General features: G+C 59.6%; 55 protein-coding genes and 1 riboswitch (2 of these 56 running past the window's edge). Of the genes, 21 read left to right on the plus strand and 34 right to left on the minus strand.

All coding sequences use genetic code 11. The features are described 5' to 3' along the window. Positions 1-65: the start of a hypothetical protein gene (locus CKW14_RS26015; RefSeq protein ID WP_095049913.1), read on the minus strand. Its footprint begins 253 nt before the window's first position; only the first 65 of its 318 coding nucleotides appear in the window; it begins with the start codon at positions 63-65; its stop codon lies beyond the left edge, outside the window. Between the two features lie 285 nt (positions 66-350). On the opposite strand from CKW14_RS26015, the gene CKW14_RS26020 reads away from it, so the two are divergent. Together CKW14_RS26020 and CKW14_RS26025 are read left to right on the plus strand one after the other, a co-directional pair. Continuing rightward, on the plus strand, positions 351-638 hold the full coding sequence (locus CKW14_RS26020; RefSeq protein WP_095049912.1) for a hypothetical protein: 288 nt from the start codon (positions 351-353) through the stop codon (positions 636-638). Position 639: 1 nt separating this feature from the next. Beyond that, complete coding sequence (locus CKW14_RS26025) at positions 640-1068, plus strand: hypothetical protein (protein WP_095126417.1); 429 nt, start codon at positions 640-642, stop codon at positions 1066-1068. A gap of 111 nt (positions 1069-1179) precedes the next feature. Here the strand turns inward: CKW14_RS26025 and CKW14_RS26030 are convergent, their stop codons facing one another. Continuing rightward, complete coding sequence (locus tag CKW14_RS26030; RefSeq protein ID WP_095126418.1) at positions 1180-2187, minus strand: saccharopine dehydrogenase; 1008 nt, start codon at positions 2185-2187, stop codon at positions 1180-1182. A gap of 494 nt (positions 2188-2681) precedes the next feature. Between CKW14_RS26030 and CKW14_RS26035 the strand changes: the two genes are divergently transcribed. Then, positions 2682-3044 carry a DUF6124 family protein gene (locus tag CKW14_RS26035; RefSeq protein ID WP_095126419.1) on the plus strand — a complete coding sequence of 121 codons (363 nt, stop codon included), beginning with the start codon at positions 2682-2684 and terminating at the stop codon, positions 3042-3044. A 133-nt stretch (positions 3045-3177) separates the two neighbouring features. On the opposite strand, the gene CKW14_RS26040 is transcribed toward CKW14_RS26035, so the two are convergent. Further along, on the minus strand, positions 3178-7551 hold the full coding sequence (locus tag CKW14_RS26040) for a response regulator (RefSeq protein WP_095126420.1): 4374 nt from the start codon (positions 7549-7551) through the stop codon (positions 3178-3180). Positions 7552-7594: 43 nt separating this feature from the next. Next, on the minus strand, positions 7595-8752 hold the full coding sequence (locus CKW14_RS26045) for an HD-GYP domain-containing protein (protein ID WP_095126421.1): 1158 nt from the start codon (positions 8750-8752) through the stop codon (positions 7595-7597). 217 nt (positions 8753-8969) lie between these two features. Here CKW14_RS26045 and CKW14_RS26050 point away from each other — a divergent pair, with 217 nt between their 5' ends. The 3 genes from CKW14_RS26050 (at position 8970) to CKW14_RS26060 (ending at position 11270) form a co-directional block, all read left to right on the plus strand. Next, positions 8970-9530 (plus strand): nucleotidyltransferase family protein, encoded by a 561-nt coding sequence (locus CKW14_RS26050; protein WP_095049906.1) that lies wholly within the window; start codon positions 8970-8972, stop codon positions 9528-9530. Positions 9531-9671: 141 nt separating this feature from the next. After that, positions 9672-10673 (plus strand): acyltransferase, encoded by a 1002-nt coding sequence (locus CKW14_RS26055; protein ID WP_095126422.1) that lies wholly within the window; start codon positions 9672-9674, stop codon positions 10671-10673. A 135-nt stretch (positions 10674-10808) separates the two neighbouring features. Then, on the plus strand, positions 10809-11270 hold the full coding sequence (locus CKW14_RS26060) for a thiol-disulfide oxidoreductase DCC family protein (protein WP_095126423.1): 462 nt from the start codon (positions 10809-10811) through the stop codon (positions 11268-11270). Here the strand turns inward: CKW14_RS26060 and CKW14_RS26065 are convergent. The 7 genes from CKW14_RS26065 to CKW14_RS26095 all read right to left on the minus strand — a co-directional run bounded on the left by CKW14_RS26065 (position 11254) and on the right by CKW14_RS26095 (position 19022). Then, complete coding sequence (locus CKW14_RS26065; protein WP_095126424.1) at positions 11254-11745, minus strand: DUF2269 domain-containing protein; 492 nt, start codon at positions 11743-11745, stop codon at positions 11254-11256. The genes CKW14_RS26060 and CKW14_RS26065 overlap by 17 nt on opposite strands. A gap of 1 nt (position 11746) precedes the next feature. Then, positions 11747-12874 (minus strand): saccharopine dehydrogenase family protein, encoded by a 1128-nt coding sequence (locus CKW14_RS26070; RefSeq protein ID WP_095126425.1) that lies wholly within the window; start codon positions 12872-12874, stop codon positions 11747-11749. 175 nt (positions 12875-13049) lie between these two features. Then, a complete protein-coding gene (gene mdeB / locus CKW14_RS26075; protein ID WP_095126426.1) occupies positions 13050-15713 on the minus strand; it encodes an alpha-ketoglutarate dehydrogenase in 2664 nt (887 codons plus the stop codon). Positions 15714-15749: 36 nt separating this feature from the next. Continuing rightward, entirely contained in the window at positions 15750-16058 is a 309-nt protein-coding gene (locus CKW14_RS26080; RefSeq protein ID WP_095126427.1) for a putative quinol monooxygenase, read from the minus strand. Positions 16059-16085: 27 nt separating this feature from the next. After that, positions 16086-16739: an oxygen-insensitive NAD(P)H nitroreductase gene (gene nfsB, locus CKW14_RS26085; RefSeq protein ID WP_095049900.1), complete on the minus strand. Its 654-nt coding sequence runs from the start codon at positions 16737-16739 to the stop codon at positions 16086-16088. Between the two features lie 54 nt (positions 16740-16793). Then, a complete protein-coding gene (locus CKW14_RS26090) occupies positions 16794-17966 on the minus strand; it encodes an L-dopachrome tautomerase-related protein (RefSeq protein ID WP_095126428.1) in 1173 nt (390 codons plus the stop codon). Positions 17967-18014: 48 nt separating this feature from the next. Next, a complete protein-coding gene (locus tag CKW14_RS26095) occupies positions 18015-19022 on the minus strand; it encodes a zinc-binding alcohol dehydrogenase family protein (RefSeq protein ID WP_095049898.1) in 1008 nt (335 codons plus the stop codon). 110 nt (positions 19023-19132) lie between these two features. On the opposite strand from CKW14_RS26095, the gene CKW14_RS26100 reads away from it, so the two are divergent. From CKW14_RS26100 to CKW14_RS26135, 8 genes are all read left to right on the plus strand, one after another. Further along, the gene (locus CKW14_RS26100) at positions 19133-20026 is read left to right on the plus strand and encodes a LysR family transcriptional regulator (RefSeq protein ID WP_093433378.1); all 894 of its coding nucleotides are present in this window, start codon (positions 19133-19135) and stop codon (positions 20024-20026) included. A gap of 47 nt (positions 20027-20073) precedes the next feature. Continuing rightward, positions 20074-20280, plus strand: a riboswitch (cobalamin riboswitch). Positions 20281-20371: 91 nt separating this feature from the next. Beyond that, the gene (locus tag CKW14_RS26105) at positions 20372-22309 is read left to right on the plus strand and encodes a TonB-dependent siderophore receptor (RefSeq protein ID WP_095126429.1); all 1938 of its coding nucleotides are present in this window, start codon (positions 20372-20374) and stop codon (positions 22307-22309) included. Next, complete coding sequence (locus tag CKW14_RS26110; RefSeq protein WP_095049896.1) at positions 22309-22668, plus strand: ferredoxin; 360 nt, start codon at positions 22309-22311, stop codon at positions 22666-22668. The genes CKW14_RS26105 and CKW14_RS26110 overlap by 1 nt, the downstream gene beginning before the upstream one ends. Beyond that, the gene (locus CKW14_RS26115) at positions 22665-23585 is read left to right on the plus strand and encodes an ABC transporter substrate-binding protein (protein ID WP_095126430.1); all 921 of its coding nucleotides are present in this window, start codon (positions 22665-22667) and stop codon (positions 23583-23585) included. The genes CKW14_RS26110 and CKW14_RS26115 overlap by 4 nt, the downstream gene beginning before the upstream one ends. Before the next feature lie 50 nt (positions 23586-23635). Further along, entirely contained in the window at positions 23636-23839 is a 204-nt protein-coding gene (locus tag CKW14_RS26120; RefSeq protein WP_095049894.1) for a PLD nuclease N-terminal domain-containing protein, read from the plus strand. A 171-nt stretch (positions 23840-24010) separates the two neighbouring features. Further along, positions 24011-24331, plus strand: a complete 321-nt coding sequence (locus CKW14_RS26125; RefSeq protein ID WP_095049893.1) for an isochorismate lyase — start codon at positions 24011-24013, stop codon at positions 24329-24331. Between the two features lie 130 nt (positions 24332-24461). Further along, entirely contained in the window at positions 24462-24944 is a 483-nt protein-coding gene (locus CKW14_RS26130; protein ID WP_176471343.1) for a GNAT family N-acetyltransferase, read from the plus strand. A gap of 167 nt (positions 24945-25111) precedes the next feature. Further along, complete coding sequence (locus CKW14_RS26135; RefSeq protein WP_095126431.1) at positions 25112-26653, plus strand: class I SAM-dependent methyltransferase; 1542 nt, start codon at positions 25112-25114, stop codon at positions 26651-26653. Positions 26654-26687: 34 nt separating this feature from the next. Here CKW14_RS26135 and CKW14_RS26140 read toward each other — a convergent pair whose 3' ends face one another. Continuing rightward, on the minus strand, positions 26688-27161 hold the full coding sequence (locus CKW14_RS26140; protein WP_176471346.1) for an anti-virulence regulator CigR family protein: 474 nt from the start codon (positions 27159-27161) through the stop codon (positions 26688-26690). A 125-nt stretch (positions 27162-27286) separates the two neighbouring features. On the opposite strand from CKW14_RS26140, the gene CKW14_RS26145 reads away from it, so the two are divergent. The 3 genes from CKW14_RS26145 to CKW14_RS26155 all read left to right on the plus strand — a co-directional run bounded on the left by CKW14_RS26145 (position 27287) and on the right by CKW14_RS26155 (position 28960). Continuing rightward, complete coding sequence (locus CKW14_RS26145) at positions 27287-27748, plus strand: VOC family protein (protein ID WP_034155445.1); 462 nt, start codon at positions 27287-27289, stop codon at positions 27746-27748. 66 nt (positions 27749-27814) lie between these two features. After that, on the plus strand, positions 27815-28723 hold the full coding sequence (locus CKW14_RS26150; RefSeq protein ID WP_095049890.1) for an alpha/beta fold hydrolase: 909 nt from the start codon (positions 27815-27817) through the stop codon (positions 28721-28723). Between the two features lie 78 nt (positions 28724-28801). After that, positions 28802-28960, plus strand: a complete 159-nt coding sequence (locus CKW14_RS26155; protein ID WP_095049889.1) for a DUF2986 domain-containing protein — start codon at positions 28802-28804, stop codon at positions 28958-28960. 713 nt (positions 28961-29673) lie between these two features. Here CKW14_RS26155 and CKW14_RS26160 read toward each other — a convergent pair. From CKW14_RS26160 to CKW14_RS26190, 7 genes are all read right to left on the minus strand, one after another. Next, the gene (locus CKW14_RS26160; protein ID WP_095126433.1) at positions 29674-30390 is read right to left on the minus strand and encodes a class I SAM-dependent methyltransferase; all 717 of its coding nucleotides are present in this window, start codon (positions 30388-30390) and stop codon (positions 29674-29676) included. Between the two features lie 117 nt (positions 30391-30507). Beyond that, entirely contained in the window at positions 30508-30942 is a 435-nt protein-coding gene (locus tag CKW14_RS26165) for an SRPBCC family protein (protein WP_095049887.1), read from the minus strand. 65 nt (positions 30943-31007) lie between these two features. After that, complete coding sequence (locus CKW14_RS26170; protein WP_095049886.1) at positions 31008-31394, minus strand: nuclear transport factor 2 family protein; 387 nt, start codon at positions 31392-31394, stop codon at positions 31008-31010. An 81-nt stretch (positions 31395-31475) separates the two neighbouring features. Next, positions 31476-32219, minus strand: coding sequence for an SDR family oxidoreductase (locus CKW14_RS26175; protein WP_095126434.1), 744 nt, complete (start codon positions 32217-32219; stop codon positions 31476-31478). Positions 32220-32276: 57 nt separating this feature from the next. Beyond that, complete coding sequence (locus CKW14_RS26180) at positions 32277-33380, minus strand: alkene reductase (RefSeq protein WP_095126435.1); 1104 nt, start codon at positions 33378-33380, stop codon at positions 32277-32279. A gap of 122 nt (positions 33381-33502) precedes the next feature. Continuing rightward, the gene (locus CKW14_RS26185; RefSeq protein WP_095049883.1) at positions 33503-34759 is read right to left on the minus strand and encodes a cation:dicarboxylate symporter family transporter; all 1257 of its coding nucleotides are present in this window, start codon (positions 34757-34759) and stop codon (positions 33503-33505) included. A gap of 112 nt (positions 34760-34871) precedes the next feature. After that, on the minus strand, positions 34872-35297 hold the full coding sequence (locus CKW14_RS26190; protein WP_026000724.1) for a VOC family protein: 426 nt from the start codon (positions 35295-35297) through the stop codon (positions 34872-34874). Between the two features lie 157 nt (positions 35298-35454). On the opposite strand from CKW14_RS26190, the gene CKW14_RS26195 reads away from it, so the two are divergent. The 4 genes from CKW14_RS26195 to CKW14_RS26210 all read left to right on the plus strand — a co-directional run bounded on the left by CKW14_RS26195 (position 35455) and on the right by CKW14_RS26210 (position 39910). Beyond that, complete coding sequence (locus tag CKW14_RS26195) at positions 35455-36333, plus strand: LysR family transcriptional regulator (RefSeq protein ID WP_095049882.1); 879 nt, start codon at positions 35455-35457, stop codon at positions 36331-36333. 136 nt (positions 36334-36469) lie between these two features. Next, the gene (locus CKW14_RS26200) at positions 36470-36700 is read left to right on the plus strand and encodes a hypothetical protein (RefSeq protein ID WP_095049881.1); all 231 of its coding nucleotides are present in this window, start codon (positions 36470-36472) and stop codon (positions 36698-36700) included. A 166-nt stretch (positions 36701-36866) separates the two neighbouring features. Further along, complete coding sequence (locus tag CKW14_RS26205; protein WP_095126436.1) at positions 36867-39251, plus strand: DUF3772 domain-containing protein; 2385 nt, start codon at positions 36867-36869, stop codon at positions 39249-39251. A 197-nt stretch (positions 39252-39448) separates the two neighbouring features. Further along, positions 39449-39910 (plus strand): DUF3574 domain-containing protein, encoded by a 462-nt coding sequence (locus CKW14_RS26210; RefSeq protein WP_095126437.1) that lies wholly within the window; start codon positions 39449-39451, stop codon positions 39908-39910. Between the two features lie 189 nt (positions 39911-40099). Here the strand turns inward: CKW14_RS26210 and CKW14_RS26215 are convergent, their stop codons facing one another. The 15 genes from CKW14_RS26215 to benC form a co-directional block, all read right to left on the minus strand. After that, complete coding sequence (locus CKW14_RS26215) at positions 40100-41515, minus strand: APC family permease (protein ID WP_095126438.1); 1416 nt, start codon at positions 41513-41515, stop codon at positions 40100-40102. Continuing rightward, complete coding sequence (locus CKW14_RS26220) at positions 41505-43892, minus strand: TonB-dependent siderophore receptor (protein WP_095126439.1); 2388 nt, start codon at positions 43890-43892, stop codon at positions 41505-41507. Before CKW14_RS26220 ends, CKW14_RS26215 begins: the two co-directional genes overlap by 11 nt. A gap of 431 nt (positions 43893-44323) precedes the next feature. Then, positions 44324-44989: a sulfite oxidase-like oxidoreductase gene (locus CKW14_RS26225; protein ID WP_095126440.1), complete on the minus strand. Its 666-nt coding sequence runs from the start codon at positions 44987-44989 to the stop codon at positions 44324-44326. A 148-nt stretch (positions 44990-45137) separates the two neighbouring features. Then, positions 45138-46193, minus strand: a complete 1056-nt coding sequence (locus tag CKW14_RS26230) for a substrate-binding domain-containing protein (protein ID WP_095049875.1) — start codon at positions 46191-46193, stop codon at positions 45138-45140. Between the two features lie 23 nt (positions 46194-46216). Beyond that, positions 46217-47242, minus strand: coding sequence for an ABC transporter permease (locus CKW14_RS26235; protein WP_095049874.1), 1026 nt, complete (start codon positions 47240-47242; stop codon positions 46217-46219). Continuing rightward, on the minus strand, positions 47235-48791 hold the full coding sequence (locus CKW14_RS26240; protein ID WP_095126441.1) for a sugar ABC transporter ATP-binding protein: 1557 nt from the start codon (positions 48789-48791) through the stop codon (positions 47235-47237). The genes CKW14_RS26235 and CKW14_RS26240 overlap by 8 nt, the downstream gene beginning before the upstream one ends. Before the next feature lie 8 nt (positions 48792-48799). Next, positions 48800-49471 carry a methionine ABC transporter permease gene (locus CKW14_RS26245; RefSeq protein WP_007950374.1) on the minus strand — a complete coding sequence of 224 codons (672 nt, stop codon included), beginning with the start codon at positions 49469-49471 and terminating at the stop codon, positions 48800-48802. Beyond that, complete coding sequence (locus CKW14_RS26250; RefSeq protein ID WP_095049872.1) at positions 49468-50268, minus strand: methionine ABC transporter ATP-binding protein; 801 nt, start codon at positions 50266-50268, stop codon at positions 49468-49470. Before CKW14_RS26250 ends, CKW14_RS26245 begins: the two co-directional genes overlap by 4 nt. Continuing rightward, a complete protein-coding gene (locus tag CKW14_RS26255) occupies positions 50265-51074 on the minus strand; it encodes a MetQ/NlpA family ABC transporter substrate-binding protein (RefSeq protein WP_095049871.1) in 810 nt (269 codons plus the stop codon). Before CKW14_RS26255 ends, CKW14_RS26250 begins: the two co-directional genes overlap by 4 nt. Before the next feature lie 27 nt (positions 51075-51101). Next, entirely contained in the window at positions 51102-52148 is a 1047-nt protein-coding gene (locus CKW14_RS26260; RefSeq protein ID WP_095126442.1) for an isopenicillin N synthase family oxygenase, read from the minus strand. Between the two features lie 504 nt (positions 52149-52652). After that, the gene (gene catA, locus CKW14_RS26265; protein ID WP_095049869.1) at positions 52653-53570 is read right to left on the minus strand and encodes a catechol 1,2-dioxygenase; all 918 of its coding nucleotides are present in this window, start codon (positions 53568-53570) and stop codon (positions 52653-52655) included. Positions 53571-53751: 181 nt separating this feature from the next. Then, positions 53752-54042 (minus strand): muconolactone Delta-isomerase, encoded by a 291-nt coding sequence (catC, locus tag CKW14_RS26270; protein ID WP_095049868.1) that lies wholly within the window; start codon positions 54040-54042, stop codon positions 53752-53754. A 15-nt stretch (positions 54043-54057) separates the two neighbouring features. After that, positions 54058-55179 (minus strand): muconate cycloisomerase family protein, encoded by a 1122-nt coding sequence (locus tag CKW14_RS26275; RefSeq protein ID WP_095126443.1) that lies wholly within the window; start codon positions 55177-55179, stop codon positions 54058-54060. 22 nt (positions 55180-55201) lie between these two features. Then, positions 55202-55963: a 1,6-dihydroxycyclohexa-2,4-diene-1-carboxylate dehydrogenase gene (locus tag CKW14_RS26280; RefSeq protein ID WP_095049866.1), complete on the minus strand. Its 762-nt coding sequence runs from the start codon at positions 55961-55963 to the stop codon at positions 55202-55204. Positions 55964-55984: 21 nt separating this feature from the next. Next, positions 55985-56935, minus strand: partial view of a benzoate 1,2-dioxygenase electron transfer component BenC gene (benC, locus tag CKW14_RS26285; protein WP_095049865.1) — the 3' portion only. The gene runs 63 nt beyond the window's last position; 951 of the gene's 1014 nt are visible here — the last part of the coding sequence; the start codon falls outside the window, past its right edge — the gene reads right to left on this strand; it ends in the stop codon at positions 55985-55987.

A 56935-nucleotide genomic window follows, 5' to 3' on the forward strand; every position in this document is an offset into this window, starting at 1 on the left:
CCACTGGCCATGAAATATGCGAACGTTCGGAGTGCTCCGCTGAAATCGTTACTTAGCTTTTTCATATCAGGTTCTTGTAGGCAACATTAAGGATTTGATTAAGAGGCGATTTTCATCCCCCCGAGCGAGCAAAGCCAATGGCCCGGGGTGTATAAGCCGAGGACCTGACGCACGGTGACTGCACCTGATTACTGGCTGACTAACGGAAGACCTAGCGTAAGAGGAGCGCCATCTATTTGCTATCATCCTGATGCTTTTTTGTGGCCGAATGCGCGAGCGGCACGCCCACGTAGCGTCTCGCGCTGGCCACCAGCGGTCCGGCAATTCGACTATTCATGTAAGGCACGTTAATGATCTCCGAATTGGCAGTCTCGAATCTTTTAGGGCCATGGCGCGGGGATGCCCATACCGGGCTGATGCAACGCTGCAAGGAGTCATGGGATACACCGCTAGTGCATTTGAGCGATCTGATGGTCGCTACTTTTTTGAATCAGAATATCGCACCCGAACACCTGTTAATCGAGGCAAAACACCGCATCGAAGTGCGGGAAAGAGATGGCTCCGAGTACTTCGACGGCCAGCTTCTCGAAGCGATGGAAAATGTGAGATCTCGGGGGCTGGATTTTTCTGGAGTTTGATATGGGGTTCTCCTCCACGTTATGGGCTTGGTACGGCCAGAATGAGTACAAGCAGGTTCTTGCCGTGTGCGAGGTCATCGAGGCGCTTGGGTTTCTGGCTCAAGCCTCGGACATACAGCAGGCAACTATCCCGGATTGCCCCGCCTGTGAAGTCTGGTCCGAGATGATTCTCCCGATAGAAAAGGTACTTTCAATCTGCGGCAGTGGGCTATCGGAGGACGTGAAGAGCCGGCTGGAAGACATTTGGGAGCGTTGCAATAGCCTTACTGAGGCCGCATTTCACTGTAATGATCGCCTGATCTTTGATCACGCAGAATGGATGCCCATCAGGACACGAGCCACCGAGTTGCTGGTTTTAATGGAGTCGACGCAAATCCATCCATTCCTGGGTGACGTGCTATTGGACTGTAAAAAGTTGCTCTCGGAATAATTCGGTGAGTCGTTCACGCGCACCAAAACGGTTTTACGTTTCAACCGTTGAGTGAATGTGCATCACCGCCGACCTGAATGAGCGGCAGGTCGGCGGTGCTGCGCAGAACGGTTACTGCACTTGCAGTTCCAGCAGTTCACCACCCTCTTTGCTCAGACGCTGCAGATATGCACCGGCGTCAAGCAACTGATAAGGAAAGTAAAGACCTGCCGGAGTCGGCGGCTGACCATCCAGCCCAAGCAATCGCTCCAGCAGCATGGCGACGCTCAGCCCCGTCAACGCTGCAGCGCCTGCCGGGTGAACGAGAGCATGCCGGGTGTGCAACGGTCGCCCTTGATGATCCTCACCCAGCAGTTCGATGAGAATCTCGGTCGACATCGGCCGACCGGCGCGCCGCGATGAACTCACTCCGCTGGCGAGATTGAACTGAACATTTGGCGCATCGGTGGCCGCCGCCAGCCCGGTGACATCGATGGACGAGAAGCCGCTGGCTTGCATCGGCGTGCCGTCCAGCGCTCTGAAGCTGACGTTCTTGTCCGCCCCTTCGCGCCAGAGGTAATCGCCCTCGCGCCGAGTCAGGGCGGCGGGCAGCAGCTTGTTCAGGTGTTCGAAATCCTTAGCCACGGTCGGCCCGCCGCCATCCTGCTCGTCGACCAACGCATCGATACGAATATCGCGCACCCGGGCAAAGGCCTCGGCGAGGTGCAGCGTCGCAACGGTCGTCGCGCCTACCATCCACTCGTAACCCAGCACGATGGGCGCCGCATCAGGGCGGTGGATGTAGCTCGCGATTTGCGGCGCCATCTCGAAAATGCCAGAAGAAATGCTCAGGTGCGGGACCTTGCGCCTCTGCGCGAAACGCAACCCGGCAAGGGAATGATCCATATAGAAAACCGCCACGGCACTGACCGGGCGATCACCCAGCCCCAGGTCATCGGCCGCAGGGTCAATAATCACGCCCTGCGCCCCGCCCATTTCCTCGGCGGCTTGCTCAGCCTTGGCCAGGTCTCGGCCGCCGATCAGCAACGGGACGCCGGGATAAGCAGCACGCAACGCTTCGGCAGAACGGTGGCCAATGGCGCCGGAACCGCCCAGGAACAAAATCGGGTGAACTGACATGGGTATCCTTCCTCGTCTTTTGGGGTTGCAACCTAGTGTTGGTGCGTGCCCTGTCGTGAGGGTTCCCCGCCATTGCCTGAGCTGGAGAGTGGACCGACGAATGTGATTTTGAACGGAGTGTTGATGAGCCGTGTTTAGGCGTTTTTCATGGTTGTTTAAAAGACACGTCGCGTTACCTGCTACAGGCTACAACGTCTTGCGCCATTGCCTACGACTACGCCAGAATCCGCCGGCTTGTGCGTCTGCGGCGCGGGTTTTATCGTTCCTGGGTCACTGAAAAACAGTGATGGGGTTTGGTAGCCCGCTCTCATATGACGCATAACGTCACCGTGCGCAGATGCTTTTCAGCATTTGTCTTATGGTGGCCATGCGCAGGGCGCCCTCGGGCGCGCCGGATTTTCCATATGGGCCGGTCTACCAACCTTCGTATGGCCACCACCTTTCGTTTGGTAGCGAAGGTGATGGCTCCTTAAGTCCCATATGGAGCTTCATCTATGTTCAAACCAACGCCGAATCCCCCAGAAACCGATCCAGTCTCACCCTACAAATTTCCAGACTCGCGAACACTCAACGACGCCGCCGAACGGGCCCTCGATTACTACCTCACGCCAACACAACGCATCATGGGCAGCGACCAGAAACACGCTCCCATGTTTCTGGCCAACTCCGATTACGACAGCGAGTCCCTGCTCGTTAACGCCAGCGAATCTCTCAGTTCAGCCACCGAAATGCTCTGCAACTTCGCCGCCCTCCTCGACCCAGGCCACCGCAAAACTGCGCTGGGCATTGCGCAAGTGGTAATGCTGGGCGAATTGGCGGTAAATCAAGCGCTGGATAATATTGTGCCGGTGGATTGATGAGTAATCCCTTTGTGGCGGCGTTCTGGCTGCTGTCACAAAGGGATCAAGATTGCATTGGGTGGCCGCTCTCGGCCAAAAAGCCGTCAGTTGCAATTAAAACTAAACGGCTACGTGTTTACCCAACTCAATTTTACTGAAGCAGCTTCAAGGCGCGATCAAAGTCGAACAGCTCCACCTGCGCCGCGGCAAGTGCCAGACGTTCTGCCAGCGCTTGATCGAGTGGCCTGTTGCGCAGGGCCGCCAGCACGTCCAAAGCCGCCGTATCACCTTCGTCCAGAAGAACAATAAGCCGGTTCAGTTGCTCGCTGATTGCCGAGTCGTCCAGCAGGTCACCCTCCGTGGAAGCCAGTGTGTCCGCCTCAAGGTTCGCCAGACTCGCGAGGGTCGGGAGCAAGTAATGCTCGACCTGCATCGCTAGCGCTTGCACGACCTCAACCGGCTCGTCGTCCTGACAGGCCTGTTCTAACAACGTGCAAGCCTGCGCCACGGCCTTGGCGCCGATATTGCCGGCGGTGCCGCGCAAGCTGTGCGCCAGTCGTGCGGCAGCAGCAGAATCCGGATCGATTCGTGCGGCCTGGAATTGCTCGGAAAAATCTGTCTGAGTGTCGCGAAACTTGCAGAGTAGACGTAAGTAGAGATCCCGCCGCCCCATGCAGGTGGCGAGTCCCGCAGCCAGATCAATGCCCTCAAGACGATCTGGCAATCCATCGACCAAACCTGCGTTCAGCGAAGCTTGAGCGACTCGTGGCTTGATCCATTTTGCCATTGTGGCGAACATGGTTTCGACATTGAGTGGCTTGGAGATATGGTCGTTCATACCGCATTCGAGGGCGCGCTCGCGGTCACCGTCCATGGCGTTGGCGGTCATGGCGATCACTGGCAGAGTGCGGAAGCGCGGTTGCTGACGAATTTTCCGGGTGGCTGTGTAGCCATCCATCACCGGCATCTGGCAATCCATCAGCACGCCATCGAAGTCGTCATCCTCGCCGAGAATATCCAGGGCCTCTTGGCCGTGCGTGGCGAGTCGCAAGCGTATTCCGACACTCTCCAGTAGCTCGCTGGCCAGTTCCTGATTCAGATCGTTGTCTTCGACCAGAAGCAGTCGCGCTCCATTGAGGCTGGCGACGGTGTTGGCATTGTGCAGGGAGCGTTCGCCAGCCCGAGTATCGCTGTGGGTGTCTCTGCCCAGCACGACACCGATGGCTTCAAGTAACGAGGACGGCGTGACAGGTTTGGTCAGTACCACCGGCAACTGGATGCCCTGGCGCTCGGCTTCTTCGCGGGCTTCTTCGCGGCCAAAAGCGGTCACCATGATCACCGATGGCGTGCGCATCAGGCTGGCGGAATGCATTCTGCTCACAGCTTCCATGCCATCCATGCCGGGCATCCGCCAGTCCATCAAGACCAGATCGTAAGGCAGCACCTTGTGCTCGGCGTCGGCCAACATGCGCAGCGCCAGACTACCGCTCTGCGCGACATCCACTTCCAGACCAAAGCTGCGCGCCATGCCCGAAAGGATTTCACGGGCACTGGCGTTGTCATCCACGACAAGCACGCGCATGCCCAACAGCTCGCCAGCCTTGAACATGCGACGCGGCGGAACATTTTGCTGTACGCCGAGTTGGACCTGGAAATGAAACGTGGAGCCGATTCCCGGTTGGCTTTCAACCCAGATACGACCGGCCATCAGCTCCACCAGCTTCTTCGAGATGGACAATCCCAGCCCGGTGCCCCCGTACTTGCGAGTGATCGAACTGTCAGCCTGACTGAACGACTGGAACAGACGTGAACACTGCTCGACGGTCATGCCGATGCCCGTGTCGCGCACCCAGAAATGCAGTTGCACGTGTTCGTTGTGAGAAGCAACTTCTTCAACGCCGACCACGATGTCACCGTGTTCGGTGAACTTGGCCGCGTTGTTGCCGAGGTTGATCAGCACTTGCCCCAGTCGCAGGGGGTCGCCCAGCAGTGCCGTGGGCAGGTCAGGCGGAATCTGAAACAACAACTCCAGACCCTTGTCCTCGGTCTTCAAGCCGATCATGGCAGCGAAGCTGTCGAGCACATCTTCCAGACGGAACGGGATCTGTTCGAGACTCATCCTGCCGGCTTCGATCTTTGAGAAGTCGAGAATGTCGTTGATGATTCCCAGCAGGTTCTCCGCTGATCGGTGGACTTTTTCAATGTAGTTGCGCTGGCGTTTATCCAGTTCGGTACGCAGCGCCAGGTGGCTCATGCCGATGATGGCGTTCATCGGTGTTCGGATCTCATGGCTCATGTTGGCGAGAAACTCGCTTTTGGCCTGCGTGGCCTCCTCGGCCGCAGCCCTTGCCTCTGCCAGTGCGGTTACATCGATGTTGATGCCGGTTGCGCGCAATGGCTTGCCGTCAGGCGTACGTGAGAAGCGATTCAGCGACCGGAACGTGCGCACCTGCCCATCGTTTTTACGCACAATCCGGAAGTCGAACTCGGCGCGATCATCGCCACTCTGGACGGCACTCTCGAACGTGCTGCTGACCCGCGCCAGATCGTCGGGATGCACCAGTGCCTTCCAGTGCGCCAGCGTACCGCCGAAGCCGCCTGGCTCCAGACCAAACAGGGTTTCGAGTTGGGGTGTCCAATAGTTTGTGCCACTGACCAGGTCGACGTCGAACAGCCCGATGTCACCGGACTCCTGCGCCAGATTCAGACGATCGCTGGCCGTGCGCAGCCTGGCTTCCATCGCCCTGCGCTCACTGACATCGCGCACCGAGGCGCACACACAGACGCCACGCCCCTCCAGGCGCGGTAGATGGGAAAGGCCAATTTCTACGGAGAACAAACTGCCGTCTTTGCGTACGCCGCTCAGATCGTCAAGATCGCCGCCCATCTGCCGGGTTCCGCCGCTGGCAATGAACCCGTCGCGTAACCTGACATGGCGCTCGCGGGCAGCCTGCGGTACCAGACGCTCGATGCTGGCGCCAATCAGCTCGCCGGGGGCGTAGCCAAACAGGGTATCCATCTGCGGGTTGGTCATCAGGATGCGACCGTCGGCGCCCAGCACCAGCATGCCGTCCGGTGCTGCCTCGATGATGCCGCGGTACCAGGCTTCGGTGGCGCGCAATGCGGCCTGCTGGGCCTCCAGCTCGCTGGCCTGGTGCTCCAGTTGCAAAGCCTGCGCGCCCATTTCGTCTGCCTGACGGCGAGTTTCCAAGAGCAGCGCCTGAGCTGCCTCACTGCGTTCCATAATGGCCATGGCGCCGGCCAGCCGGGGCAGGACTTCTTGCAGCAGTAGCGCTTCGTTCTCTTCCAGTTGGCGAAAACCGGCCATTTCCATCACCCCGAGCAGGCGTTCGCCACGCATCACGGGCTGAACCAACAGGACGCTGGCCGGGGCTGCGCCCAATGGCGTGCGTACATGCCAAAACGGTTCCGGTAGATCCTGAAGCTGGCGGGGCTGGCGATCCAGTGCGCACTGGCCAAGCAACCCTTCACCGAGATCAAGTTCAGCGGGTAGCGGATGAACACTGTCCACCGCATAACCGCCAACCAGGCGTAGGCGTGCCGCGCCTTCATAGAGAACGTAAAGCGCTCCCTGGCACATGCCCAACTGCGGCGCGATGTGGCTGAAAAAAGCCTGGGCCAACTGCTGCGGTGTCTCCGCCTGTTGCAGATCCACTTGCAGGAGCGACGTGTGGTTTTTGATCCAGCGCTGTCGCTCAAGCTGACAAGCTTCCAGCTGCAGCGTGGCGATGGCACGCGCCAGGTCGCCGGTTTCGTTGCGAAGATCGGTGTGCGGGATCTGACCGTCCAGCTTGCCGGACGCCAATTCGTCCACCGCCACGCGGACGCGATTCAACGGCACGCGTATGGAATAGCTGACCAGCCAAGTCAACAGCAAGGCCAGCGTCGACCCACCCAGCAGCAAGATGGACGTGATCGCAGTACTACGCTCTGCGTACTCCGCCAGGTTCTTCGCTGTATCGTGGATGTCGGCTTCCTTGTTTTTCTCGATCTGGTTGAGCAGCCCATCGCCGCCCTGTTCCAGCGCAAGAAAATCCTTACTGTTGAGCAACATCAAGGCCTGACCCAAGGAACCCTTGCCGGCCAGCTCCAGTGCCTCATCGCCGTCTTTTTGCAGACGCTTTAATACCATTTCGAATTCCAGCAGGCTGCTGACGCTGCTCTGCCTGCGCAGCGTTGGACGAACCTGCTCCAGCGCTTCGTGGAGTCGCGCCTGGGCGACATCCATCTGGGCTCTGGCGCTGATACGGATGTCTGCGTTGTTGGTCGCGATTGCACGTTGCATGGCGAGCAACAGATGCGGCAACTGCACCCGAACCTCCTGCACATGCTGGATACCTACCAGATCCTGTTGGTACAACTGCTGCATTTCAGTTCTTAGCGAATACTGCGTGCGCAGGCTTTGCACGCCCAATATCAGGATCAATATCAGCAGCGCAGCGAAGCCGATGATCAATTTACTGCGCAGAGACAGGCGCTCGAGCATCTCGAACAGTCTGTTCATAAACGGCCTCTTTCAGCTGGATGTGCAGAGTAATGCGCGGGATTCAGGGACGTTCGGCAATCTGCTCAAGCAGTGCTAACTGCCTGGCCATGTCCTGGTCGCTGTCGGCAAATCGCTCGGCAATTACGCGGAACTGCTCGGCATTGGCGAGAAACGCGTCACAGATGTCCGGATCAAAATGCGAGCCCCGGCCTTCGCCGATGATTTTCACCGCCTGCTCGTGAGGCATGCCGGGCTTGTACACGCGGCGGCTGATCAGCGCATCGTAGACATCTGCCACGGCCATTAACCTGGCGCTGATCGGGATATCGTCGGCGGCCACGCCTTGCGGATAGCCACTGCCATCCCACTTTTCCTGATGGCCGTAGGCGATTTCCTTGGCCAAATGAAGGAAATCGACGTTTATGCCTAATTGATCCTCCGCGTGCTGAATGGCGTCCCGCCCCAATGTGGTGTGGGTCTTCATGATCTCGAACTCTTCAGCGGTGAGCCGTCCCGGTTTGAGCAGGATGCGATCGGGAATGCCAATCTTGCCGATATCGTGCAGCGGTGCCGATTTGAAGAGCAGCTTGATGCTGTCCTCGTCGAGAAAGTGCCGGAAGCGCGGGTGGTTGCGCAACAGTTCAGCCAGGCGTTTGATGTAGTGCTGGGTACGGCGAATGTGGTTGCCAGTTTCGTTGTCACGGGTTTCGGCCAGCGAAGCCATGGCGTGGATGGTGACATCCTGGATCGCGATCACCTCCCGGGTGCGGCGCTGCACTTCCCGCTCCAGAAATTCGTTTTGATTGCGCAGGAAATCGGCAACGGACTTGAGCTTGATTTGGGTCTCGACCCTGGCCATGAGCACCGGGGGGATGATCGGCTTAGTGATGTAATCCGCAGCCCCGAGGCTCAAGCCGCGAATCTCGTCCTCCGTGGCAGTCATGGAGGTGAGGAAAATGATCGGTATATGGCGAATGCGAACGTCAAGCTTGAGCTGCTCGGCAACGTCATAACCGGACAGGCCCGGCATCATGATGTCCAGCAGGATCAAATCGGGAAGCGGGTCGGCCTGCAGAAGGCGTAGGGCCTTTTCGCCGCTGTTGGCGGCCTTGACCCGATATTTGTCCTTCAGCAACTCGGCGATCAACATCAGGTTGTCGGGGGTATCGTCGACCACCAGAACGGTCGCTGATGGATAAACGCCCTGAGTGCTATCCATGGTTGTTGGCTCCCTTGCCAGACAATTAAGGAGTTGGCGCACTTGCACCAGTCTCTTGCTGGCAAGCGTAGCTATAAAAGCTGCAATCGCTAGGCGGAGATCTGTAGGTTGGATCGTAGAGGCACTAGATCGAATGTCTGCTACTGGCCGGAAGCAGACAATAGTCAATGTCCACGCTGGCTCCCAAGCAGTGACTGGATGTAATAGAGGACACGCGATGAAGCACGTAGCACAACTAAAGGCCCTGCTTACTCACGACCCTGCAAGGATGAAAATCCTGCGTATGGCTCGCGATCTGAACTTGCCCGACTGCTGGATTGCCGCCGGCTTCGTGCGCAGTCTGGTATGGGATCACCTGCATCAACGCAAGCCTTCAGCGCTGCCAGATGATATCGATGTCATCTGGTTCGACCCGGCACGTGCCAATACAGAAGCGGATTCCGCTTTGGTCAGAACGCTGTCGAGCCGGTGTAGTGAAGTGAACTGGTCTGTAAAAAATCAGGCGCGAATGCACCTGCGCAATGCCGATACCCCTTATCAATCGACGACCGATGCAATGACCTGCTGGCCCGAGACTGCCACGGCCGTCGCTGTCAGGCTTGATCATCACGGTGAAGTGGAAGTTTCAGCACCGCTGGGGCTGGAAGACCTGTTCTCAGGAGTGGTGCGGCCGACTGATCGATTCAAATCCGAAAAGTACCCCCTGTTCCTGGACCGCATTAGATCCAAAGCGTGGCGTGAGATTTGGCCTGAGCTGATATTCGTCACGCAACGATAAGGTCAATGGCGACTGGCCTAGCCTCCTGAGGTGATCAGCCGCTGAAATCCTTTAACCCCGAACGCAGAGAAAAACCTGTTATCCACCCATAAACCATCGTAATTTACCCGCCATAACTACAAGGTCGTTTTGGGGATACACGTGGGAGCCTATCGTCTGCTGTTGGCCGTCCTGGTCGCTGTTTCGCATATGGGCAAGATGTTCATGGGGTTCAACCCGGGCGTGTTGGCGGTGATTTCTTTCCTGCTCATCAGTGGTTTTGTGATGACCTCACTGATCGAGCGCAATTACCAGGCGCCCGAGAAAGTTGGCCGGTTCTACCTGGACCGCGCCCTGCGCCTTTACCCGCAATTCCTGTTCTACTTCATCCTCTCTTGTGCGGTGATCTATTTCCTCCTGCCTGGCACGCCGCAATGGGCTGAACTGAACGTCAAAAACATCGCCGCGAGCCTTGCAATAGTGCCCCTCGGTTTCTATATGTTCGGCGTGACCGGAGCGGGAATCGTGCCACCGGCCTGGTCGCTAGGACTGGAGATGTGTTTCTACCTGGTGATCCCGTTCCTGCTCATCTACAGACTACGGGGCGCGGCCTTCGCCTTGTCGGTTGCGGTCTTCATCCCCGCCTGCCTTGGATTCATCAACACCGACTACTACGGCTACCGTCTGTTGCCGGGTGTCCTGTTCATCTTCCTGTGCGGCAGCTACCTCTACAAACCGCAGGCGAAGGGTTTCGCGATTGCTGGCGGTACCGCTGTGGCAGCGGCATTGATCTTTGCGGCGATCATGATGGGCTGGATCGAACGTCGGCCGTCCAACGCCGAAGTGGCCGCCGGCATTGCCCTGGGCATCCCTGCGGTGTACGGGCTGACAACACTCAAATTTCACCGGATTGACGAGTTTCTCGGGAACATCAGCTATGGCGTATTCCTCAATCACTTCCTGGTGATTTACTTCCTGCACGGCCTCTGGCCGATCACCTCATTCGATTGGTCCAAGGTTGCAACGGTGTTGGTGCTGTCGTTCTTGCTCAGTGGTGTTTCGTATTACTGCGTCGAGCGGCCAGCGTTGAAGTTTCGGCATAAACTTCGGGCCGGCTCCAAGGATCGAGTGGGGGCCGTTCGAGCAAGTGAGGCAACGGCTTGACGGCGACAGGCGACAGATCGCGCTGCTGAACGTGGCCTGTCTCTCACATTCATGTGCCTAAGCGAGCGCAGTCATTCGCGAACCACTGCTGGCGGCGCTATGATCGCAACACCCGACGTCTTGAACACAAAACCCATGCCCACCCCGAAAACCCGCCCTACCCCCGCCCCGTTCCTCAACCCCGGCGAATCCGTGGTCCTGTTCGATGGCGTGTGCAAACTCTGCAACGGCTGGGCGCGTTTTTTGATTCGCCATGATCATCAACGTCGCGTGCGTCTGGCAGCGGTGCAGTCGCCGGAGGGACAAGCCTTGCTCGCGTGGGCCGGCCTGCCAGTCGATCAATTCGACACCATGGCGGTAATCCGTGACCGTCACTATTGGGAACGTTCAGACGCGTTCTTCGAAGTCATCAGCCAACTACCCGCCCGCTGGCAGCCATTGCGGCTGCTACGCGTATTCCCGCGCGGCCTGCGCGACTGGGCCTACGACCGCATCGCGCTGAACCGATACCGACTGTTCGGCAAGTACGACACCTGCCTGCTGCCAACCCCGGATCATCAACAGCGCTTTCTGAAAACAACTACGCCAGAAAGCTAATCAACTGCACCGGCGTCATCTTCGTCACCATCATCAGCACGATGACAAACATCCCGGCAAACCCGAGCACGCCCATCCAGAACCACTTCCGGTAAACGGCTTGATACTGCTCATCAAGCCCCGCCCCCGCCTCGCTCGCACTCGACGCCATCACATACAGGCGCTTCTGCAGGAGCAACACCGGCAGCCACAGCGAGCCGACGCAGAAGAAGACGATCAGCGAGGTCAGCACCCACTCGGCGCTCATCGACAACCCCGAAAGCCGCATCAGCAGATAACCTGTGATGATCTGCACAAACCCGGCCGGCGTGGTGATCCAGGTGTCGAAGCGCACCACCATGCGCGCGACGTGCGCTATCACGTGCGGATTGCCGGTGCGGCTGGCGGCGATCAGGTAGAGGTAGGAGCCCATGCCGAAACCGAACAGGAAGATCGCGGCGATGATGTGCAGGTACTTGAGGCACAGATAGAGCATGTCAGCGCTGCCCGTCCGAGAAATGCACGGCCAGGCTCAGGTTGTCCGGGTCGTTGATCGCGGCCATGTATTCGGCGACGCTGATTTCGCCCACGCACGGTCTGGCGCCGGCGGTTGGCACGTAGCCCTGGGCCATTTTCGTGGCCAGGGCCACGGCGGCGCAGCTGGGGATTTCCGGGCCTTTGTCGTTCAAAGCCGTGAGTTGTGCGGTCATCGACAGCGGCTTGCCGTCAACACCAAGGCCCTGCACGTCGATGTACATCGCACTTTTGCCATCGCCGAATCGCTCGAATCGCATGCCCAGCCGATGCAGTCTTCCGGCCCACAAGGCATGGTCGCGCACCAGCCCGACTTTCAGCGCCTGAGCCAGCAAGCCGTTGGCGAAACCGCCGAGCTTGAGACCGGCGCCCGCCTTGAAGCTCAGGGTTTGCGCACCATAACGACCGGCGAAGATGTCCATGTCCGGGACATCGACGTTGGCCAGCAATCGCGTGCCCATCTGCGGCATCTTGCGCAGGGTCAGGTCCAGCCAGCCCGACACTTCATGGACTTTGCCGTTCTTGAGTTGCTTGATCGGTTTGCCGGCATAAGCCAGGACACCTTCGATGGTCGACAACCCGGGCATTTTCGCCGAGGAAGAAATGCCATGCTCGATCGAGTCAATGCGCGAAAAGCGCTGGCGCTGCTCATCGATGATCGCTGAAGACAGTGTCGGCACCGAGCTGCAACCACTGAGGATCGCCACGCCCGCTTGTTTCGCCCGCGCGTCGAGCACGTCGATGCCGTTGACGAAGGTGCGGCAGTCCGCGAGGTCGCAATAGTTCACGCCGGCATCGATGCAACTCTGCGCAACGGCATAGGATTGCCCCTGAAACGGCCCGCCGGTATGGACGACCAACTGAATGTTCAGCGCACGCAAAGCGGCTTCGAACTCCGCGCCCATGGCATCGCCGCACCAGCCTTCGCAGACGTTTCCCGAATGGCTGTTGAGCTCATCGAGTTTGCGCTGCAACTTGCGCGGGTCACGACCCGACAGCACCAGCCCGATGTCCGGCATCAGCGCCAGATGTCTGCACACGATGCTGCCGAAATTTCCGTAGCCCCCGACCACCATCACCCTGAACGGCATGCAATTCTTCCCTAAGTCATTTCATCAAACAGGCGGGAAGGATATAGGGCCGAACGTCAGCAGGCCATTCAGATCAGTTGTTCGCCAGCCGACGAGATCCATTTGCGCAGCAGGCAGCCAGAGTGTGCCGTCGCGATTGTTGGTTGATGAAAGAAGGGACACACGACGTGAAGGCTCAGCAGTTCCAGGGGGCTTCGGCGTCGGCGTCGATAGCGTATTTCGCCCGAGCCTGGGCATGTGCCCGCGGATCGACCGAAGCCAGCGCCGCCAAAACGATGTGATAGCGATCCACTTCAAAGAAGCTGCGCAACGCCGAGCGTGTGTCGCTGCGTCCAAATCCGTCGGTGCCCAGGCAGATGCACGGTGCCTGTAAATACGGCACCACCAATTGTGCATAGGCGCGCACGTAATCACTGGCCGCCACGACTGGAGCGTTACCGGGCAGACAATGCAGTAGGTGACTCTGGCACTCGACATCGCCGCCGAACACTTGCTGACGCTGCACCTCGCGGGCATCCCGGGCGAGTTCGGAGAAGCTGGTCACACTCCACACTTCGCTGCTGACTTGCCACTCTTGATCCAGCATATGTGCGGCGGCAATCACCTCGCGCAGAATCGCTCCCGAACCCAGTAAACGAACCGCCGGTACCTCCTCGCCATAGCGCGCATAGAGGCGCATGCCGCGAATCACGTCCGCGTGTTCGTCTGGTTCAAGTGAGGCCTGAACGTAGTTCTCGTTGGTTACCGTCAGGTAATAGAACTCATCCTCTTGCTGCTCCAGCATGCGCCGGGCGCCATGGTCGATGATGACCGCCGCCTCGCTGGCAAATGCCGGGTCGTAGGCGCGGCAGTTGGGCACAGTGGCTGCGATCAATTGACTGGAGCCGTCCTGATGCTGCAGTCCTTCACCGGCCAGCGTTGTGCGCCCCGATGTGGCGCCGATCAAAAAGCCTCTGGCGCGCTGGTCGGCGGCAGCCCAGATCAGGTCGCCAATGCGCTGAAAGCCGAACATCGAGTAGTAAATGTAGAACGGCAGCATCGGCTCGCCATTGACGCTGTAGGACGTCGCCGCAGCGATCCAGGAAGAAATCGCGCCGGCTTCGGTGATGCCTTCTTCGAGCAGTTGCCCGTCGGTCGATTCCTTGTAATAGAGCAGCGCGCCGGCATCTTCTGGCTCGTACAACTGGCCGACGGATGAATAAATCCCGATTTGCCGGAACAGATTCGCCATGCCGAATGTGCGCGCTTCATCGGCGACAATCGGCACAATGCGTGGCCCCAATTGTTTGTCCCGGATCAGATGGGTGAACAGTCGCACCACCGCCATGGTCGTCGAGTTTTCACGCTCATCGGCCTTCAGCGCAAAACGGCCATAGCTGTCGAGCGGTGGCACTGTTATTGGTGCTGACACACCGTTGCGCTTGGGCAAGTAACCGCCGAGCGCCCGTCGCTGCTGATGCAGGTATCGCAACTCGGGGCTGTCGTCAGCCGGTTTGTAGAAGCGCATTTCTGCCACGGCCTCATCATCCAGCGGCAAGGCGAAACGATCACGGAATGCCTTGAGCACCTCGATATCGAGTTTTTTCTGCTGGTGCGAGGTGTTGCGCGACTCGCCGATCTGGCCCATGCCGAAACCTTTCTTGGTTTTGGCGAGCACCACGGTCGGCCTGCCCTTGTGCTTGCGCGCGGCCTCGAACGCGGCATGCAACTTACGAAAGTCGTGACCGCCCCGGCGCAACGCGTCGATCTGCTCCGGGCTCATGTCTGCAACCAACGCCTGCAACTGCGGGTCCTGGTCGAAGAAATGGCTGCGGTTATACGCACCGTCATTGGCCCCCAGATTCTGGTACTCGCCATCCACCATCCCGGCGAAGTGGCGCAACAGTGCATGGCCGTCATCGCGGGCAAACAACGGGTCCCAGTCCGAACCCCACAACACCTTGATCACATTCCAGCCGGCGCCGCTGAACAGTGACTCCAGCTCCTGAACGATTTGCCCGTTGCCGCGTACGGGGCCGTCGAGACGCTGCAGATTGCAGTTGATCACGAAGGTGACGTTGTCAAGATTCTCCCGCGCTGCCAGCGAAAGCGCGGCGATGGACTCCGGCTCGTCCATCTCGCCATCACCAAAAACGCCCCAGACATGCCGCCCCTCCGTCGAGGCAATCCCACGATGCTGCAAATACCGCAGGAACCGTGCCTGGTAAATCGCATTGATCGGGCCAATACCCATTGAGCCCGTGGGAAACTGCCAGAAGTCGGGCATCAGCCAAGGATGCGGATAGGAACACAATCCGCCGCCCTTCACTTCTTGCCGGTAACGCTCCAGTTGCGACGCCTGCAAACGCCCTTCAAGAAAGGCCCGCGCGTACACCCCGGGGGCAGAGTGCGCCTGGAAGTAAACCAGATCACCGCGCCCGGCTTCGCTGTCCGCACGGAAAAAGTGATTGAAGCCGACCTCGAAAATTTCCGCCGCCGAGGCGTAACTGGCGATGTGACCGCCCAATTCGCCATAGGCCTTGTTCGCCTTCGCCACCATGGCCAGGGCGTTCCAGCGAATGATCGAGGTGATGCGCTCCTCCATCACCAGATCCCCGGGATAAACCGGCTGCTGTTCGAGCGCGATGGTGTTCTGGTACAGCGAATACGCACTCGCCGTCGTTTGCACGCCGAGACGGCTGGCCTGCTCGGCCAGTCGCAGCAGCAAGAACCGCACGCGCGGTCTGCCGCCGACTTTCGCGACACCTGCCAGGGCTTCCAGCCACTCGTTGGTTTCAATGGCATCGATGTCTTCGTGAACCGGCGTTCCGTGGGTCGGCCGTTGCGCGGTATCTTTCATGGCTGCACACCCTGACAGGTTGAATGGACGACTGGATCAGTTCGACACGTGCTCAAGAAATATCAGTTGCAGCGGCTCTTCCAGCAGGTCATCCGCCGCGGCGGCAAAGCGCTTGAAGTAAGGCATGGCGAAATGCGCATCCAATGCCGCCTGATCCTTGAAGGCCTCGCGCATGTAGAACGTGCCGCGCTGGTCGCGCAGTTCAAACAACACATAGTCGAGATTGCCCGGCTCTGCGCGTGTCGGCTCAACCAGCGCCAGCAAGCCTTCTTTCAAGGCCTGTTCCTGGCCTGACCTGGCCTTGAGCACGGCAATCGAGATCAATGTTTCTGTGGACTGGTTCATCTTCAATACTCCTGGGACCGGCTGCATTCAGAGAAAGGTAAACAGCGACTGGGACGGCAAGCGGGACTTGGGCAGGCCTGCGTTGAAGTCTTCGCTGCTGTGATAGCCCAGGCTCACCACGACCAGACTGGTGAAGCCCTGTTCGCGCAGGCCCAGTTCACTGTCGAGGACTTTGCTGTCGAAACCTTCCATCGGCGTCGCGTCGATACCCAGCGAGGCGGCACCCAGCAGCAATGTGCCCAGCGCGAGGTAGGTCTGCTTTTCCATCCAGTGCTGCAGGTCTTTCTGATCGAAGCGATGCAGATCGACAAAACCGCGCCGTCCACGCTCCTGCCCTGCTCGCGCCTCGGCATTGTGAAAACGCCCGTCCATGGCTTCCTGAGCCAGCAACGCCTGCAGGTATTCCTCCGGCAGATGCGTGCGAGTGCAGAAGACGATGACGTGCGACGCGTTGAGTATTTTCGGCTGGTTGAAGCTGAACGGCCCCTGAGTACTGTGGGCGATTCGCGCCCGGCTCTGATCACTCTCGGCAACCACGAAATGCCAAGGCTGAGAGTTGACCGACGACGGACTGTTGCGCAGTTGTTCCAGCAGCAACTCCAGTGTGTGCCTGGGAATCTTGCGGTCGGCATCGAAAACTTTTGTGGTGAAACGGCGCTTGGCCAGAGAAACGAGATCCATGATTGAACTCCTGATCTGAAAAGTGAAAACGTAAAACTCAATGCCGCTTGGAAATCAGCGCGTCGGCGCCGGCGCTGCGTCGATCTTCAGACGCATCAGGCTGTAAGGTTTTTGCCGCTGATCCTGCCCGGAACGGAATGCCGCCTGGCGGTGCAACTGGTTGGCGATGAAATACAGATAGCCGTCGGGGCCAATGGACAATGTGTCTGGCCAGAGCAGACGCGGGTCGTGTACCAGCGTTTGCCATTGGCCGTCCGGCAGACGCTTGCGGATCGAGTTGTGCTCGTAATCGCCGGCATAGATGGCGCCGGCGGCGTCAGCCTCCAGACCATCGGACGCGCCCTTCTCCCCCAGATCCTGCACGGCAGCCGTCAGTTGCTGTTCACTGAAGTTGGCATCACGCAGCAACGCGGTGGACACCGAATACAGGTGCCGACTCGACAGCGGAGTGAAATACAGTGTCTTGCCGTCCGCCGACAGCGCGATGCCGTCCGAGGCCACGCCCAGCGGTTTGCGCTTGCCGTCCGGAGCTTCAACGGTGAGTGGCAGGCCTTCAACCACCGGGACAAAGGTCGGGTCAACCGAGGTCGCCGGCACACCGCTCAAACGGCGCATGGCACTGCCGCTGGCGATGTCCATGACGATGATCGCGCCCGGTCCACGCAGGGACGAGTCAGTGAGATAGACCGTTCCCTCCGGGCCTGTGCGAAAGTCGAAACGCATGTCGTTAACGTAGGTGCTCGGCAACATGACGTTGTCCGGGAACACCAGACGCTTGACGATCTTGTTGCTGACCAGATCCACCGCGATCAGCTTCGCGCCTTTAGGTTTTGGGTCTGCGAAACCCGGCGCGGCGGTATCGAGCAACCAGACACGGCCCCGCCCGTCGGCCACCACGCTCTGTACGCTGATCAGACCATCACTGGGATCGTTGAGGTTTTCCTGATTGATCGCCGCGTTCGGGTAAGCCACGACTTTGCCGTCGCGGATCTCGCCCACGGTGAACGGCACGTTGTCGCCCCAACGCGGGAAGTTGACGAAGATGCGCCCGGTCTCGGTGACGGTCACGCCGGTGGGCATCGCGTCGTAGAACGCATGGACCTGTTCGAGCTTGCCGAAGGATCGGTCGGCGGGGGCATTGGCCGGCAACGCGACGGCGCTGATTGCATGGGCGAACGGCGCTGCCATGACCATGGCCAATGCAGCAGAAAGCTTTTTCATACGCATGAGCTGCTCCTGACCGGCCCGCTTGCAGGCCCGTCTGAATGAGTGAAATCAGAAACCTTCAAGCACCAGTTTGCCTCGGGCCTTGCCGCTCTCGACCAAGGCATGGGCACGGCGCATGTTTGCCGCGTTGATCGCGCCAAAATGTTCACCGACAGTCGTTTTCAAAATGCCCTGGTCAATCAGATCGCTGACGCGATTGAGCAGGTGATGCTGCTCAATCATGTCCGGGGTTTCGTACAGCGAACGGGTGAACATCAGCTCCCAGTGCAGCGACAGCGACTTGCGCTTGAGCGGCATCACGTCGAGGCTTTCAGGATCGTCGATCACGCCCAGACGCCCTTGTGGTTGAAGCACTTCGATCAGCTGCGCAAAATGCTGCTCGGTATGGGTCAGGCTGGCGACATGGCTGACCTCGTCGATGCCCAGTGCCTGCAACTGTGCGAGCAGCGGCTGACTGTGATCGATGACGTGATGCGCGCCCAATTGCCGGACCCAGTCAGCCGTTTCCTGCCGTGAGGCGGTGCCGATGACAGTCAGCTGCGTCAACTGTCGGGCCAATTGCACCAGCATCGAACCGACGCCGCCCGCTGCCCCCGTGATCAACAGGCACTTGCCCTGCCCTGAACCTTCGGTGACACCGAGACGGTCAAACAACAGCTCCCAGGCGGTGATCGAGGTCAACGGCAATGCCGCGGCATCCGCAGCACTTAACGAACGCGGTTTGTGCCCGACGATTCGCTCGTCCACCAAATGAAATTCGCTATAACTGCCGGTGCGGGCAAGGGAGCCTGCGTAGAACACTTCGTCGCCAGGCTGAAACAGCGTCACTTCAGCCCCGACCTCGCGGACAATACCGGCGGCATCCCAGCCGAGGATTTTCGGTTCTTTGGTGAAAGTTCCGGCGCGTACTTTGGTATCGACCGGATTGACCGACACCGCACGAACTTCTACGAGTAAATCCCGGGGGCCGGGAGTTGGCACCGGAAGGTCGATGTCCTGCAACGATTGCGGATCTTCAATGGGCAAAGCGTGTTGGGTGAAGGTGATGGCTTTCATGGAAACTCGCTGTCTGAAGAGCTGATGTGCTCGCTTGCCGCCATCTTCGACTTCCCAAGCACAAAGAAAAACCAGCAAAATGCGCCAACACTTTCACTGCAGGAGTGAAAATGATCCGCATCGATGATCTTGGTTTGTTCACCCGCAGCGCCGCGCTGGGCAGCTTCACCGCTGCCGCCCATGAGGCGGATTTATTGCCCGGTCAGGTTGCCGCGGCGATCAAGCGTCTGGAGCGTGAGCTGGACGTGCGCCTGTTTGCGCGCACCACCCGCAGCCTGCGATTAACCGCCGAGGGCGAGCAATACTTGCCCACCGCCCACTCGGTGCTGGAGGCGCTCAAGCAAGGCAAGGAAAACCTGCGCGGTGAAAACGCCACGTTGCGCGGCGTGTTGCAAGTGACGGCGCCGTCCGATCTGGGGCGCAACATTTTGCTGCCGTGGCTCACACTGTTTCGCCGCCAGCACCCGGAACTGACCTTGCGCTTTTCCCTGTCGGACCAGATGGCCGACTTGTTTCGTGACCCGGTAGACGTGGCGATTCGATACGGCTCGAATGAAGATGCCAACTACGTGGCGCTGCCGCTGGCACCGTGGAACCGGCGGGTGCTGGTCGCCGCACCGGAATACGTGGAGCGCCACGGATACCCGCAAACGCCGGACGATCTGCACAACCACGCTTGCCTGCTCTACCAGCAAGGCGGCCGGATCTACGACAAGTGGAGCCTGGGCAGTGAAACGATCCAGGTCTCGGGACCGATGTTCAGCGACGACGCCGACATCGTGCGCCGCTGGGCGTTGAGCGGCGAAGGCATCGCCAACAAATCCTGGCTGGACGTCAGTGCAGACGTGATCGCAGGGCGACTGGTCGTGCTACTGAAGGATTTTCCCGGCAATGCCTCACCGTTGAGTCTGGTGTGCCCGCATCGCAAGCAGATCACCCCGGCGGTGTCTCAGCTTTATGCGTGGTTGAGTGGCCAGTTTGTCGCTCTGGAACGCATCCAATAGCTCCCCCCCGTTGGTTGCCACATTGACGAGACGCTCCTCGAATGTTCAGATGCCGGCCAGTTTCAGGTGTCCCATGCCGCCGTGCATGGGGTGAAACGGGAAACCGGTACGTTCTTTTCGAACAAGTCCGGTGCTGCCCCCGCAACGGTATGCGCGTGATGTTTTCAATACACCACTGTGGCCAGACGGCCATGGGAAGGTGAAAACCTCGATACGCGCGAGCCCGGAGACCGGCCTGGAATTTCGTTTGGCAAAATCCTGCGGTGGGCGGGCATGGGCCGGTATTGGCTGTGCGCGATGCCTTCTCTTGCATGCTCTTCTGCGAAGATCCTTTTCGAGAAGACAATGATTCGACCTTTCAACACCTCGGCTCCAACGTTCTTGTTCGGCTGCCTGTTAAGCCCTGTGCTGCTGGCGGATGACACGCCACTGGAACTCCATCAGCAAATCGTTTCCGCACCGTCGGTGGAGTCCACCACCGTCGCCGACATGGCCAGATTCGGCAGCAAGGTCGAAATCGTCAGCCGCGAACAGATCGAACGCGCCGGCCCCAGCGCCGATGTCAGCCGCGTGATGCAGATGTTCATTCCAGGCTTGTATGTGGCGCCGAAAAACGGCCCTTTCGACTACGGCACCTATTCGCTGCTCGGCGGGCGCAACGACGACACGCTGATCCTGCTCGACGGCGTGCGCCTGAACAATCGCCTGTACGGCGGCCTCTATCTGGACACCCTGCCGGCCAACGCCATCGAACGCATCGAAGTGCTCAAGGGTGGGCAGAGCCTGTTGTTCGGCACCCAGGCCGTGTCCGGTGTGATCAACATCGTCACCCGCAGCCCGCAATCGCGCAAAGCCGCCGGCGAAGTGAATCTAGGCGTCGACAGCTTTGGCGGCACCACCGAAGACGCCCGCGTCGAGAATATCTTCACTAACGGCTTCGGCGACCTCGGTTTGTTGGCGTACGTCAGTCACAACGTCTCCGACGGTTACCAGCCCTATCGCAACCGCGACATGAAAAACGATTCCCGCAAGGATCGCGCCTACGAAGTCACCACGTTCGGCGGCAAGGCGATTCAGTCGTTCGACGATGATTCGCGGCTGGAGCTGTTTTACCAATACGCCGACGCCAACCTCGATTTCGCCCGCCCGGTCGACAACCACAAGACCACTAACGACCGCGTGCAGCAGATCGCCACGGCGACCTTCGAGCAGGCCGTCAATGAGCGCCTGAGCTACTTCGTCAAAGGCCATATCAACGACTGGGACACGCGTTATACCCGCGTCAACAACCGGGAGGGCGGCGGCACCAAAGTCATCAATCACAACGACTATTGGGGCTTCACCGACTGGGGTGTGCAGGCCGAAGGCAAGGCTGAATTGCCCGGCGATCATGTAATGGTGTTTGGCACCGACAATCAATGGTTCAAGGGCCAGGATGATGTGTTGATCATCGATAACGACAAGGCCGAAGCCCACGCTTTCTACACGCAACTGCGTCCGCAGATCGACGCCCTGCCCGACTGGCACCCGAGCATAGGCGTTCGCCACGAAGCCATGAGCGGCGGCGACAGTGCCACGGTCGGCATGCTCACTTCGCTGTATGACCTCAACGACAACTGGTCGGTGCGCGGTCAGTACGGCAGCGCCTACAAACTGCCGAACGCCGAGCAGCTGTTCGTCAATGAACCGGGCGACGAGATCGGCAATCGCAACCTGAAGCCGGAAAAAAGCCGCAATGCGGAGCTGGGTGTCGACTACAAAGGCTTTCTGCTCGACCGCGAATTCAGCGCCAGCGTGACCCTGTTCAAACGCAAGATCGACGACTTGATCACCCTCGACGACATTCAATGGGTCAACGGTGAAGGCCAGGTGCGTATGCGTGGTTTCGAGGCCGACGCCAAACTCGCGCTCAACGATCAGTGGAGCCTGCAAGCGGACATGACCCGCAACCTCACCGAATCGCGCAGCGGTGTGACCCTCAACGATATCCCGAGCTTCTTCGCCCGCTCGCGCGTGGGTTATGAGTCGGAAAACCGTCTGTGGGGTGCCGGCGGTGCGATCCGCTATATCCGCGACATCAAAAGCTCGAAGCAGGTCGAGTACGGCAATTATTCAGTGGTCGACGCCGACGCCTATCGCTACCTCGACAACGCCCACCAACACCGCGTAAGCCTGCTGGTGGAGAACCTGTTCGACCGTGATTACGTCACCAGCCGTTCGAGCAACGTCGATAACCTCGGCCGGCCGTTCACCTCCGAAGTGCGCTACACGTACCGCTTCTGATGAGTGACATCAAAACCGTCGACGGCGTCGACACGCACCCGGACTGGTCGCAGGTGCCCGAGCATGCGCGCCATGTATTCGTCTGCACCGGCCCGCGTTGCACCCAGCGCGGCGCGTTGCAGTTATGGAAAACCTTGCGCCGGCACTTACTGGCGCACGATCGCATCGAGACGCCGGGCGGCGTCTTGCTGACCCGTACGCACTGTCAGTTCCCGTGCAATCTGGGGCCGATTGTGACGGTGTACCCGGAACGCTGCTGGTATGGCGTGCGCAGCCATGAAGATGTGCAGCGGCTGGTCGAGGGGCATCTGGTGGGCGGTGAAGTGGTTGCGGATTTGCTGATCAAGGCGCAGACATGAGATCGTTTCTGTACGTACTTGGCGCCCTGCTCTGCTCAATGCCTGTACTCGCCGACAGTTACCGCAATTGCGGCGAAGAATGGAGCGCCGATCAATCTTCGCGCATCGTCGCGCTCAATCAGCATGCGGCCGATCTCGTCCTCGCACTGGGTGCCGGGCCAGCGCTGGTCGGCGTGGCGTATCTGGATGACACCGGTGCCGGTCAGCGCCAAGCCGAGTATTTCGGCGTACCGGTAATCGCGCGGCAGTACCCGGCCAGCGAAGTGCTTTACGCTGCGAAGCCGGATCTGGTGATCGGCGGTTTTGCCACGGCGTTCGGCGACGGGGTGACCTCGCGCTCGGGGCTTGCGCGCAATGGCGTGGGTACGTATCTGCTGGAATCCGCCTGCAATGGGCACTCGCTGGATTATTTCGCGCATGTGCGCAATGACTTGCTGACCTTGGGCAAGCTGCTGCACCAGCAGCAAAAAGCCCAAGCATTGATCGACTCCATGGAAAAGGACATTGCCAGCGCCCGAGCCTTGGCCGGTGCAGGTAAACCGTTGTCCGTGTTCTATCTCGACAGCGAAGTCAAAGGTCTCGACAGCGAAGGTCGGCGTGGCTTTGTCACTCCGCTGCTGGCGGCTGCCGGAGCACGCAATGTGTTCGCCGACATCAACCTCTATCGAGTCACCGTCAACAGCGAAACCCTGCTGGCCAGCGACCCGGACGTGATCCTGCTGGCCGACGCCGAATGGTCGCCCGCCCGCCGCAAACGCTACCTGTTGGCCCACGACCCGGTCCTCTCGCAACTGCGCGCGGTGCGCGAGAACCGCATCATCGAGATCCCTTTCACCCACCTGCTGCCAACCTACAACAGCGGCCGCGTCGCCTTGCAACTGGCCCGCCTGCTCAATGCACTGAAGAAAAATAAATGAACCAGCCGCACCGCACGCCACCTAACGAACAGACCATCAGGAGGTAGCCAATGCAAATCGAAACCGTGTGGATCGTACTGGCGGCAGTTCTTCTGCTAATCGAACTCTGGGCCATCAATCGGGTGCGCAAGAGCGAGGGGAAAGCGAGCAACAAAGGTGTATGGATTGTGCTGATCGTGTTTGTGCCGCTGTTCGGCTTGATTGCCTGGGCGTTGGCGGGGCCCAAGCATGTCAGTCATAACTCAGCATCGTAGTCAGGCCGCTAGAACCTCATCTATGCTGCACACCGCAATACGCGCCGGCCAGGCGACAACAGGGAGGTTGCATTGGCGAAGCGTATCTTAGTGATGGATGCCGGTATCGTCGGCACCTCTTTCGCGTGTCACCTGCCCGGCAAAGATTCCCCCGAAGAGAGAACGACGTACATGGAAGTGATCAACACATTACAACCCGCCGATTGTGCGGACATGCAAGACATCCGGAGTGAAATCGATCGTCTCGATCAGGCGGTTATCAAACTCCTGGGCAAACGTTTCCAGTACGTCATTGCCGCGTCGAAGTTCAAAACCTCATCGACGTCGGTTCGAGCACCTGAGCGTTACCAGGCCATGTTGGCCACCCGCCGCGAATGGGCCTGCGCCGAAGGTTTGAACGCAGACGCGATCGAGAAAATGTACAGCGACCTGGTCAATCACTTCATCGCAGAAGAGATGAAGCACTGGGCGGCGCAGCAACCGGAACGTTGACGCCTTTGCCGGAGTTTTTCACTGGCTCACGAACATGCGGCGCGTGCTGTCGACCACCGCCCGCGTGTGTCCGATGACTTCTTTTTCAACCACAACGCCAGATCCCTCACGAAATCAACGAGCGCTATTCATGGAAGAAGTCATTACCTACCGCACCGCCACCGCTGAAGATGCTCTGGCGATGTGCGAGCTGGGCCAATTGCTCAACTCGGTACACCACGCCGCCCGCCCCGATATCTACGCCGCCGCGACCGAAGATTTCGCCCGCGATTTGCCGCACTGGGCGGGGGTATTCGAAAAGCCTGGCCAGATCGTCTTCATCGCCAGCGCAGGTGAACGGCCCGTGGCGTTCATCACGGCCATCCTGTCCGCCAGTTCCGGCCCGCTGATGCAGCCGCAGAATGTGGTGCGCATCGGCTCGTTGTGTGTCGCCGAGCCGTTCTGGGGTAAAGGCATTGGCCGCGCACTGATTCAACGGGTGAAAGACTGGGCTATCGCGCAAAATGCTCAAGACTTGCGCCTGACGGTCTGGCCGTTCAACGAGCGCGCGGTGCGCATGTATGCCGAGTTCGGCTTCGAGACCCGCGCCCTGGAGATGGGCGTTCGATTGTGAGGAGCGGCCAACTCCGATCATGAATAAACCCGGCAAAATATCAGCACGAACCCTATCGGATGGTTCGATCCTGCCGACAACATGCTGATGACCTGCGCAAGACTGAACGACGCACGTCCATCCTTTTACAAGAGCCACTTTCCATTACGATTCAAGAGGCTGCACCCATGAGCAACGCCTGGAACGAAGGTTATTTCACCGACGAAGGCTACACCTACAGCTATAGCCGGGAAATCAATCCGGTATTCCAGCGTTACTGCCTGTTGTTGCGCGGCTTTGCCGGTCTGGACAATCCCGACGGTTATCACTGTGAACTCGGCTTTGGCCAGGGTGTGTCGATCAATATCCACGCCACGGCCAACCCTGGTGGCTTCGTCGGGACGGACTTCCACCCCGGTCAGGCGGCCCATGCCATTGAGCTGGCGGAACTCAGCAACAATGGCGCAAAACTCTACGACGACAGCTTCGAGCAACTGCTGGCGCGCCATGATTTGCCGCAGTTCGACAGCATCAGCCTGCATGGCATCTGGACCTGGGTCAGCCGTGACAACCAGAAACTGATCGTCGAATTCGCCCGACGCCACCTCAAACCGGGTGGTCATCTCTACGTCAGCTACAACGCATTCCCGGGCTGGTCGCCTGCTGCGCCGTTGCGCCAATTGTTCAGCCTGCACGACCGCTTCGCCAATCACTCGACGCGGGCGGATCAGCGCATCGACGCCGCGTTGCAGTTTTCCGAAGCGCTGCTGGCGGCCAACCCCAAGTACGCCATTGCCGCGCCGAGTCTGGGTGCCCGGCTGCAGACCATCAAAGGTCAGGACCGCCAATACGTCGCCCACGAATATTTCAATCGCGACTGGAACTGCATGTATTTCGCCGACATGGTGGATGCACTGGCCCCGGCCAAGCTCGATTACGTCACGACGGCGGTGCCGATGGATTCGGTCGACGCACTCAACCTGAGCGCCGAAGGCCTGGCCTTTCTCGACGGTATCGAACACCCGGTGATGCGCGAGCAGGCGCGTGACTATTTCGTCAACCAGGCTTTCCGTCGCGACCTGTACGTGCGCGGTGCCAACCGACTCAGCGCGACCGAGCGCCGTTCGCGCATGCTCAATACGCGATTTGTGCTGATGCAGCCGACAGAAAACGTAGCCTCCAGCGTCACCGGCCCCGCTGGCGCAGCGACGCTGCAAGCGGAAATTTACCGCCCGCTCCTCAATGCCCTCGCGGATCAGATGTATGAAGCCAAAACGATGCAGCAGTTGCTCGATGCGGTGTCACCAATGGCCTATGACGATCTGGAACAGGCCATCGCCATCCTGGTCAGCATGGGCGCGGTAGCCCCGTGCCAGAGCGAAGCTGCCGAGGCTCTGGTGTATGAACGCTGCGCCGCGTTCAACCTGCAACTGTGCAAACGCGCGCTGTTCAATGCCGACATTCAAGTGCTGAGCAGCCCGGTCACCGGGGGTGGCGTCACCGTCAGTCGTTTCCAGCAACTGTTCCTGATTGCGATCCGTCAGGGCAAGCAGCACCCGGCGGAGTGGGCGCAACTGGCGTGGAGCGTCATCGCCGAACAAAACGAAGTGTTGGTCAAGGACGGCAAAGCGCTGACCACCGCTGAAGCCAACATCGCCGCGCTGACCGAGCAGGCCCAGGCCTTTGCCGAGCAATCGCTGATCGTGCTGAGCGCTTTGAAAATCGTCTGATCGGGGTAGGTGGTGCGCAGCGGGGCAGGAAATCTTAATCAAACGCCCCGTTGAGCACCTCGTAAATCAGGCCGGTGGCCAGCGCAACCAATATCAGATCCGTGCCCACCTGCTGCCATTCGTAGCCATCGTAATGCGGCAGGTGACCGACCAGGCGTCCATCGAGTTTTTTCGCGATCCCGGGCGGGAGCGGTTTGCCGCGTGCAAGATTCTTTTGAATGCCCGGTGGCAGCGCAGGTCCCGGGCTCCAGTAGTCGCGGTAGCCGCCAACAATCCCGAGCACATTGCCGCGATCGATACTAGGGGCATGACTCCAGTCACCGCCAGAGTTGTTGCCCTTGTTGCCATTGCCTTTCTGGTTACCGTGGCCCTGCACATTCTGCGAATTACCCTTGCCATTGCCATTGCCCTGGCCCTTTCCATTACCGGGATCAGCCAATGCCATCGCCGAGCTGACAACCAGCGCAAGAGAGGAAATCGTTGCAATCAACGTGCGTGACTTGTTCATGCGGCGCGCCTTCATGGTGGGTTGCTCCTGTGTCATCTTGACGTTACACATCAGCTTAGTTTATTCCGGCTGACCGATCGTCGATTACGCCCAGCCCATCGACACTGCCTGACAGGAGCTATTTCATGGATTTGAAGTTCAGCCACATCGACGTACTGGTCAAAGACCTTGAAGAAGCCTGTGCCTATTACGCGCAGATCCTTCAGGCGCGAATCTCCACAACGCAGACCTGGAATCGCGGGGGCCTGCACGTACGCTATGCCGTGGCGTTGATCGGTCAGGAACGCTTCATGCTGGTCCAGCCGCTGGCGGGAAATCTCAAGGAACTGTTGGATACAGTGGGCGAAGGCATGATTTACCGTCATTGCTACACGACACCTGATATCGAGTTGGCCTACGACGAACTGCTCGCCAGCGGGGTTCAGCCGGAAGACGAGAACGGCCAGCCGCTGACTCGCGAGAACCTGCAATCGCCGTCCGGAACCCGCATCATCTGGTTGCCCAAGCGCTTCGGGCATTTCTCGATCGAGATTCTCGAAGAGAAGGCGCTGGGGGCATTTATCGAGGCAGCATTTGCTTGCGGATGAAACTCCGCCGCCCCTGATCGATACGTCTACGCTCTCTCCATCGCCACCACGCCTGGAGACTTCGCCATGACCCGCCCACTGCTGACTGGCCTCGCCCTGCTCGTCCTGAGTTTTCAGGTCCACGCCGACGTCACTCCCTTCCCCGCCACCTTCCACACTCAGGACATCAAAGTCGAAGGCGCGACAATGCATGTGCGAGTTGGTGGCAAGGGTCCGGCCGTGGTGCTGTTGCATGGTTTCGGTGATACCGGCGACATGTGGGCGCCGCTGGCGGCGGATCTGGCCCGCGATCACACCGTGGTGGTGCCGGATCTGCGCGGCATGGGGTTATCGTCGATCCCGGAGGGCGGCTACGACAAGAAGACCCAGGCCGGCGACATTCGTCAGGTGTTGAGCGCGCTGAAGATCGAGCACTCGGTGGTCATCGGGCATGACATCGGCACCATGGTCGCGTTCGCCTATGCCGCGCGCTATCCCGAGCTGACCGAGCGCCTGGTGGTGATGGATGCGCCCGTGCCCGGCATCACACCGTGGAACGACATCGTTCGTTCGCCGATGCTCTGGCACTTCGACTTCGGCGGCGCGGACATGGAGCGTCTGGTTGCCGGGCGCGAACGCATCTACCTCGACCGTTTCTGGAACGAGTTCGCCGGCACCCCGGCCAAAATCGATGAAGGCACCCGCCAGCATTACGCCAAGCTATACGCCCGCCCCGGCGCCATGCACGCCGCTTTTGCCCAGTTCCGCAGCATTCGTCAGGACGCCCTCGACAACGCCCCCGTTCTGCAGAAACACCTGGCCATGCCGGTGCTAGCCGTGGGCGGTGAAAAGTCCTTTGGCAACAACGAAGCGATCGTCATGCGCAATGCTGCGGACAACGTTACCGAGGTGGTGATTCCGGCAGCCGGACACTGGTTGATGGAAGAGGCGCCGGCACCGACCATCAAGGCAGTGCGCGACTTTATCGCAATGTGAAGAATGGGCATTGCCTTGACCCGACGCTTACGTCAGGATTCGCCCCTTTTGCGCGCAAGAGCAGGCCGGACAGAAAACATGAATCGTCAAAAGAAACTGCAGCAGTTGTTCAAGGAAAAGGCCAAGAAGGCCAGCGCCAAACTGGCGCCGAAAAAGCCCAAGTACATCAGCAAGGCTGAGCGGGCGAAACTGGAGGCTGAGGCAGCAGTGGAATCAATCGATTCCAGCGAGAGCTGATCCCTGCTCTACAAGAACGGCGCAATATTCGCCAGCGCCCGGTCAATGTAGAGGTCTTTCTCCGCCACCGGCGCCACGCGTTTCGCTGACCGGGCCGGGTGGTCGTTTTTTTCCTGTCCGTTTTGCGCGTTTACCGACCAAATTTACGACACATTTATTTTTATGCTTGCGCCTATTTCGGAGCCAGACTCACGATGACAAATAGCTCGCCAAACTATGAAAAAAATCATATTAAACTGATGAGATTTCATATCACCCTGGCATTATTCTATTTCCTCATCTGCTCACTTTCTGCATGGCTATGCATGATTGATAAAAGCACCTCAATAGGCATACCTGTGTTTTGCGCAGCAGCCGTTTTCGTCCATTTACTGCTTGCCTATGGAAGCAGAAACCGACTTGAGTCTTCGAGAAAAGCATCAGAGTTCATAGGTGCGTTATTGATGTTTGGTTTTCCAATAGGTACGTTGTTGGGGTACTTCTTCTTGCAATGCACAATATGGCAGGATCCGGAACAAAAACATTAATAGGCTTGTGAGAACGGACATGTGAGCGGTTCTCCTTTTCTGCGCCGATACTTGTACGACGCCGAGTTGAGCCTCTCCAGTGCACCGGCCCTGTGCAAGTGCTATGGGCTGACCAAGGAACAATGGACCGAACGCCGACGGTGACGTTAATGGCATGTCTGAGCGCACCTTGCGAACCAGTCCGCATCAAGAAGGCGTTTTACACGCCAGCCAAGCCCCCCAGAACAAACTGCTGAAAAACCGCGTCGCCTCGCCAAACCCGGCCTCATGCAACAACGCCTGAACCGCCGCTTCGGAATGCGGCGGGTCGGCGCCTTGCAGAATCTTGCCCAGCTTGGCCTTCACCTCCTCCGCACTGGCGCCCTGCTGCCGCCAACGCTGTCCCCACGCCTGGAGCAATAACGGTTGGCGGGCATAGGCGTAATGGTTGCCGGCGACAATCAGCGGTGCGCCCGGTTTGAGTCGCGCCTGAATCGCTTGCAGGATCTGGCGCTTGGGCTCATCACCGTTCAGATGATGGAGCACGCCGATCAACGTTGCCGCATCAAATGAGGCAGCAGCCGGCAGGTCTTCGACGTGGCCAAGATGCACCTGGGTTCGGTGCAGCAAGTCGTTGGCCTGCAGTTGCGCTGTCGCGGTTTCCAACATCGGTACGGAAGGGTCGACTGCGGTGAAATGCCATTGCGGCTCCAGCGCCGCCATCGCAATGATTTCCTGCGCCGTGCCGCCAGCGCCGACCACCAGTATGTTGGCCGGACGCGAACCCAGGCTCGCCGCCAACATGCAGGCCGCCAGATCATGACAGGCGTCGTAGCCGGCCAGCGCGATGCGGCTTTGGCGGGCGTATTCGCTGGCGCGGGAGGTGTCGAATTTTTCTGCGGGGCTGGTCGAGGTTTGGCTCACGGCAATGCTCCTGGTTTTTCGAGCACGCTACGCCGAAGAGCGCGAGAGGGAAAATTCATTCGCTTCATGCCCCGCATTCCTTGCGGGAATGCGGGGCATGTGAACCTGGGTTTTGTATTACCGAGCAAGCAGCGCCTGCAGCCCACCATGGCCGTCGACGATCAGGCTGCGAATCAGTGCCTGATAGTGCTCGGCACTGTTCGGTTCTCGAAGATCGAAACTGGCCAGCCAACTGACCAGTGTTCTGTCCTGGCCTGACAAAGCAACCAGTTCCACGCTGGCCACGTAGTTGTCCAGCGGTAAGGGCGACTCTTCAAAACGGTAGGACAGCCTCAACGTCGAGTCATCAACCGACAACAAGCGCTCTCTGACAACGGCGCCATCGCTCAACGTGAGCGTGCGAATGCAGCCCACAATCTCGGGTCCTGCGCCTTCGATATGGCTGTCCACAATCGAAGGGTGCCAGTTCTTGATCTCGCCAAACTGCTTCACCACGTTCCAGACCTGTTGTGCAGCGCCTTCCACGACAGCGGAAAACTCAACCTTCGACATCTCGTATCCCCTTGTAATTGATCATCCGCCGATCCCGGCAGCGGACTACCGGGATCGACCGATACTCAGGCCTCGAACTGGTGATAAACCTTGGCGATGACCTTCCAGACGCCGCCAATTTTGATCAGGGTCAGGTAGTCGTTGTAGTCAGCACCGATCGCATCGGTTTCCATGTCCACGCGCACCACTGCGGTGGTCGGTGTGATCGCCAGCACGTCTAGACGCGTACTGATTTGCGGGGCAGCGCCGTTTTTCTCGACGAAATCAAACAGGTTCTTGATCGGGCCGCCGAGCAATTCGCCGTTGGTGAAACCGTACATCACCGCCTCTTTATGAAAGGCTTGAGCGACGCCTTGAGCATCACCGACCCGAAGACCTTCGACGTATTGATTGGCGGTGGCGATGACAGCGGTGTATTCGGCGGTCGGTACAGCCTTGATGTTCTTCGACATGGTTGTTTCCTTTCGTTGGGGGGGAGTTACAAAGGCCACCGGAAGCCAAGGCTGGCACCCGGCGGCTGGAGCAGCCAACACTCACCAGTCCTGGCGCGTCGGCGAAATGATGAGGTCGTTGACGGTGACGTTTCCCGGCTGGTTGAGCGCATATATCACCGCCCGGGCAACATCGTCAGGCGCGATGGCGATGCGGTTGAGTTCCTGGGCGGCCTTGCGCCCTTGCGGATCACTGACCTTGTCCGCCCAACCGGTATTGATAACGCCGGGGCTGACCGTGTTGACGCGGATGCCATGCTGTACGCCCAATTCCTTGCGCATGGACTCGGTCATGGCCTGCACAAAAAATTTGGTGGCGCTGTAAACACCCGCCGCCGGCCCGACCTGATGGCCGGCCACCGAGTCCATGTTGAGGATCTGCCCGGACCGCTGCTCCAGCATCACAGGCAGCACTGCCGCGGTAGCGTTGAGATAACCCTTGATGTTCACGTCGATCATCTTTTCCCAATCCTCCACGACCAGATCGACCCAATTGGAGAACAGCATCAGCCCGGCGTTATTCACCAGAATGTCGACACCGCCATAGGTGTCCTGCGCGAACCTGGCGAGTGCTCTGGTTTGCTCAAGCCGGGTCACATCAGCAGTAAAAGCGACCACGTCATGGCCGCCCTCACGCAACTCGGCGACGAAAGCCTGTAAGCCCTTTTCGTCCAGCGCAGCGACAACCACACGAACCCCTTGTGCCGCCAGCGCACGCGTCGTGGCCGCGCCGATACCGGAAGATGCACCGGTGACGATGGCGACTTTGTTGTGTAGATAATTCATGTTTCGTTCCTCTTTGCAGTGAATGCGATTGCGCCCGGTCGGTGTCAGGGTTGCCATTCAGGCGTTAGCGGTTGGCCAATCGATGTAGCCTTTCGCGCCACCGCCGTAGTAACTCTCACGCGGGGCAATGGTCAGTTCGAGACCATGGCGTAAGCGCTCGACCAGGTCGGGGTTGGCAATAAACAAACGCCCAAACGCCACCGCATCGATACGGCCCTGCGCCCGACGCTCAAGCGCCATCGCCAGGTCATAGTTGTTGTTGCCAATGAACGCGCCGTCGAACTGCGCACTCAGCGCGTCGAGATCCACGCCCGCAGGAACGCTGCGAGAAGTGGCGGTGGCGCCTTCGACGAAATGCAGGTAGGCCAGATTGAATCGATTGAGTTGCTGGATCAGGTAGCCGTAAGTCGCCATGACGTTGCTGTCGGGCGGCGTATTGCCGGCATCGGGCGTCACCGGAGACAGGCGGATACCGACACGGTCGCTGCCCCAGATGGACGCCACCGCTTCCGTCACTTCCAGCGTCAGCCGGGCACGGTTCTCGATGGAGCCGCCATAGAGGTCCGTGCGCTGATTGGTCGAATCACGCAGAAACTGGTCGAGCAGATAACTGTTGGCCGAATGCACTTCGACGCCATCGAACCCGGCTTGCCTGGCATTCTCGGCGGCGAGTTTGTACTGCTCGATGATTCCGGGAGTTTCCGCGGTCTCAAGCGCGCGAGGCATCGATACCTCGACAAAACCTTTCTCGGTATACGTGCTGCCCTCAGCCTTGATGGCCGAGGGTGCGACCGGCGCTTCGCCATTGGGCTGCAACTCGACACTGGAAAAACGCCCGACGTGCCACAGCTGGCAGACGATTTTTCCGCCGGCCGCGTGCACCGCATCGGTGACTTGTTTCCACCCGGCGACCTGCGCTTGCGACCAGATGCCCGGCGTCATCGCATAGCCACGTCCCTGAGCGGAAATGTTCGTCGCCTCGGCGATAATCAAACCTGCACTCGCACGCTGAGCGTAGTAAGTCGCATGCATTTCATTCGGTACGCCGTCGTCGGCCATCCGGCTGCGCGTCACGGGGGCCATGACAATTCGATTGGCCAATTGCAGCGCGCCCATCTGCATGGGCGAAAAAAGGTCGGTATCAACAGCGTTATCAATCATAAGCACTCCTATTCAATAGACCGGTCGTCTAGTAAAGCAACCCAAAAAAAACGCCCCTGCGCCAGCGGGCGTGCACTCGTTATCGGTGCGGTTTCAAACGTGAGGGGCCGACGCTTGAAGGCTCACACTTCGGCAGCGGGATGAACACCTGACGGTTCAAGCGCGGCTCTTTCCCACTTGGCAATCACCAGCGGTGCGATGGCATTGCCCAATACGTTCAGCGTGGTCGTACCGCTGTCGATGATCCTGAAAATACCCGCGATCAATGCCACGCCCTCCAGGGGCAGACCGGCCGAAGCCAACGTAGCGGAGAGGATGATGATGGCAAACCCGGGCACCCCCGCCGCGCCTTTCGACGTCAGTACCATCGTCACCACCAGCAGGATCTGCTGCGACAGTGACAGGTCGATGCCATAGAGCTGCGCCACAAAGATCGTCGCGACACCGAGGAAAATCGAAGCGCCGTCCAGATTGAATGCATAACCCACCGGCACCACGAAACTGACGATCCGCCGCGGTACACCGTAGCGCTCCAAACGGCTCATCAACTGCGGCATGACGGCGGCGGATGCGGCACTTGAGAACGCCAGAATCAATTCACTGCGGAAGTAGCGAATCAATTTGAAAATGTTCTCCCCAATCAAGTAGCAAATGCCACCGAGTATCACCAATGCAAAGACCACCAGCGCCAGGTAAACCACGCCGATCAACTTGAGCAATGGCAACAGCGAGGCAAAACCAAAGGTCGCGACCGTGGCGCCAATCATGCCGAAGACACCAACCGGCGCGTAGGCCATGACAATAGAGACCACTTTGAACATCGCATCGGAAATGCTCTGAACCACCGCGATGGCTGGCGCACTTTTTTCTCTTGGCAGCGCATTCAGGGCGAGGCCGAACAGCACGGCGAAGAACAGTACCGAGAGCAATTTCGCTTCCGACATCGCCACCAGAACATTGTCCGGCACGATGTTCTGCACGATCACCAGCGCGCCTTTCGAGGGCTCCATGTTGATCGATGCCGTGCCATGCGACAGGCCGGAAATATCGGTGCCGCTACCCGGTTCAAAGAGGTTTGCAAAACACAAGCCGATGACAATGGCCAGCGCGGTAATAGCAAAGAAATAACCCAGCGACTTGATGCCCATGCGGCCAAACGACTTGTTATCGCCACCGCCAGCGATGCCCAGAATCATGCAACAGAAGACAATCGGTACAACCACCATCTTCATCATCTTGATAAAGATGTCACCGAGGGGCTTAAGGATCTCCGTGCTGACCCACGTTTGATATTGCGGATGGGTATTGAAATACCAACCGACGAGCACGCCAAGCAACAGCCCGGCAACGATTTGCCACACCAGGGGAATACGTTTCATGTCTAGCCTTTTTGTTGGAAGGAAAGGTCTGCGTCAGCGGCAGTTGCTAGAGTCATGAGCTTCCAGCTCACTAGGGACCAAATGGCACAACCGGGTTGTGCCATGACGGTTGTCACTTGGCGAAGAGCTGGCTCATATCCTTGAACGCCTTGAACTCCAAGGCGTTACCGCAAGGATCAAAGAGGAACATGGTGGCCTGCTCACCCACCTGCCCTTGAAAGCGGATGTAAGGTTCGATCACAAACTCGGTGCCAAAGGACTTCAGACGTTCGGCCAATGCTTCCCACTGTTGCCATCCCAAAATGATGCCGAAGTGCGGAACAGGGACGTCGTGACCGTCGACCGGGTTGCTGTGAACGCTTTCCTGGGACGCGGTTTTCGGGTGTTCATGAATCACCAGTTGGTGGCCATAAAAGTCGAAATCGACCCACTGAGTACTGGAGCGCCCTTCTTCAAGACCAAAGACTTCACCGTAAAAGGTGCGCGCTGCAGCCAGATCGTAAACGGGGATAGCGAGGTGAAAAGGCGAGAGGCTCATCAGAAACTCCAATCATGTTTTTGTTGGTTGGTGAACATTCCTGCCGTCATCGGCGCCTTGGGTTCAGCCGCTGCCGGGGGATGGGAAACATCCTAGGGCGGAAAACTAAACATAAAAATCAATATATATTTCTTAGAAACACAATTAATATTTGTGAATGATCAAAGAACTGAAGACACTCATCGCCGTAGCACGCGAAGGTACTTTCGCTGCAGCCGGCAACAGGATCGGACTCACGCAGGCTGCCGTCAGCGCCCAGATCCAGCGCCTGGAAGCCGAACTCGGCTTCGAGCTTTTCGACCGAAAGGGGCGCTCGGCACACCTCAACAGAATGGGCCACCAGATACTGCTGCAATCGCAAGAACTGCTCAGGCTCTACGACAGCCTCGGCTCGACAACGGTGGGGCTGCCGCCCAGCGTGCTGGTCAACATCGGCGCCATTGCGTCGGTGCAGCGCTCTTATCTACCCGATGCACTCGCGAAGTTTCACCAGCACTGCCCGCAGTGCAGATCCCGGATCGTTCCGGGGTTGTCGATGGAACTGGTCAATCTGGTGGATGCTGGCGAGATTGACATGGCCGTGATCATCCGCCCACCCTTCTCACTGCAAAGTGATCTGCGCTGGACCACGCTGGCGCTGGAGCCTTACCGGTTGATCGTGCCACGCGATGTGCCGGGCGATGACTGGAGCCAATTACTTTGTAGCCAGCCGTTTATACGATATGACCGCTCCTCTTTCGGCGGCAGGCAGGTCGACCGCTTTTTACGGCAGATGCATTTCACCCTGCACGAGGTCTGCGAGCTGGATGAACTGGAGGCAATTATCAAACTGGTCGAAAACGGTGTCGGCGTGGCGCTGGTGCCGCAGACGGCGCCCGGCTTTGCCTGGCCTGCCGGCGTCCGGGTGCTCGACCTCGGTCAGCACACGTTCCACCGTGATATCGGGCTGGTGCACCGATCGCGCCAGACCTTCACCGAACCTGTACGGATGCTGGCCGAGCTGATCAGTGCGCAGGTCAAGATCGGCTATGACTGAGTGCAGGGTTGCGCCTTCACAAAGCACAGCCATTAACCGCATCAATAACAACCATTGATTCAATGAAGTTCTCTTATCAAATGCGCGGCGTAACATCGGCTCCAGACCCCACCACTACATCACGGAGCACACACTCATGAAACGCCAAGCCCTTCTCAGCATCGCTTTCTCATTGTTCGCCCTGAATGCTGTTGCCGCTCCCGCGACTCAAACCGATCCGCTGTTCAGCGACGCAGTAGCCGCCGCCACCCAGACTGATCCGCTGTTCAGCGATGCCGTTGCCGCCGCCACCGAAACCGACCCGCTGTTCAGCGATGCCGTTGCCGAAGGGGGTTCCGACCGTTTGCTCGAACGCCGCGCCGTCTGAGTGCAGCGCTTTACCGCCGTCACCGAATAAAGGCCCGACCTCCCGTCGGGCTTTTTGCGTCTGCAAGTTCTGCTCACCGGCCCTGCTCTGCGGGAAACTTTTGCGCGCCAATCGCCTCGATCACCTAACCTCATAGACTGTGTGATCCATTCGAGCCGCCTCACCCATGCGCAACACATTGAAGTCGTTGTTTTTTTTCGCATTCATGCTGGCGGTTGGCGGCAGTCCGACGCTATGGGCCGCCGACTTGCCGGCGCCGGCAACCACCGCCGCCGCGCCGCTGCCGGTGATTTCGCAAAGCGAACTGCAGGCGCTGCAACAACGCCTCGACGGCCTCAAGCAACAGATTTCCGCAGCGAACAATTACAACCAGCTCGAAGGCCCGCAGGATCGGGTGCAGGCGTTCATTCTGGATGTCGATCGGTTGTCGGCGGCGTTGTTGCCGCAGCAGGCGCAACTGGCAGTGCAGTTGGGGGTGCTGGGGGCCGCGCCGGATGCCGATCTAGCGGAAGAGCAGGCAGACATCGTCGCGCAACGGGCGTCGTTGGCCGAGCAGAAGAGCAAGGTCGACGGCACATTGAAGAGCCTGGCGGCGCTGAAGCAGAGCGCGGCGGATCTGATTACGCAGATCGCCGGGATACGCCGCACACTGCTGGAAAGTGAGCTGACGCTGGGCACTGACAGCGTGCTGAGCCCCAGTTTCTGGTCGCCACTGGTGAGTCCGACCGAGGATGATCGTCAGCGTCTGCGCTTTTTCGTCGCGCAGGTGCGCGACACTTGGGCCACCGTGTGGGCACCAGGCGAACGCATCTACACCAGTATGTTGATGGCGCTGGCACTGATCATCTGGACCTTCGGCCGCCGGCTGGCCGAACGCGGTCTGACCTGGGTGTGCATTTACCGCATGCCCGAGGGACGTCTGCGCCGCAGTGCGCTGGCGTTCGCCTCGGCGCTGGCGACCATCGCCACCACCGCCATTGCCCTGCAATTACTGTTCTACGCCTGCACCCGTCATCAACCTTTGCCGCCAGTGCTGGAAACCTTCTCCGAAGAGTTCGAAAAGGTCGTGTATGCGTGCGTGCTGCTAACCGGGTTGAGCCGCGCGCTGCTGTCGACCGAACATCCCTCGTGGCGCCTGCCGGCGATTGCCGATCAGGTGGCGCTGGCGCTCAGGCCCTACCCGCGCATCCTGTCCTGCACGTTATTGGTGCTGGTGACGCTGGTGCAGGTGAGCAATGCCACCGGCATGAGCAGCCAGATCGTGATTGCCGGGCGCGGGGTCATTTCGATCGTTGTGCTGGCGATCGTGACGGTCCTGTTGTTGCGCGTCGGCAAGGTGCGCAAGGCGCTGGTCGCGGCCAATGATGCGGCAGCGGCGAACAGTACGTTTGCCGGGGTGATTTACACCCTTGCCAGCGTCTCGATGTTTGTCTCGGCGATTGCCCTGCTCGCCGGCTATGTGTCGCTGGCGCGGTTCATCAGTTATGAGCTGGTGTGGGCGTACATTGTCTTGTCGGGTTTCTACCTGCTGATCCAGTTGATCAAGGACGTCTGCGAGCACGTTTTTTCGCCACGGCACGCCAGCGGTAAAGCGCTCAAACAGTTATTGGGCATCGGTGATCGCCGCCTCGATCAGATCTCGATCCTGCTGTCCGGCTTCAGTCGGGCCGCACTGATGCTGCTGGCGGTGATCGCTCTGTTTGTCGGTGGCATCGGCACCACGCTCGGGCAACTGGCGAGCAACATCATGGCGATCCTTGGCGGCGCCGGGTTGCGCAAGCTGAACATCGTCCCCGGCCACCTGCTCAATGCCGTGCTGGCGCTGATGATCGGCATCTGGCTGATCCGTGCCCTGAGTCGCTGGCTCGACAACGAGTTCCTGCCCAGGACCGACATGGACCCGGGCATGTGTGCCTCGTTGAGCACGCTGTTTTCCAACATCGGTTACGCCTTCGTGATTCTGCTGACGCTGTCGTCGCTGGGCGTGCAGTGGACTAATCTGGCGTGGATCGTCAGTGCGCTGTCGGTGGGTATCGGCTTCGGTTTGCAAGAGATCGTGAAGAACTTTGTCTCGGGGCTGATTCTGCTCACCGAACGACCGGTGAAGGTCGGCGACCTGATCAGCATCAGTGGTGTGGAAGGCGACATCCGCCGCATCAACGTGCGCGCCACGGAAATCCAGCTCAGCGACCGCTCGATCGTCATCGTGCCCAATTCGCAACTGATCTCGCAGAACCTGCGCAATGTCACCCTGGGCGGCAGCGCGCAAGGCGTGGCGTCACTGGAACTGGTGTTCCCGCTGGATATCGATCCTGAAGAGGTGAAAGACCTGTTGCTCAACACGTATCGGGAGAACGAAACCATCCTCGATAAACCGGCACCGTTCGTGCGCTTCAGCAAATTGTCGCCTGACGGAATTACTTTGACGGTGACCGGGTACGTGGCTAGCCCGAGGATTGTCGGGGTGACCAAAAGTGATTTGCTGTTCGAGATTCTCAAGCGGCTGGGTGCGGCAGAGATTGCGTTGGCGAAACCGCCGGCGAGTGCGTAATGAATCGGTAAGGCTCTGGCATGGAATATTTTCGCTGTCTGAAAAATCGCTTTCGCGAGCAGGCTCGCTCCCACAATTTTTGCGCGGTGAAGGGTTATTCCGGAAGCGCCTAAATGCCTGCTTTTTAGGTCTTTATGGGCGGTCAGACGGCAACCTTATACTCGAGCGGTTTACTCATCGTTCAATAAGGATGTTCCATGCCTCGACGTTTTCTACTGGCGGCGCTGTTCGTCGCCGTCGCCGGTTGTGCCAGCCCTCCTCCTGCGTCCGTTCACACCCATGATCCCACCAGTTCGACCTTGCAAGGTGATATTTCGCGGCCGGCGCAGGCGCAGTGGATTCGCACCGAGTTGTACTTCTCCGTTGGTTCGATCGATGGCAAGGACGGTGCAGTCAGCCCGGCGCGCTGGCGCGAGTTTCTTGATCAGGAGGTGACGTCGCGATTTCCTGATGGTTTCAGTGTGTTCGATGCTTATGGGCAGTGGCGGGATAAGGGTGCGAAAGAGCCTGAACGCTTGAGCACCAAGGTGATTGTGATCTTGCATGAGAACAGCCCGAAGAATGCGGGCAACATTGAAGCGATTCGCCTGGCTTACAAGCGTATTACGGGGGACTTGTCGGTGCTGCGGTTGTCGCAGCCGGCGGAGGTGTCCTTCTAGAATCAGAAGCCCCTCACCCTAACCCTCTCCCAGAGGGAGAGGGAACCGATCCGGGGATATTGGAGATTTACGCCGACCTGAGCATGGCTCACTGAATCCGTAATCGAATCAGCCTGAACTTGCACCACTGAATCCGTAATCGACCCCAGCCTGTTTTTGCTTCACTGAGCCCATAATCGATTCGGTCTTTCAGGTCGATGTATCCCCCAAGACACCTCGGTCGGCCCCCTCTCCCTCCGGGAGAGGGCTGGGCGGGCGGCGTTTCCGATGAGGGTTCGCTTTTAAACGGCTCAACCCGGCCAATAGCACGGCACCAACCAGCAACACCGCAATCCCCAAAAACGCCCCAAACCCCACCACCGTCACGCTGGAATACAGCATGTACAGGCACAACCCGAAGAACAGCAGCGGCAACAGCGGATACAACGGCACCTTCACCGGCCTCGGCACCTCGGGAAAGCGCCGTCGCAGGATGATCAGCGCTACGCTGCTCAAACTCAGAAACAGCCAATAAACCGGGGTCAGGTACTCGACCATAGTGTTGAAGCCGCTCTGAGTAAAACTGCCAAACAGCACCAGCAACAATGCCACCGCTCCTTCCGCCAGTAACGCTTTGCGCGGTACACCATGGCGGTCATCCCAGGCGCCGAAGCTGCGCAGTTGTGGCACATCGCGCGCAGCAGCGTAAGTGGTGCGAGCGCCGACCAGCAGGGTCGAGTTGATGGTCGCGATCGCGGCGATACCGACCATCAGCAAAATCAGCATGACACCCGGTGCACCGAAAGCACGGTTCAACAACTCAACCGCCGGTGCATTGCTGGCGGCCAGTCCAGCGAATCCCAAGCCCTGAACGAACGCCCAATTGAGCGCCAGATAGATCGCCATCAACACGCTCAGCGCACCGAGCATGGCAATGAAAATCCCTCGTCGACCATCGCGAACCTCTGCCGATAATGTTGCCGCATCGCTCCAGCCGCCGAACGCCAGAAAGACGAAAATCATCGCCGCCGAAAACCCGGCCATACCGGTGTTTTGCGCGACGGGCGCAAGACTCGGCGCAGGCGCTTCGATACCTTGCCAGGCCAGAAAAACACCGGCACTGGCGATGCTCAAAAAGCCCAGCGCCAACAGCCCCACCAACAAGGTCTGGGTAATAAAACCAATGTGCTTGCCAGTGAGATTAAGCAGCACCAACGCGGCAATCACCGCCCCGGCAAACAGCCCCGAACCGTACTGCCCCAGCGGCACCACCGCGTTGACGTAATCGGCAAACATGAACGCCGACAACGCTATCCACCCGGTGTGCATCACCGAAAACCGCGACCAGGCGAACAGGAATCCCATGCGCTCGCCATACGCCGTGCGCAGAAAGTGATAATCGCCGCCCGGGTGCGGAAACGCCGTGGCCATCTCGGCAAAACACAGTGCGCCAATCATCGACGCGACACCGCCCAGCCCCCACACCAGATAGAAATGCTCTGGCCCGACGTTGAGGGCGACGGTCGGCGCGGTTTTCAGGATGTCGGTGGTGATCACCATGCCCAGCGTGATCAGCAACGCCTGAAACACCGGTAGATGCCGCCCCGGTCCCGCGTTAGAAACCATAGGTAGCGCGGGCGTAGTAGTAGGCGCCGTTGGTGCCGATTGGCGAGAGCACGTCGTATGGCAGGTTACCACCGTAGTTGATCGCCGAACCGGAACGTTCCGGGTAGTTGTCGGTGAGGTTGTTGCCGCCCACGGCAATGTTGAATTTCGGCGTGAATTTGTAGGCCACCTCGGCGTCCAGCTGCCACACAGCGCCGTAGGTTTGCTCCGGTTGCGAATCGCCGAAATCGAAGACACGGGTGGTCTCGCCCTGGCGCGTCAATCTTCCAAGCAGGCCCCAGTGTTCGCTGGCCCAGTTGGCGGAAAAGATGAAACGATCCTTTGGCGCCGCGTCGGTCAGGGTGTTGGTTTCCTCGACACCAACGAGGGCGTCATTGCCAATACCCAGCGCCGTCAGTTGCGACGGCGTGGCTTTGGTGCTGGTGACTTTGGTGTGGTTGTAGGTGTACGCGGTGGTCAGGCCCAGTTGCCCTTCGTAGAACGGCTGGTGGTAGTTGAGCACCAGTTCGGCGCCGTGGGTGCTGGTGTCGGCGGCGTTGGTGAAGAAGTTGACGTCGTGCACGCCAGCAACGCCGAAGTTGTCGTTGATGTAGTTTTCGAGGGCATCGCTGCCAATGCGTTGTGACAGGGTGATGCGGTCTTTGACGTCGATGCGGAACACGTCCAGGGATGCATCGAAGCGTTCGTTCAACTGGAAAGTCAGGCCGAGGCTGAAGTTCTTCGAGGTTTCCGGATCAAGCTTCTCGGCGCCGAGTGCGCGGGCGATCGGGTCGTTGACCGAGAGCACGCGGATGTCGGTCAGCGTGCCGCCATCGCCAAAGTTGCTGGTGGTGTTCTGGAAGCCACTCTGGGCCAGTGACGGTGCACGGAAGTTGTTCGATACCGCACCGCGCAAGGCCCATTGCTCGGTGAGTTTGTAGCGACCACTGAGCTTGCCCGTCAGTTTGCTGCCGGCATCGTCGTAATGCTCCCAGCGGGTAGCGGCGTCGACGAAGAAGCGGTCGGTGAGATCGCCGGACAACTCGGCGTAAGTCCCGAACACGTTGCGATCCAGATCCGACTCTTCGCTCGGGCGCAGGCCATTGGCGCCGTCGGCTCCGGAGCCGATGTAGGAGGCCTCGTCACCGGCGTAGGTCAGGTAGTTTTCGTAGCGGTATTCGCCGCCAACCGCGAGTACGAACGAGCGCTCGCCGAGGCGCAGTTCACGGCTGAAGTCGAGGTTGCTGGTGGTCTGGCGCAGCTCATAATCGCCGGTATCGAACTTCGTCGGTGAGTCTTCGCCGAGGCTGACGTTAAGCGTGCGCCGGGTCGAGCCATCGAAGCGGTTGCGACCGTGGGTGACGCTGCTGTCGAAGTCCCACTCGTCACCGATCAGGCCTTTGAAACCGGCGGTGGCGGAGATGTCTTTGTTGTCGCCGAGCGATTGCGGCAAGTAGCCGTTGGGGTAGAACTGCGGCTGTTCGGACGGGTAGCGATAGAACTCGGCGCCGGTGGTGTGGCGCTGATTGTAGGTGCCGAAGCTGTAGGCCTTGCCGCCGGCCAGCGGCAATTCGCTGTTGAACCAAAGGTTGACGTCCCGCGCTACGCCGTCGCCCATCACATAGTTGCGCTGGCCGGGGGTATCGGCAAAGCCGTCAAAACCGGCGCGGTTGGTCGGGTTGCGATCCTTGTATTCGGTGCCGCCACGAATAAACCCGCCCTCCTCGCCCAAACGCGTGCCGATCTTCGCCGTGGTCACGCTGTTCTGGCCGTCGGTGGTGGTCTTGTCGATGGCGTCTTGATGGGTGTGATAAGCGCCATAACTGGTCGACACTTCGCCGCCCTCGGGCGCGTCGTCGAGAATGATGTTGATCACCCCGGCAATCGCGTCGGAGCCGTACTGCGCCCCGGCGCCGTCACGCAGCACTTCGATGCGTTTGATCGCGCTGAGCGGGATCGAGTTGAAATCCACGGGTGCGGTACCACGCCCGATCTTCGACGAGTCGTTGACCACCGCTGACGTATGGCGACGCTTGCCGTTGACCAGTACCAGCACCTGATCCGGGCTCATGCCACGCAGTTGCGCCGCGCGCACGTGGTCGGCGCCGCCGGAGTTGGATTGGCGCGGCAGGCTGAAGGACGGCAACAGCGTCTGCAACGCCGCGCCCAGTTCACCATCAGCGGCGCCGGCGGATTTGAGGTCTTCGGCGGTGAGCACATCGACTGGCACCGGCGAATCGAGCACGGTGCGTGAAGTGCCACGGGTGCCGGTGACCAACACGGTGCCAAGTCGGGATTCGCTGTCGGCACTTGCCGAAGTTTCTTCGGCGTTGACCGGAAGTTGCCAGATAGCGGACACGACAGCAGCCGCCAGTAATGAACGGGAACGGTAATGCATATAACAGCTCCTTGAATCGCAGTTAATACCCGGCCGTTGCCGACAATAAAGTTCGGCAAGCAATGCGCGGCAATGTCTGCTGTAGTTTTGGATTTCTGGAAGGCAGTGAAGGCTTTTTTACGGTGAGTTGCAGTTTCCCCAGCGTGAGTCGTTTCCCCTTGAAACTCGATGCTAGACGAGCGGCTGCGGGCCGTAAAAGAACCAATAACGCTTAGGTTAGATCGCTCTAAAGGATTGTTCTTAGTTCAACAAAAGTGTTGCTGAGCCAACACTTTAACCAACTAAAACTAAATTTTTTAGATTGAAATGCAGGATCCCTGTAGGAGTGAGCCTGCTCGCGATAGCGGTGTGTCAGCTGACAACTTTTTTACTGATACTCCGCTATCGCGAGCGGGCTCACTCCTACAGTTTTGATCTGCGTCGGGCATTACTCAATCGAACGCTTTTTCCAGCCAGGCATCCTCGGCAATATCCAGTTCATCACCACTGAATCGCTGTTCGGCAAACGGATCGGCGTGCAGATGAAAGCCGTTCTGCTCCCAGAACCCGGGTTGTTCCTGCTCAACGAATTCAAGCCCACGCAGCCACTTCGCGCTCTTCCAGAAATACCGCCCCGCCACCACCAGCCGTAGCGGCCAGCCATGTTGTGCGGTCAGCGGTTGGCCGGCGTAATGGGTGGCCAGCAGACTGCCCGGGTGCAACAGATCATCAAGTCGCAAGTTGGTCTGGTAATCGTGGTCGGCGTGGGCCATGACGAACGCCGAAGTCGGCTGGAGATCGAACGCCTGCAACAGATCCTGCAGATGCACCCCGCTCCATTTGGTGTCGAACTTCGACCAGCGTGTCACGCAATGTATGTCGCAGCGCAGTTTTCGTTGCGGCAATGCCTGCAGATCGGCGTAACGTAATTCGATTGGCTGGGCGAGCGTGCCGGACAGGCGTAGCGACCAGTTGGCGAGGTCGTATTTCGGTATTTCGCCTTCGTGCAGGATCGGAAATCGCTCCGTCAGTACCTGGCCTGGGGGTAGTCGTTTACCAAGAGCCGGATCGGCTTTCGGCGAACGGCTTTTGCGTAAGCGTGAGGCTTTGTTGTGCATAGTCACTCCATTTTCAAGGGTGCCCCCAATCTCCTGTAGGCCTTCGCCTGCTCGCGATAGCGGTGAATCAGCCGGCAACAATGTTGGATTCAAATCCGCTATCGCGAGCAGGCTCGCTCCTACAGGGGATCGTTGTCGGTAGGAGGATCTAGTTGGCCACCGGAATCCACGACGCCCGTGCGACATTCGCGGTATCACCAAAACTCGGTAGCTTCTGCGCCAGATCTCGAACGTTCTTCACATCCAGATCCAGCAACTGCTGACGGGTAATCAGCGTCGGCGGCACCAGCACCTGATGCCCCGGATTTTCCCCGGCAATCAACATCGCCAGACTGCGCACACTGATTGCCCCGGCCACTTGCGGATTGACCGCCGCCGTCGCCGCCCAGGCGCTGTCCGACTCTTTCATGATCTGAATATCGGCGGTGGAAATATCGGCGCTGTAGATCTTCACCTTACTCGCCAGCCCCGCTTCGTCGACGGCGATTTTTGCGCCTTTGGCGAACTCATCGAACGGTGCAAAGATCACGCTGATGCCTGGATTGGCTCGAAGCACGGCGCTGGCCTGATCCGCCACGGAGTTGGCAATCGGCGGATTCAGTGTGCCAAAGCGTGCCTTCTCGACGATTCCCGGATTGGCTTTCTTGACCTGACTCCAGATCTCATCGCGGCGCTCCATTGGCGTAAAACCACTGATGTACACATAGCCGGCATCGAACTTCGTGCCGTTGTCCTTGACGGCTTGATCGAGGGCCAGACGCGCCAGCGCATGGTGATCCTGCTCGACCTGGGTCACTTGCGGGGTGTTCAGATCGACATCGAAGGCGACGACCTTGATGCCTTTGGCGATCGCCCGATCGATCGGTGCTTTCAGGGTTTCGGCCAAACCGAGTTGGACGATGATGCCGTCGACGCCGAGATCGACCGCCTGATCGATCATCTCGCCCTGACTCGCCGCTTGCTGCCGGGCATCGAATATCCGCAGGTTGGCCCCCAGCGCTTCGGTCTGTTTTTCGACGCCGCGCAAATACGCCTCGGGGAAGTCCCCGGAGAACAAATACCCCACCAGCGCGATCTGCACCTGACCTTTGTCGAACGGTGCGGGTGCGCCGGGCAAGGCTTTGGCCTGAGCGCTCAGTGCCATCGCCGAAAGCAACGCGCCGGCGAGGCAATGACGGGCGAACTGTGTGATTGAACCGTGCATGCAACTTCCTTGAATAAAGCGGCTCAACGCGCCCGATGCGCGAGGCCGAAGGTGAACATCAGGGCCAGCACCAGCACCAGTCCCTTGACGAAATCCTGTGTGTAATACGGCGCGTTGAGCATGGTCAGGCCATTGAGCAGCGCCGCCACCAGCAGCGCACCGACCAGGGTGCCAAAGGCGTTGGGCTTCTTCGCGCCGAGTACGGCAAAACCGATCAGCGCTGCGCCGAGGGCATCCAGCACCAGACCGTTGCCCGAACTGACGTCGCCGCGACCCAGGCGCGCTGCCAGCAACAATCCGCCGAGCGATGCGAGCAACGCCGAGAGCACGTAAGCCAATAACTTGAAGCGCTGCACCGGTGCACCGGCCAGTCGTGCGGCTTGCTCGTTGCCGCCGATGGCATAGAACAAACGACCAATGCGCGTACGTTCGAGAAACAGCCACACCGCCACCGCAACCACCGCCGTGATCAACACCGGAATCGGCACCACCTCCCACAATCGCCCACGCCCCAGCGCAAGAAATGCGGCACTGAACGTACCTTCAGTTTCCTCACCGCTGGGCAAGGTCATGCCCACCGCAATCGAGCGTCCGCCCGTGGGAATAAGTTGCACGCCGATTACCAGAAACATGCTGCCCAGCGTCGCGAGAATGTCCGGCACCCGCAGTTTGACGATCAGCCAACCGTTGAGCAGGCCGACCAACGCACCGCCCGCCAGACTGATCAACACCGCCGGCAACGCGCCCCAGCCGAGCACGACCATCACGTAACTGGCGATCATCAGGCTCATCGCCGCCACCGCGCCAATCGACAGATCGAGACCGCCGACCGCCATGGTCAGCGTCACGCCCAGCGCCAGCAGCGCAACAATCGACACCGATTGCAGGATGCTGAACAGGTTGCCGACGCGCAGAAATGCCGGCTCGGCCACACTGAAAAACACCACGATCAGCGCCAGCAACCACAACAGGCCGTAGCGGATCAACCCGTGCAGCAGACGTTCGGCACGTGCCGGCTCGGTCGATAACAGCGAACTTGAATCAGGCACTCGCTCTGCTCCTTGGCGTGGCTTGAGGGGAATGTTCGGTCACGTCGCTGCCGGCCAGTGCGGCGACCAGATCGGCACGATTGAGGCCGGCACGCGGGTACTCGGCGACCACGGCGTGATCGCGCACCAGCAGAATGCGGTCGGCAATTTCCAGGGCTTCATCGACGTCGGCGCAAATCACTAAAGTCGCGCGCCCCTCGGCGCTGTCGCGCAGCAGTTGGCCGATGTCGCGGCGGGCGCGCACGTCGACGCCTTGAAAGGGTTCATCAAGGATCAATACCCGCCCTTCGCCGAGCAGCCAGCGGCCGAGCACGACTTTCTGTTGATTGCCGCCCGATAACGCGGTCATCGGCACATCGATGCCGGCAGTCTTGATCCCCAGCGCCGCCACTTGTGCCTCGACCGCTGCCGCTTCGGCGCGGTTGCGGATGAAACCGCCGCGGGTAAAGCGCTCGAGAAACGGCAAAGTCAGGGTGCGACGCAAAGTGAAATCGGGTACCAGCGATCGACTGGCGCGATCTTCGGCCGCGAAGAAAACCCCGCTTTGGATGGCCTGGCGCGGTGAGTCCGCACGCCAGTCAGCACCATCCAGTTGCACGCGGCCCGAGGTCGCTTTACGCAGGCCGAACAGCACCTCGGCGATTTCACTTTTACCGGCACCCAACAGCCCGGTCAGCACCACCACTTCATTCTCGTGCAGGCTCAGATCGAACGCGGCGGAGCGCGGCAGAATTTGCATGGCGTTGAGTTTCAACACTTCGCGCCCGGCCACGCGTGGCAGGTAAACATGCTCGGCCAGCGCCTGCCCGAGCATGGCGCTCACCGCGTCGGGTAATTGCCGTGCCGTGAACTCGCCCGCGAACTGGCCATCGCGCAGAACGACGGCGCGATCCGCCACGCGCTGCAGGTCGGAGAGTCGATGGGAGATGTACAGAATCGCCACGCCGCGAGTGCGCAAGGTGTCGATCAAACCAAACAAGCGCTGCGCTTCGGCATCGGAAAGTGCTGCTGTCGGCTCATCCAGAATCAGCAGGCGCGGCTGCAACGCCAAGGCTCGAGCGAGCACCACCAATTGCCGTTCGGCCTGACCGAGATGCTCGATCGGTTGCTCCAGCGGCAAAGTCAAACCCAGCCCGGCGGCAATGCTTGCGGCGCGCTCCAGCAGGTGTTTGCGATTGAGCCAGAAGTTCGCGTCCGGCTTGCACAGTTCATCGAGCAGGAGGTTTTCCGCGACACTCAAACCCGGTGCGATGCCCTCGTTGATCTGTTGATGCACCGCGACAATACCGAAGCGCCGCGCCGACAGCGGCGAACTGAAATGCCGTGGCGCGCCCTCCAGCCAGATCTCGCCAGCGTCGGCAGTCTGGCTGCCCGCGAGGATCTTCACCAGAGTCGACTTGCCCGCGCCATTGGCACCGAGCAGCGCCACCACTTCGGCGGGATAGATGTCCAGGCTGACGGCATCCAGCGCCCGACTCGCACCAAACATTTTGCTCAACTCACGCACACGAATCAGTGGCTCGCGAACTACAGCGACCGGCACACTCATACAAATCCTTAGCGGCGATGCGCCAGCGAACGAACCAATCGATCACCCAGGCTTTGCACGCCCTGAACGAGGATCACCAACACCACCACCGTGGCAACCATCACTTCATTGTTGAACCGCTGATAGCCGTAACGGATCGCCAGATCACCGAGCCCGCCACCGCCGATCACCCCGGCCATCGAGGAAAAACCGATGAGCATCACCAGCGTCAAGGTGATCCCGGCCAGCAACGCCGGCAGCGCTTCGGGCAACAACACTTTGAAGATCACATGACCGATGTCGCCGCCCATGGCGAGGATCGCTTCGATGCGACCCTTGTCGACTTCGTCCAGAGCGTTTTCGACGATGCGCGCGAAGAACGGAAACGCACCGATGGTGATCGGCACCACGGCGGCGGTGCTGCCCAGCGTTGTGCCGACCACCAGCCGCGTCAGCGGGATCAGGGCAATCAGCATCACCACGAATGGCAGTGAACGGCCGAGGTTGACCACGCCACCCAGCACGGCATTCAGGCGTGGCATCGGCAACAGTCCGTCGCGACGACTGATAAACAGCAACACGCCTAACGGCAAGCCGATCAGCAGCGTGAACAGCCCCGCGAGCAGGACCATGTACAGGGTTTCACCGGTGGCGTTGAACACCAGTTGCAGGATTTCATCCCAATTGACCGTACGGTTCATGAGTGCGCAGCCCGTACGCCGTATTGTTTGAGAAAACTCAGGCCTGGCTCAGCGTGGCCCAGCGGCAAGCCGCAGGTCGGCCGCAGCGAAGCGCCCAGCTGGGATTGCGGATCGGCCAGCAGCCGTGGCACCGGCCCGGCTTCGACCAGACGTCCGTTGGCCATGAAAGCGGCGTGGTCGCAGATCGACTTGACCACCTCCAGTTCATGGGTGATCAGCACGATGGTCACGCCCAGTTGCCGATTGATGTCGCGAAGCAATTGCAGGATCGATTCGGTGGTTTCCGGATCGAGTGCACTGGTGGCTTCATCCGAAAGCAGGTACGCCGGCTCTGCGGCCAGGGCGCGGGCAATCCCGACGCGCTGTTTCTGGCCGCCGGACAATTGCGAGGGAAAGGCCTGCGCCTTGTCACTCAAACCGACCAGTTCCAACAGCTCGCGAACCCGCACGTGGCGCCACGGTTTGCCGACATTGGCAATCTCCAGCGGCACCGCGATGTTGTCGAATACCGTGCGCGAATGCAGCAGGTTGAAGCCCTGGAAGATCATGCCGATGCGCTGGCGTTGTTTGCGCAAGTCACTGTCGGACTGCTTCAGCAGATCCACACCGTCAATCAGGATCCGTCCGCTGTCTGGCCGTTCGAGCAGGTTGAGGCAACGCAGCAGCGTCGACTTGCCCGCCCCGCTACGCCCGAGAATCCCGTAGACCGCACCGTCGGGAATGCTCAGCGAGACCTGATCGAGTGCCGGTTGCGCGGCCGAAGGATAAGTCTTGCTCAACTGCTCGACGGCGATCATGGCTTGCTGCCCGCCACCGGAATCACTGAACCGGCGAAGTTATCGGTGATGTATTTGGCGACCTCGGGCGACGTCAGGTCCTTGGCCAGTTGCGCGATACGCGGGTCGTGCTCCAGCTTCGGCGTGGTCACCAGAATGTTGGCGTAGGGGTTGTGCTCGGCTTTCTCCAGACCCAAGGCATCCTTGGCCGGCACCAAACCTGCGTCGAGCGCGTAGTTGCCGTTGATCACGGCCAGATCGACGTCGTCCAACGAGCGCGGAATCTGCGGTGATTCGATTTCCAGGATCTTCAGCTGTTTCGGGTTCTCGGCGATGTCCTTGGGCGTTGCCTGGTCCGCCGCCGGGTCGTTGAAGCCGGATTTGAGTTTGATCAGGCCGTTGTCCTGCAACAGGTACAGCGCGCGGCTCAGATTGGTGACGTTGTTGGGCACGGCGACGGTGCCTTTTACCGGCACGTCGGCGAAGCTTTTGTGCCGGTGCGAGTAAATGCCCAAGGGTTCGATATGCACCGTGGCCGCCACCGCCAGTTTCTCGCCGAGGGCCTTTTCCTGGGATTTCAGGTACGGCAGGTGCTGGAAGTAATTGGCGTCGACGTCACCGTGCACCAACAGCTCGTTGGAGTTCACGCCGTTGGGGATCTCGATGACTTTGAGGTTCAGCTGCGGATCGATCTTCTGGATGTACGCCAGAATCTGCGCGTGGGGCACCGGGTCGGCAGCCACGCGCAGCGGCTCAAGCGCCTGCGCACCGAACGACGTCACCAGCGCGCCGAGCACGGCCAGGGTCAAACCTGCTTTCTTGATCATGTGCGGAGTCCTTGAGCGGTGGTTGAGTCAGGCGGATTTACGAACGGGCGGTGGTGGCAGCAACGCATCGGCGTAGAAGCGCTGCGCGACATCGGGATGCGAGCGCAAACGACCCTTGAGGTAGTTCCAGCCGACATCGCGAAACAGCGGATTGAGCGGATCACTCGCCGGCCCGCGCGCCTCGCGCAACAGTGCGGTGGGCAGCGGATACAGCGGCACCACGGCATCCAGTTGCGCACCGAGGAAGAACGCGACAGACAGACGCTCACTGCCCTCCGGCGGCGACACGACTCGGTGCACCGTGGCCCGCAGATAACCGTTGCTGGCCAGTTCGAGCAGTTCGCCGATGTTCACCACCAGGGTGTTCTCACGCGGCAACGCGTCGATCCAGCGCCCCTCTTCGATCTCGACCTGCAGCCCGGCCTGCTGGTCTTGCAGCAGGAAGCTGAGGAAACCGGAATCCTTGTGCGCGCCGACACCCTGGTGGCTCGACTCGCTGGACTGGCCGGGATAGCGCATCAACTTGATGTGTTCGTTGGGTTTGTCGCCGTAGAGTTGATCGAACGCATCGGCGCGCAGCGACAACGCCTGAGCGAACGCACGCAGCAGGCGCAACGACATCCGCGTCATCGCCTCCTGCCATTCCAGCAGCAACGGTTTCAGTTCCGGCAGTGCCGTCGGCCATTGGTTGGGGCCTTGCAGCCTCGCCCAGAACGGGCTGCCCGCCGTCAATGGCAACGCCTCGCGCTCGGCACCCAGATCAAACTGCTCGCGCAGATCGGGCTGGCCACGGGTGATCTCCGAGGCGGCACGGTTGTAACCGCGAAAGTGCGGTGAATTGATCATGCCAACGGCGGTTTTTTCGCTGTCGGGCAAGGCGAAGAACTGCCGGGCGTGGGCTTGTACTTGCTTGAGCAAGTCACTGTCGATGCCGTGGCCCGTCAGGTAGAAGAAGCCGACGTCGCGGGCGGCGTGGCGCAGGTTTTCGAGAAATTCGTAGCGCTGTTGCGCCGTGCCTTCGAACAGCGACAGGTCCAGCGTCGGTAATGCGGTGATATCGAGGGTATGCGGCATGATTCACTCCCGTGTGAATCAAACCTGAAAAACCTGTGATCGATTCAGCGTGTGCCGTCATGGCAATCGGGGGTCTATCGGTTTGATGCGTTTTGATTCGTCGTTGAGACAAAACTAAACGATCTTAAAAATACGTAGCCAATATCTTTTTCGCATTACCTTAGGCCTCTTTTCCCCTCACCCCAGCCCTCTCCCAGAGGGAGAGGGAGCCGACCGGGTTGTCTTGCGGTATACGGCGACCTGAACAACCGGGTTGGATTCGGCGAAGATCGCTCAGGCCGGCGTAGCGTTGAAGATCACCTTGACCAGTTCCCCTCACCCCAGCCCTCTCCCGAGGGAGAGGGAGCCGACCGAGGTGTCTATCGCGATACATCGACCTGAACGACCGAGTCGGTTATGGATTCGACACAAACTGTTCAGGTCGGCGTGATGCTTAACAACAACGCGGTCAGTCCCCTCTCCCTCTGGGAGAGGGCTAGGGTGAGGGGCACTGACGACTCGGTATCAAGCGTCTTGCAGCGCACGCGGCCGTTGGCTGCGTTGTTCGGCACTGGCGTCCGGCGCCTGCTGCAACTGGAAGTCGAACTTCAGCTCGGCATAACGCCCCGACGCTGCATCCTCACCAAACACCACCTCCCCGACCAAGCCTTCACGGGTCGCGTAGGCGAAGTCATCCCACAGGTATTGATCACCCGAAAGATTGATCTGCGTGGTCAGATGCCGATGCCCCGGCGCGCTGATAAAGAAATGCACATGGGCCGGGCGCTGGCCATGGCGGCCGAGCTGGTTCAGGCATTCCTGGGTCGGCCCTTGCGGGTCGCAGCCATAACCGGACGGCACGATGCTGCGAGCGCGGTAACGGCCTTCGGCGTCGGTAATGATGCGTCGACGCAAGTTGTACTCGGACTGGCTCGGGTCGAAAAACGAGTAAGTGCCCTTGGTGTTGGCGTGCCACAGATCAACGGTGGCACCGGCCAGCGGCTGGCCATGCAGATCGAACACCTGGCCTTCGAGGTGCATGACGGTGGCGGCACCCTCCTCGCTGCCGTCATCCATGCGGCACTCGCCTTCACACAGCGGCGCGCCGGCAACGTACAGCGGGCCTTCGATGGTGCGTGGTGTGCCGCCGGTCAAGCCGATCTGTGCATCCTTGGCGTCCTGCAACAGGTCGAGGAAGTGCTCGATGCCAAGGCCGGCGACCAGTAATCCCGCCTCCGAACGAGCGCCCAGACGGTTGAGATAGTCGACCGCTTTCCAGAACTCGTCCTCGCTGATGTCGAGGTCTTCGATGATTTTCGCGCTGTCCTGCAAGATGCGCAGGACGATGGTTTTCAGCCGGGAGTTACCCTCGTCGTTGGCGAAACCGGCGGCTTCTTTGAAGAAGGCTTGCAACTCGGCGGTGTGGGCAATTTTCACGGTCATGGTGGTTACCTCATCTTGTTGTTGTGTGGTTCTCGCGAATCTTCAGGACAGACAACCTTCCCTGTGGGAGCTGGCTTGCCAGCGATTGCGGTGTGTCATCCAGCATTGATGGCGGCTGGTGTATTGCTATCGCTGGCAAGCCAGCTCCCACAGTGTTCAGGGATGGATTCGAAACCATGGATCAGCGATCGTCTGTATGGATCGACGACGGATGCCGACAGAGGCCGTCAACCTCGATGTCCATGTAGGGAAACAACGGCAAGCGCATCAGCGTGTCGTGCAGGGCCTCGACGCTCGGCACATCAAACACGCTGTAATTGGCGTAATGCCCGGCGATGCGCCACAGGTGCCGCCAGACGCCTTCGCGTTGCAGCCGTTGCGCCAGCTCCTTTTCGTCAGCCTTGAGCCGGGTGGCCAGCGACGGGTCCATATCGATGGGCAATTTCACGGTCATTTTTACGTGGAACAGCATGGTCACTCTCCTGATTCAGTGGCGACGAAAACGCGCCAGACGCTCTTCGTCCAGCGTCAGGCCCAGGCCTGGAGTTCGCGGAATGTGCAAGTGGAAATCGCGGTACTGCGGCGTTTCGGTGACGATGTCTTCGGTCAGCAACAACGGGCCGAACAGTTCGGTGTCCCAGGTCAGTTGCTTGAGCGTGAGGAAGGCGTGCGCCGAGGCCAGCGTGCCGATGGAGCCTTCGAGCATGGTGCCGCCATACAGCGCAATGCCGGCGGCTTCGGCGATCTGCGCGGTTCTGAGCACGGCACGCGGACCACCGTTCTTGGCGATTTTCAGGGCGAACACACTGGCGGCGCCGTCGGCGGCGAGGCTGAAAGCATCCTCGACGCTTTCGATCGATTCGTCGGCCATGATCGGCGCCGGGCTGCGCTGATTCAGGCGAATCTGCCCGGAGCGGTTGACCCGCGAAATCGGCTGTTCAATCAGGTCGATACCGTTGTCACCGAGCACCTGACAGCCGCGAATCGCTTGGGATTCATCCCAATACTGGTTGACGTCGACCCGCACACTGGCGCGCTCGCCCAAGGCTTTTTTGATCGCCACGACGTGCTTGAGATCCTGCTCCAGCGGGTTGGCGCCGATTTTCAATTTGAAGATGCGATGGCGACGTGCTTCGAGCATCTGCTCGGCTTCGGCAATGTCGCGGGCGGTGTCGCCGCTGGCCAAGGTCCAGGCCACTTCAAGGCTGTCTCGCACGCGGCCGCCGAGCAACTCGCTGACCGGCAGACCGAGGCGCTTGCCTTGCGCATCGAGCAGTGCACTTTCGATGCCGGACTTGGCGAAAGTATTGCCCTTGGCGATCTTGTCGAGCCGCTGCATCGCCGCGTTGATGTTGTTGGCGTCCATACCCACCAGCGCCGGCGCCAGATGCGCATCGATATTGGCTTTGATGCTTTCCGGGCTTTCATAACCGTAAGCGACACCGCCGATGGTGGTCGCTTCGCCGATGCCTTCAATACCATCGCTGCAGCGCAGTCGCAGAATCACCAGAGTCTGCTTCTGCATCGTGTGCATCGCCAGTTTGTGCGGGCGAATGGTCGGCAGGTCGACGATGATCGTCGTCAGGTTTTCAATCAGAATTCGCTGCATTTCAATGTCCCTTGAAAAGTAGTCAACCGAGGTCGCCGCCACCGACCGGCAACGTCACGCCGGTGATGTACGAGGCGTCATCGGAAGCCAGAAAGAGGATCGCGCCGACCTGTTCGTCGAGGCTGCCGTAGCGTTTCATCAGGCTGCTGTTGAGGGTTTGCGCGACGATTTCCTGATACCAGGCCTGCTCTTGCGCTGACGGTTCGGCGGCATTGCGCGGGATGCGCCGGGGCGGCGCTTCGGTGCCGCCAGGAGCCGTGGCGTTGACGCGAATGCCGCGCTCTGCGTTTTCGAAGGCCAGACATGCTGTGAGTGCGTTGATGCCGCCCTTGGCGGCGCCGTACGGCACCCGATTGACGCTGCGGGTGGCAATCGACGAGACGTTGACGATGGCGCCGCGCCCTTGCTTGAGCATGTACGGCAGCGCTGCGTGGCAGCACCACAGCGTCGGGAACAGCGAACGGCGCACTTCCGCTTCAATCTGTTCGACTTCGTAATGCTCGAACGGCTTGGCCCAGATCGTGCCGCCGACGTTATTGATCAAAATGTCGAGACGGCCGAAGGTGTTGATGGCTTCAGCCATGACCCGCGCGCAATCGGCGTATTGCTCAAGGTCGGCGGTCAGCGCGAGAACGCCCTCGGCTTGCAGTTCGTGAACCAGTTCAGAGCGATCGACGGCGACGATTTGTGCGCCTTCGTTCAGCAGGCGTTCGCAGACGCGGCGGCCGATACCCTGCGCCGCGCCGGTGACCAGCGCGATCTTGTTGGAGAATCTGTTGTTCATGACAACCTCGAAAGAAGGGTTTCAGGCAGCCGCAGCAGCGAACTTTTCGTAGTAGAAGTTCGCCGGGGTGATGCCCTGCTCGCGGATGTATTGGCTGACCGCTTCGACCATCGGCGGCGGGCCGCAGAGGTACACGTCGACATCGCCTTCATTGAGGTGGCGCGGTTCAATGTGCTGGGTGACGTAGCCCTTGAGTGGATGCGCACTCAGCGGGTTGGCCACGCAGGCGCCGAAACTGAAGTCGGGAATGCGGGCGGCGAAGGCTTCGAGACGATCGAGTTCGACCAGATCGAAATCGTTGGTCACGCCGTAGATCAAATGCACGGGATGATCGCAGCCCTGCTCGGCGATCTTTTCCAGCATCGCGGTGAACGGTGCCAGGCCGGTGCCGCCCGCCAACAACAGCAGCGGCCGCTTGATCTCGCGCAGGTAGAAACTGCCCAACGGCCCGGCCAGGTTCATGCTGTCGCCGGCCTTGGCCAACCCGGTGAGAAAGCTGCTCATCAAGCCACCAGGCACGTTACGAATCAGAAAGCTGACCTCGCCGTTTTTCTGCAATGAGCTGAAGGAATAAGCGCGGGTCTGCTCGCTGCCGGGCACTTGCAGATTGACGTACTGGCCCGGCAGAAACGCCAGTTTGCTCAGCGCCTCGCCCTTGACCGACAAGGCAATGGTGCTCTCGGACAACTGCCGGACAGCGCTTATCGATGCCTGGAAGTTCGCTTGTTCGGTCTTGCACACCTGCGAGCCTGCCGGTACTCGCACCACACAATCGCTTTCAGCGCGCATCTGGCAGGTCAGCACATAACCTTGTGCGAGTTCGTCGGCGCTCAAGGCGTCTTCGATGAAGTTGTCGCCCATGTCGTAACGCCCGGCCTCGGCGAAACATTTGCAGGTGCCGCAGGCGCCATCGCGGCAGTCCAGCGGGATGTTGATGCCTTGGCGATAGGCCGCATCGGCGACGGTTTCATG

The sequence above is a fragment of the Pseudomonas sp. Irchel s3a12 genome, assembly GCF_900187485.1.
GTDB classification, from domain to species: Bacteria; Pseudomonadota; Gammaproteobacteria; order Pseudomonadales; family Pseudomonadaceae; genus Aquipseudomonas; species Aquipseudomonas neuropathica.

Coding starts and splice junctions, on each gene's coding strand:
- CKW14_RS26020 (WP_095049912.1), top strand. CDS start 351: ATGATCTCCGAATTGGCAGTCTCGAATCTTTTAGGGCCATGGCGCGGG.
- CKW14_RS26025 (WP_095126417.1), top strand. CDS start 640: ATGGGGTTCTCCTCCACGTTATGGGCTTGGTACGGCCAGAATGAGTAC.
- CKW14_RS26030 (WP_095126418.1), bottom strand. CDS start 2,187: ATGTCAGTTCACCCGATTTTGTTCCTGGGCGGTTCCGGCGCCATTGGC.
- CKW14_RS26035 (WP_095126419.1), top strand. CDS start 2,682: ATGTTCAAACCAACGCCGAATCCCCCAGAAACCGATCCAGTCTCACCC.
- CKW14_RS26040 (WP_095126420.1), bottom strand. CDS start 7,551: ATGAACAGACTGTTCGAGATGCTCGAGCGCCTGTCTCTGCGCAGTAAA.
- CKW14_RS26045 (WP_095126421.1), bottom strand. CDS start 8,752: ATGGATAGCACTCAGGGCGTTTATCCATCAGCGACCGTTCTGGTGGTC.
- CKW14_RS26050 (WP_095049906.1), top strand. CDS start 8,970: ATGAAGCACGTAGCACAACTAAAGGCCCTGCTTACTCACGACCCTGCA.
- CKW14_RS26060 (WP_095126423.1), top strand. CDS start 10,809: ATGCCCACCCCGAAAACCCGCCCTACCCCCGCCCCGTTCCTCAACCCC.
- CKW14_RS26065 (WP_095126424.1), bottom strand. CDS start 11,745: ATGCTCTATCTGTGCCTCAAGTACCTGCACATCATCGCCGCGATCTTC.
- CKW14_RS26070 (WP_095126425.1), bottom strand. CDS start 12,874: ATGCCGTTCAGGGTGATGGTGGTCGGGGGCTACGGAAATTTCGGCAGC.
- mdeB (WP_095126426.1), bottom strand. CDS start 15,713: ATGAAAGATACCGCGCAACGGCCGACCCACGGAACGCCGGTTCACGAA.
- CKW14_RS26080 (WP_095126427.1), bottom strand. CDS start 16,058: ATGAACCAGTCCACAGAAACATTGATCTCGATTGCCGTGCTCAAGGCC.
- nfsB (WP_095049900.1), bottom strand. CDS start 16,739: ATGGATCTCGTTTCTCTGGCCAAGCGCCGTTTCACCACAAAAGTTTTC.
- CKW14_RS26090 (WP_095126428.1), bottom strand. CDS start 17,966: ATGCGTATGAAAAAGCTTTCTGCTGCATTGGCCATGGTCATGGCAGCG.
- CKW14_RS26095 (WP_095049898.1), bottom strand. CDS start 19,022: ATGAAAGCCATCACCTTCACCCAACACGCTTTGCCCATTGAAGATCCG.
- CKW14_RS26100 (WP_093433378.1), top strand. CDS start 19,133: ATGATCCGCATCGATGATCTTGGTTTGTTCACCCGCAGCGCCGCGCTG.
- CKW14_RS26105 (WP_095126429.1), top strand. CDS start 20,372: ATGATTCGACCTTTCAACACCTCGGCTCCAACGTTCTTGTTCGGCTGC.
- CKW14_RS26110 (WP_095049896.1), top strand. CDS start 22,309: ATGAGTGACATCAAAACCGTCGACGGCGTCGACACGCACCCGGACTGG.
- CKW14_RS26115 (WP_095126430.1), top strand. CDS start 22,665: ATGAGATCGTTTCTGTACGTACTTGGCGCCCTGCTCTGCTCAATGCCT.
- CKW14_RS26120 (WP_095049894.1), top strand. CDS start 23,636: ATGCAAATCGAAACCGTGTGGATCGTACTGGCGGCAGTTCTTCTGCTA.
- CKW14_RS26125 (WP_095049893.1), top strand. CDS start 24,011: ATGGAAGTGATCAACACATTACAACCCGCCGATTGTGCGGACATGCAA.
- CKW14_RS26130 (WP_176471343.1), top strand. CDS start 24,462: ATGGAAGAAGTCATTACCTACCGCACCGCCACCGCTGAAGATGCTCTG.
- CKW14_RS26135 (WP_095126431.1), top strand. CDS start 25,112: ATGAGCAACGCCTGGAACGAAGGTTATTTCACCGACGAAGGCTACACC.
- CKW14_RS26140 (WP_176471346.1), bottom strand. CDS start 27,161: ATGAACAAGTCACGCACGTTGATTGCAACGATTTCCTCTCTTGCGCTG.
- CKW14_RS26145 (WP_034155445.1), top strand. CDS start 27,287: ATGGATTTGAAGTTCAGCCACATCGACGTACTGGTCAAAGACCTTGAA.
- CKW14_RS26150 (WP_095049890.1), top strand. CDS start 27,815: ATGACCCGCCCACTGCTGACTGGCCTCGCCCTGCTCGTCCTGAGTTTT.
- CKW14_RS26155 (WP_095049889.1), top strand. CDS start 28,802: ATGAATCGTCAAAAGAAACTGCAGCAGTTGTTCAAGGAAAAGGCCAAG.
- CKW14_RS26165 (WP_095049887.1), bottom strand. CDS start 30,942: ATGTCGAAGGTTGAGTTTTCCGCTGTCGTGGAAGGCGCTGCACAACAG.
- CKW14_RS26170 (WP_095049886.1), bottom strand. CDS start 31,394: ATGTCGAAGAACATCAAGGCTGTACCGACCGCCGAATACACCGCTGTC.
- CKW14_RS26175 (WP_095126434.1), bottom strand. CDS start 32,219: ATGAATTATCTACACAACAAAGTCGCCATCGTCACCGGTGCATCTTCC.
- CKW14_RS26180 (WP_095126435.1), bottom strand. CDS start 33,380: ATGATTGATAACGCTGTTGATACCGACCTTTTTTCGCCCATGCAGATG.
- CKW14_RS26185 (WP_095049883.1), bottom strand. CDS start 34,759: ATGAAACGTATTCCCCTGGTGTGGCAAATCGTTGCCGGGCTGTTGCTT.
- CKW14_RS26190 (WP_026000724.1), bottom strand. CDS start 35,297: ATGAGCCTCTCGCCTTTTCACCTCGCTATCCCCGTTTACGATCTGGCT.
- CKW14_RS26195 (WP_095049882.1), top strand. CDS start 35,455: ATGATCAAAGAACTGAAGACACTCATCGCCGTAGCACGCGAAGGTACT.
- CKW14_RS26200 (WP_095049881.1), top strand. CDS start 36,470: ATGAAACGCCAAGCCCTTCTCAGCATCGCTTTCTCATTGTTCGCCCTG.
- CKW14_RS26205 (WP_095126436.1), top strand. CDS start 36,867: ATGCGCAACACATTGAAGTCGTTGTTTTTTTTCGCATTCATGCTGGCG.
- CKW14_RS26210 (WP_095126437.1), top strand. CDS start 39,449: ATGCCTCGACGTTTTCTACTGGCGGCGCTGTTCGTCGCCGTCGCCGGT.
- CKW14_RS26215 (WP_095126438.1), bottom strand. CDS start 41,515: ATGGTTTCTAACGCGGGACCGGGGCGGCATCTACCGGTGTTTCAGGCG.
- CKW14_RS26220 (WP_095126439.1), bottom strand. CDS start 43,892: ATGCATTACCGTTCCCGTTCATTACTGGCGGCTGCTGTCGTGTCCGCT.
- CKW14_RS26225 (WP_095126440.1), bottom strand. CDS start 44,989: ATGCACAACAAAGCCTCACGCTTACGCAAAAGCCGTTCGCCGAAAGCC.
- CKW14_RS26230 (WP_095049875.1), bottom strand. CDS start 46,193: ATGCACGGTTCAATCACACAGTTCGCCCGTCATTGCCTCGCCGGCGCG.
- CKW14_RS26240 (WP_095126441.1), bottom strand. CDS start 48,791: ATGAGTGTGCCGGTCGCTGTAGTTCGCGAGCCACTGATTCGTGTGCGT.
- CKW14_RS26245 (WP_007950374.1), bottom strand. CDS start 49,471: ATGAACCGTACGGTCAATTGGGATGAAATCCTGCAACTGGTGTTCAAC.
- CKW14_RS26250 (WP_095049872.1), bottom strand. CDS start 50,268: ATGATCGCCGTCGAGCAGTTGAGCAAGACTTATCCTTCGGCCGCGCAA.
- CKW14_RS26255 (WP_095049871.1), bottom strand. CDS start 51,074: ATGATCAAGAAAGCAGGTTTGACCCTGGCCGTGCTCGGCGCGCTGGTG.
- CKW14_RS26260 (WP_095126442.1), bottom strand. CDS start 52,148: ATGCCGCATACCCTCGATATCACCGCATTACCGACGCTGGACCTGTCG.
- catA (WP_095049869.1), bottom strand. CDS start 53,570: ATGACCGTGAAAATTGCCCACACCGCCGAGTTGCAAGCCTTCTTCAAA.
- catC (WP_095049868.1), bottom strand. CDS start 54,042: ATGCTGTTCCACGTAAAAATGACCGTGAAATTGCCCATCGATATGGAC.
- CKW14_RS26275 (WP_095126443.1), bottom strand. CDS start 55,179: ATGCAGCGAATTCTGATTGAAAACCTGACGACGATCATCGTCGACCTG.
- CKW14_RS26280 (WP_095049866.1), bottom strand. CDS start 55,963: ATGAACAACAGATTCTCCAACAAGATCGCGCTGGTCACCGGCGCGGCG.